The following is a 56,292-nucleotide window of genomic DNA, read 5'->3' as shown; positions in this document are numbered from 1 at the left end:
GTCCAGCAACAGCCGGGCGGCCTCGCTCTGCCGGGCCTCCGCGGGCGCCCCGCTGGTCCGGCTGACCGCCAGCAGCCCGGTCGCCTGCCGCAGCGACACCCGGACCGCCTCCGGCGCGGTGGCCGGACCGATGCCCGCCGGACAGTGCGGTGCGAACCGGCCGAGCACCGCGTGGATGTCCAACTCCTCGCCCACCACCGCCTCGATCACCGGCCCCGGCGCGGACCCCGGCCCGCCGGTCACCCTCACCAGCCCGCCGGGCATCGCCAGCGCCAGATCGGCCGCCATCTCCTGGGCCGCGCCCTCCGACAGCCCGGCCCGTGCGGGTGCGCCGCCGGCGGTCCGCGGCCCGGTGACGGGCGCCGCCTCCACGACGACCGCCCGCACCCGCTCCGCGGACAGTCCCACCGACGCCAGCATGTCCCTGGCCCGGTCCGCCGCCAGGTCCTCGTCCGCCAGCAGCTCGGACAGGAGCGCCGACCGCCGCCGGCGCTCCGGCTCGTCCCGCAGGTGGCGTCGCTCCAGCTCCAGGGAGAGCAGCGAGATCAGTCCGGGGACGACGGACCGGGCGGCGTCGTCAGGCCGGCCGGTGAGCAGCAGCAGCCCGCGCAGCCGGCGGGCGCCGAGCGGCTGCACCTCCAGCTGCTGGCCGCCGGCGGTGCTGGTGGCACTGCCGCGCAGCCCCCGCGCGGCGACCCGTTCGACCAGGTCGCGGGCGTGTGCGAGCGGGGTCCGGGGCTCCTGCTCGGCGGCCGCCAGCTGCCGCCCCACCGGGTCGAGGACCGTGGCGCCGACCCCGGTGGCCGCCGTCCACTCCGCCAGCATCGGTTGCAGCCCGTCGCTGGTCGCCGCGGCCGCGGTCAGCCGCCGCTGGGTGGCGAAGGCCCGGTGCAGCACCTCCCGCTGCTCGGTGGCCCGGGCGTCGAAGACCGCCTTGGTGACCGCGATGAACGGGACCTCGTCCGGCACCGTCAGCAGCGGCAGCCCCGCCTCCTGCGCCGCCGTGACCAGCGGTTCCGGCGCTTCCTCGTACGGCAGCCCCTGCCCCAGCCCGAGCGCCAGGCAGGCCGCGCCGCCCTCGGCCACGTCCCGGACGTAGGCGCGGCAGTCCGCCGGCTCCATCGGCAGCAGCAGCCCGATGGTCATCAGCAGCTCGCCGCCCTGTAGCCACTTCCCCGGGTGCAGGAGGTCGGAGACGGTCGCCGCCTCGATGGTGCGGGACAGTAGCTCCTGCGGTACGTCGTAGGTGAGGGCCAGATGGAGGCCGGGCTGGGCCAGCAGGTCCGAGATACGCAGCGGCATAGACATAGTGTCCACCACATATCTATTGAATCGACGATCGGGCGATCGAGTCCCGGCGAGCGGGCGCCTAGGTTCACACCACCGCGGAATCCGCAGTTCCCCACCGGCTGCCCGCGGCACCACCCGCACACCCTGTCGCCACGCCCGAGGAGTAACCCATGGATCCCACGGCACCCATGGAAGGCACGAGCGAGGGGCGAGGCTCCCGCATGATCGAGGTCCGCTCCATCGACTACGTACCCGTCCGCGAACGGCACGGGAAGGTGTGGCACCAGGGTCCGTTCTGGTTCACCGGCAACTTCGTGCTCACCACGATGGTCACCGGCTTCCTCGGCCCGGCCCTCGGCCTGAGCCTGCCCGCCTCCGTGGCCGCCGTCATCCTCGGCGCCTGCTTCGGCACCTTCTTCATGGCCTTCCACGCCAACCAGGGCCCCCGGATGGGCCTGCCGCAGATGATCCAGTCGCGGGCCCAGTTCGGCATCCGCGGCGCGATCGTCCCGTTCGCCGCCGTGGTCTTCGTCTACGTCGGGTTCAACGTCTTCAACGTGGTCCTGGCCGCCCAGGGCCTGCGGACCGTCTTCCCCGGCGGCACCACCCTCTGGTACGTGCTGATCATCGGCGTCGCCATCGTGCTCGCCGTGGTCGGCCACGACCTGCTGCACCTGGTCCAACGCTGGCTCACCTACGTGCTGATCGTGGTCTTCGGCGTGCTGACCGTCGGTGCGCTGGTCCAGCTCGACCCGCACTCCGCGGCCGCCGCCGGGCACGCCGCGCACGGCTCCTGGACGTCGTTCCTGGTGGTCTTCTCCGCCGCGGCCGGCTACCAGATCAGCTACGCCGTCTACGTCTCGGACTACTCCCGCTACCTGCCCCGCGACGTCTCCGCGCGCAAGGTCATCTGGTGGACCTACGCGGGCGCGGCCGGCTCCGCCGCCTGGCTGATGTCGCTGGGTGCCCTGCTCGCCTCGGCCCTGCCGCACCCGGACGCGATCAGCGGCATCCGGCAGGTCGGCAACGCGATCGTCCCCGGTTTCGGCACCTTCGCGGTGGTCGTCTCGTCCGTCGCCCTGGTCGGCATCATGGCCGTCAACGCGTACGGCGCGATGCTCACCACCACCAGCGCGATCGACGCCTTCCGCACGGTCAAGCCGACCGTCCGGATCCGGATCGCCGGCATCGTGGCCATCGGCCTGATCGTCTTCACCGTGGCGATGCTGCTCCCGGAGAACTACCTGGAGAGCTTCAACACCTTCGTCCTGATGATGCTCTACTTCCTGATCCCGTGGACGGCGGTCAACCTGGTCGACTTCTACTGGGTCCGGCGCGGCCACTACGCGGTCACCGCGATCTTCAACCCGGCCGGCATCTACGGGCGCTGGTCCTGGCGCGGTATCACCGCCTACGTCGCGGGCTTCGTCGCGATGGTCCCGTTCTTCTCCACCTCCTTCTACACCGGCCCGATCACCAAGGCGCTGGGCGGCGCGGACCTCTCCTTCGTGCCCGGCCTGCTGGTCGGCGGCGGCCTGTACTACCTGCTCACCCGCAGCCTCGACCAGGCGGCGGAGGCGGCGGCGGTCGCCGAGAGCGAGCGCGAGCTGGAGGGAACCGAGGAGGACGGGGCGGCGGCCGCCGCGGCCTCGCACGGCTGACGCGCAGGGCGGCACGGGCCGCCCGGGGCCGCCGCGCACCAGCGGATGAGCTGACCCGTTCGTCCCGCTATGGTCGGTCGGTAGGGATACGTCCTGCCGACCGATCGGCGTTTTCCGGCCATCCGGCCTTCGAGTCGCCCGGCCCCTCGGGTCGTCCGGCCCTCGGGCCACTGGGCCGCCCGGACGAAGGGAAGTGAGCGCACCATGCAGGTGGCGTTTCTGGTGGCCCCCGCGGGCACCGAACAGGCCGAGCTGACCGAACCCTGGCAGGCGGTCACCGCCGCGGGCGGCACGCCCACGCTGATCTCCACCAGGTCGGGTCGGATCCAGGCGTTCCACCACCTCGACAAGGCCGACACCTTCCCCGTCGACCTGACCGTGGACGCGGCGTCCGTCGCGGACTTCGACGCCCTGGTCCTCCCCGGCGGGGTGGCCAACCCCGACGCCCTCCGCCTGGACAAGGGGGCGATCTCCCTCATCGCGGCCTTCTTCGAGACCGGCAAACCGGTCGCGGCCATCTGCCACGCCCCCTGGACCCTGATCGAGGCCGACGTGGTCCGGGGCCGCACCCTCACGTCCTGGCCCAGCCTGCGGACCGACATCCGCAACGCCGGCGGCACCTGGGTCGACAAACAGGTCGTCGTGTGCACCCAGGCCGCCAACACCCTCGTCACCAGCCGCAGACCCGCCGACCTGCCCGCCTTCTGCAAGGCGCTGGTCGAGGAGTTCGCACGCTGAACCGCGGTGCGGCACGTCCTCGGGTCACGACGGCCGTGCCGCCGCCCCTCAGACCGGTCCGTAGACGGCGGCCCGGGCCCCGGTGAGCAGGGCCCAGTAGGGGTCGCCGTACGACCAGTGCCACCACTCGCTGGGGTAGTTCACGAACCCCGCGCCGCTCAGGGCCCGGGCCAGGAGAGCGCGGTGGTGGCGTGCCGGGGCCGACAGCCCCGGGGCGTCGAGCGGGCAGCGTTCCTCGTCCCCCGTGCGGTGGCCGTTCACCGCACCGCCCATGTCCAGTTCGACGCCCCGGGCGTCCACCAGCGTCACGTCCAGGGCGGCACCCGCGCAGTGCGGGGCCACCTCGACCGGGGAGACGAACGCGGCGGCCCGGCGCCGGATCTCCGTGGGGTCGGTGTGGCCCGCGGCGCGCAGGCGGTCCTCGTACCGGGCGAACCGCCGGGCCTGTTCGGCGCTGCTGCGGTGCCCCTCGATCACCAGGAACCCGACGCCCGCCGGTAGCTCCGCGGCCGCCGCGCGCAGCCGCTCGCACACGCCGGTCCGCGCCCGCCCGTACGCCCCGGCCGCATCCCGCTCCCTCGGGTCCAGGGTCACCGACGGGAGCGTCGCCACCTCGGCGAGCGGCTCACCGCACTCCCGCACCGGCACGCCCGCCACCCGCGGATCGCTCAGGACGATCATGGGCCGTATCCCTCATCCCTCTTCATCCCTCATCCATGTGGAAGTGACCATCTGTGAGGACCATCTGTGAGGACCACCGGTGAGGAGCGCCGGCGCGTCGCTACGGAATTCCTTGCGGAATTCCTTTTCCCGCACCCGCGTTGTGGCCCGCAGGGGGCCCGCCCACCCCCTAGGGGACAACCCCGACCCCGCCCCCTTCTCCCCTCCCCGCCCCGTCTCCCGCTCCGTCCCCCACCCCGACAACCACCGCCACGGACTCCGCCGGCAGGCGCAGCACCCCGTCGTCCTCCGGGAGCAGCGGGTGCGGCCAGCCGGCCACCGCCCGGAAGTCCCTCGGGGGGTCCCTCAGGAGGTCCGCCGGGGAGTCCGTCGCCCCGGGTGGGGTGAGCGGGATGGTGGCTGTGCCGCTCGGGGCGAGGTTGACGGCCAGGTGTACGGGGCCGCGGCGGAGCAGGAGCCAGCGGGCGTCCTCGTCGTGGGTGACGTGGGTGACGTGGGTGACGTGGGTGACATGGGGGCGGGACGGGTCGGGGTCGGTCAGTGCGGGGTGGGTGCGGCGGAGCGCGAGGAGGGTGCGGTACCAGGACAGCAGGGCGGCGTGCGGCGCGGCGGACGGTTCGGCCCAGTCCAGCACGCAGCGGTCGCGGGTGGCCGGATCCTGTGGGTCCGGCCAGTCGGAGCCGAGGCCGTCCCGCTGCGCCGTGCCGCCCTCCTGCGCGGCGAACTCGCGCCGCCGGCCGGCCCGTACGGCCTCCGCCAGCTCCGGATCCGGGTGGTCGGTGAAGTACTGCCACGGAGTACGCGCGCCCCACTCCTCGCCCATGAAGAGCATCGGGGTGAAGGGGGAGCACAGCACCAGCGCGGCGGAGCAGGCGAGCAGGCCGGGGGAGAGTGCGGCGGTGAGCCGGTCGCCGTGGGCGCGGTTGCCGATCTGGTCGTGGGTCTGGGCGTAGGCGAGCAGCCGGTGCGGCGGGGTCGCCCGTAGGTCGAGCGGTGCGCCGTGGCTGCGGCCGCGGAAGCTGGAGTAGCCGCCGTCGTGGAAGAAGCCGCCGGTGAGGGTCTTGGCGAGGGCGGCGAGCGGCGCGCGGGCGAAGTCGGCGTAGTAGCCGTGGGATTCACCGGTCAGTGCGGTGTGCAGGGCGTGGTGGAAGTCGTCGTTCCACTGGGCGTGCAGCCCGAGGCCGCCGGTCGCCCGCGGTGCGGTGGTGCGCGGGTCGTTGCGGTCGGACTCGGCGATCAGGAACAGCGGGCGGCGCAGTTGGACGGCGAGGGCGTCCACGGCGGCGGACAGTTCGGCGAGGAAGTGCTGGGCGCGGTCGTCGTGCAGGGCGTGCACGGCGTCCAGTCGCAGTCCGTCGATGCGGTAGTCGCGCAGCCAGCCGAGCGCGCTCCCGATGAGATAGCGGCGGACGTCGTCGGAACCGGGGGCGTCGAGGTTGACCGCCGCTCCCCAGGGCGTGTGGTGGGCGTCGGTGAAGTACGGGCCGAACTCCGGGAGGTGGTTGCCGGACGGGCCGAGGTGGTTGTGGACCACGTCGAGGACCACCCCGAGGCCGTGGCCGTGCGCGGCGTCCACGAACCGCTTCAGCCCGTCGGGCCCGCCGTACGGTTCGTGCACCGCCCAGGGCGCGACCCCGTCGTACCCCCACCCGTGGGTCCCGGGGAACGGGCAGACCGGCATCAGGGAGACGTGGGTGATGCCGAGGTCGGCGAGGTGGTGCAGGCGGTCCGCGGCGGCGTCGAAGGTGCCTTCGGGGGTGTACGTCCCGATGTGCAGTTCGTAGAGGACCGCGCCGGGCAGCGGGCGGCCGGGCCACGGGTGCCGCCAGGCGAACCGGGCGTGCTCGACGACCGCGCCGGGCCCGCCGGGGCCGTCCGGCAGCCGGGCGGCGCGCGGATCGGGCCGCGGCGGGCCGCCGTCGAGCCGGAAGGCGTAGCGGTCGCCGTCGCCGGCCGGTGCGTCCGCGCGCCACCAGCCGGGGCAGCCGGGGTCGCGCTCCAGTGCTACCGGTGGCCGGCCGGACCGGTCGCCGGCCCAGTGGAGGGCGACCCGCCCGGCGTCCGGCGCCCATACCTCGAACAGCACGGTTGTCCTCCTTCGTCGCCCCGGCCCGGCCGCCTCGGCACCCGCCGGCCCGGTCCCCGACGACGAAAGCACGCCGCCGCCCCGGACGGAAGGACGCGGTGCGGCGGGGCACCGACATCGCCTGGACACCGACTCACCGCAGGCCGGAGAATTACGCCATGACTTCGCTCCAGTTCCCCGCGCGGCCTTCGGACGCCGATCGGGAACGCGCACTTGAGCTGCTGCGCGAGGGCGCGGCGGAGGGACGGCTGTCCCAGGACACCTTCCTGCGTCGGCTGGAACTCGTCCTGACCGCCCAGCAGCACTCCGAACTCGCCCTGGCCACCGCCGATCTGGAGCGGCACGGCAAGGTCCAGGGGCTGTTGCTGCGGGTGGTCGGCCGGGTGTCGGCGTTCCACATCCGGCTGCGCAGGGCCTGGCGCACGGAGCGGTTGCCGAAGTTGCTGCTGCCGGAGCCCGGACCGTTCCCGCTGTCGATAGGGCGGGCCCCGGGTGTCGGCCTGCGACTCAACCACGAGACGGTCTCCCGGCACCACGCCGAGCTGCGCAGCGAGGGCACCGGCTGGATGCTGCGCGACCTCGGCTCCACCAACGGCACCTGCGTCAACGGCCGCCGGCTGGTGGGCGAGATCGCGGTCGGTCCCGGCGACCACATCAGGTTCGGTCAGGTGGACTACGTCCTGACGGAGCGCCGGGCACCCAGCGAGCGCTGACGAGCGGGGCCGGGGCCGGGGGGAAATGGCCGGGGCCGGACGGCCCAGCCTGGGTGCGGGTGCGGGTGCGGGTGCGGGTGCGGGTGCGGGTGCGGATGCGGATGCGGATGCGGTCAGTGCTGGTGCAGTCCCCGCCCCGCCAGCGTCAGGAACGCCTCGCCGACCGCCTCCGACAGCGTCGGATGGGCGTGCACCTGCTGGGCGACATCGGACGGTTCGGCGTCCCACGCCACGATCAGCTGGCTCTCCGCGATCATCTCCGAGACGTGCGGCCCCACCAGATGGACGCCCAGCACCGCGCCGGTGGCCTCACCGCCCGCGCCGTCCGCCGCCGCGATCACCTTCACCATGCCGCCCTGCCCGTGGACCATGCCCTTCGCGGTGGCCGTCAGCGGCATCGTGTTCACCTTGACCGCCAGCCCCCGGGCGCGCGCCGCGGCCTCGCTCAGCCCGACCGAGGCGGTCTGCGGACTGGAGTACGTCACGCGCGGCACCGTCGCGTAGTCCACCGGACGGGACGGCACCCCGGCCAGCGTCTCGGCGACCAACAGCCCCTCGGCGAACGAGGCGTGCGCCAGCCCGAGCGACGGCGGCGGCAGCAGGTCGCCGACCACGTGGATGCCCGGCACCGCGGTCTCCAGCCGCGACCAGTCCGCCGGCGGCACGAACCCCCGCTCGTCCACCGACAGTCCGGCCGCCGCCAGCCCGAGCCCGTCGGTCACCGGTACCCGCCCGACCGCGACCAGCAGCCGCTCGGCCTCGACCACCACCTCCTCGCCCTTGGGCGTGCGGACGGTGGCCCGCACACCGTCCGGCAGCAGCTCGGTGCCGGTCAGCGTCGCGCCCGTACGGACGGTGATCCCGCGCCGCTTCAGCCCGCGGACGAGATGCCGGCCGACGTCCTCGTCCTCCAGGGGCAGCAGTCGGTCCGCCGCCTCGACGAGGGTGACCTCGGCGCCCATCGAGCGGTGGAAGGAGGCGTACTCGACGCCGATCGCACCACCGCCCAGGACCAGCACCGACGCCGGCAGGCCGGCCGCGAACAGCGCGTCGTCGCTGGTCACCACCCTCCCCCCGGTACCGCCGGGAGGCGCCCCCAGCCCGTCTGCCGCCAGGCCCGGCAGCATCCGGGGCCGGGAGCCGGTCGCCAGCACGATCCCGCGCCGGGCGGTGAACGTACCGCCGTCCGGTCCGTCGACGACCACCGAACGCGGCCCGGTCAGCCGCGCCGAGCCGTGTACCACCCGCACCCCGGCGTGCGCCAAGGTGCCGGTCACGCCCTGGTGGTTGCGGGCCACGATGTCGTCCCGGGTGGCGGTCAGCGCGCCCCAGTCCACCGCGTCCACGGTGGCCTTGACGCCCCAGCGCGCGCTCGCCTCCGCGATGCCGTCGACCAGCTCCGCGGCGTGCAGCATCGCCTTGCTGGGGATGCAGCCGCGGTGCAGGCAGGTGCCGCCGACCAGGTCGCGCTCGGCGAGCACCACCCGCAGCCCGAGGGCGGCGGCCCGGAGTGCGGTGCTGTAGCCGCCGGTCCCAGCGCCGATGACGACGACATCCGGCTCATCGGGCCGGTCCGTGATCGAGTGCGTGTTCATGGCCCCAGCCTCCGCCCGCCTGCGGCCATGAGTCCAAGGCAATGTTTCTATGGGAACCATGAGCTACGTGCATGGCGGGGCACGGGGGATGTGGGGGACGGCGGATGAGTCTGCGGCAGATGGAATACCTGGTGGCGGTGGTCGAGGAACAGTCCTTCACCCGGGCCGCGGAGGGGCTGCACGTCAGCCAGTCCGCCCTCTCCCACCAGATCAAGGCACTGGAACGGGAGGTCGGCGGCCCGCTGTTGGAGCGGATGACCCGTGGCGTGCGGCTGACCCCGAGGGGGCGGGCCTACTACCCGCACGCCGAACTCGCCGTCCGTAGCGCCCACCAGGCCCGCCGCGCGGCCCTGGCGGCCGGCGGGTCCCAGAGCGGCGAACTCCACATCGCGACCGTGCACGCCCAGGCCATAGGGGTGCTCCCCGCCGTCTGCGCCCGTTGGGCCCGGCTGCACCCCGGGGTCCGCCTGGTGCTCCACGAGTACGCCACCACCGACGAACTGGGTGACCACATGGCGCGCGGGGTGGCCGACATGGCGCTGGGGCCGCGCCCGGAGGACTGGTCGGGGCCGGTCACCGTCGTCGGCCGGGAGCGGATGGTCCTGGTCGTGCCGCACGGCGATCCGCTCGCCGGCCGGGAGTCGGTGCGGTTGGCGGACCTGGCGGACCGGCCCTGGGTGCGGTGCAGCCTGGAGCCGGTGCTGGCCGGCCGCCGCTGGCTGGACGTGGAGTGCGAACGGGCGGGCTTCACCCCGCGCACCGCCGTCCGCACCCAGCACACCTCGACGGCCGTACGGATGGCGTCGGCCGGCGTCGGCGTACTGCTCACCGCCGCCCACGAACTCACCGGCCTCGACTGCGCCCGGATACCCACCGACCCGCCGTGGCGCCGCGACATCACGGTCTTCTCACGGGTCGAACTGACCGGCGCGGCCGCGGAGTTCACCGCACTGCTACGGGAGTGGGGAGCCGCCAACGACGCCTGACGCACCGTCAGCGCACCGTCGGCATGGTGCGCCATCAGCAGGGCGCACTGCCAGTACGGCGCACGGGCGGTGGGGCGCGCCATCAGTAGGGCGCACCGTCAGTACGGCACACGCCCAGTACGGCGCACCGCCACTACGGCGCACCGTCCGCGCGCCGGCCAGGGTGCTCCACCCGCCGCCCCGCGGCTACTCCTGTACGAGCAGTGCCACCGGCCACTCCGCCAGCAGGCCGTCCACCCCCACCGCGGTACCGCCCGCCAGCGTGCGGCCGGTCAGTACCTCCCGCCACTCGCCCCCCGTGGGCAGCCGCAGCACGGTGTCCCACCAGCCGCCGGTCTCCCGTAGCCGCAGCGACAGCCTGGTCACCGCGGTCACCACCCGCCCCGCACGGACGAACGCCACACAGTGCTCGGCCGCCGGGCCCGCCGCGGCCAGCGGCTCGTACGACGCGGCGGCGCCGAACCACTCCGGGTGCGCCCGCCGCAGCCGCAGCGCGGCGGCCGTCAGCCGCAGCTTCTCGGCGGACGGACCGGTCGGCGCGGTGCCGCGGTCCAGCTCCGCGAGCAGCTCCGGAGCGAACCGCGGGGGCCGCCGGTTGTCCGGATCGACCAGCGCCGCGTACTCCTGCTCGGTGCCCTGGTAGAGGTCGGGGACGCCGGGCACGGTCAGGTGCAGCAGCGTCGCGCCGAGGGCGTTCGCCCGGACGAAGGGGGCCAGTTCCGTTTCCAGCGCGGCCAGTTGACCGGCCGCCGGACCGCCCGGCCCACTACGGACGAACTCCGCCACCGCCTCCTCGTACACCGCGTCCGGCTCCGTCCAGGAGGTGCGCAGCCCGGCCTCCCGCACGGCCTTGAGGACCGCGGGCGTCAGCCTCTCCCAGCTCTCGTCGGGTGGGGGTGCCCCCGTCTCCGTCGGGCCGCCGGTGGCGGACGCACCCAGCCCGAACGCGGTCTGCCAGGCCGTCCACGCCACCATCGGATCCACCGGAACCGCGCCGTCCGCGACCTCCCTCCCGTCGGTCACCACGCTCAGCACGTCCCGCCACCGGTCCGGGCACTCCGACAGCACCGCGATCCGCGCCCGCACGTCGGCACTGCGCTTGGTGTCGTGCGTGGAGAGCACCGTGCCGCTCTCCGGCCAGTCCCGCTGCATCCGCGCGCAGTACTCGTGGAACGTCCCGGGCTCCAGCGCGGGTTCCCCGGGATCGCCCCCGACCTCGCACGCCGACAGCAGCACCGGATAGCGGTAGAAGGCGGTGTCCTCCACGGACTTGGCGTGCAGCGCGGACGCGGTCTGGGCGAACCGCGCCGCGAAGCCCGCGACATCGGGGTCCATGGCATCGGGGCCCACGGCGCCGATGTCCACGACATCGAGGTCCACGGCGTCGAAGTCCGGTGGGCCCTCCCCGCCGCCCGCACCGTCCCCGCCATACGTGAACCGCCCCAGCGCCAGGTCGTGGACCAGATCCACCGCCCCGGCCTCCTCCGGCACCCGGAACGTGGCCCGGGCCCGCTCCGCCGCGCCGCCCAGCATCACCGCGTCCGCCGCCGCCCGCGCGGCGTCCGTGCCGTCGCCGGCGTACGGCCGGTAGACCGGCAGCCGCACCAGGAGTTCCCGGACCGCCTGCCGCAGCGCCCACGGCGCGTGGTCGCCCGGCCGGGGCACCCGCTCGGCGATCCGGGCCGCGGTACGCACCAGCCGCTCCACCTCCGCCGCCAGGTCGTGCTCGACGACCTCGTAGGCGGCCCGCCGCACCGTCTCCTCCCAGTCGCCGCCCTCGTCGGCCAGCGGGGTGACGAAGTCGCGGTAGTGCGAGAACAGTCGCCCGGCGCCCTGCGGGCAGACGAACAGCCCGTCGATGTGGCGGAGCGCGTCATAGCCCGTGGTGCCCGCGCAAGCCCAGCCGTCCGGCAGCCGCTCCGCACCGGTCAGGATCTTCTCCACCACCGTCCAGCAGCCCTTGCTGCCGGCCCGCAGCCGCGCCAGATAGCCACCCGGATCCACCAGCCCGTCCGGATGATCGATCCGCAGCCCGTCGACGACCCCCTCCCGGACCAGCCGCAGCACCGTCCCGTGCGTGGCGTCGAACACCTCGGGGTCCTCGGCGCGGATCCCGATCAGCTCCGAAATGGTGAAGAAGCGCCGGTAGTTGAGCTCGGTGCGGGCCAGCCGCCACCAGGAGAGGCGGTACCACTGCGCCTCCAGGAGGCGCTCCAGCGGCAGCCGCTCCGTACCGGGACGCAAGGGGAAGACCTGCTCCCCGTAGTGCAGCACCCGTCCCTCGACTCGGAACCGGTACAGCTCGTCCCCGATCCGCCCCTCCAGTACGGGCAGCAGCAGCCGCCCGCCGTGCCCGCCGTCCCAGTCGATGTCGAACCAGCGCGCGTACGGCGATGCCGGGCCGTCGCGCAGCACCTCCCACAGCGGCCCGTTGAGCGACAGCGGCGCGGGCACCGCCATGTGGTTGGGCACGATGTCGACGACCAGCCCGAGACCGTGCCCCCGAGCCGTCGCCGCCAGCGCCCGCAGCCCCTCCTCGCCGCCCAGTTCGGCCCGCACCGCCGTGTGGCCGGTCACGTCGTACCCGTGGGTGGATCCCGGCACCGCCTCCAGTACGGGCGAGAGGTGGAGATGGGACACCCCGAGTGCGGCGAGGTACGGGACCGCCCGCTCGGCGGCGGCGAACGGGAAGTCCGGCTGGAGTTGCAGCCGGTAGGTGGCGGTCGGCGACGGACGTGAAGGCTGCGTCATGGGAACACCCGTACCCCGCCGGCGGCCCGTTCTGTCATCGGGTTGCGTCATCCCGGCCGTCCCACCCGTCGTGTCTTCCTCCGAACCGTCGGACCGGTCGGCGCTCTGCCTTCGTGCGTACTGCCCGTACGGATCGTGCCGGTGTGGCGGATAGCTTCTTGTGATGACCGCTGCCACTACCACCTATCGCCGGGTGCTCGCCCTGAGTGGGCCGCTGCTGCCGGTCGTGTCCTTCCTGGGGCGGCTGCCGACCGCCATGTGCCAACTCGGCAGCGTGCTGCTGGTGGCCGAGACGAGCGGGTCACTGACCACCGCCGGCCTGGTGGGTGGCGCCCTGGCGGCGGGTCAGACGGTCGCCGGCCCGCTGATGGGCCGGCTCGCGGACCGGCACGGCCAGCGTCCGGTGGTGCTGGTCGCCTGCTGGATCAACGCACTGGCCGTGGCGGCCCTGGTGACGGCCGCCCTGGCCAGGACGGCGACGCCGCCGCTCGCCCTGCTGGGCCTGCTGGCCGGGGCGAGCGTGCCGCAGATCGGCCCGCTGGCCCGCACCCGGCTGGTCGCCCTGGCGCACCGCGCGGGCGCCGACGACCGGCTGGTGAGCGCCGCGCTCTCCTTCGAAGGCACCCTGGACGAGGTGTCGTTCGTACTGGGGCCGGCGCTGGTGGGGCTGGCCGCCACCCTGGTGCACCCGGCGGTGGCGCTGGCGCTGGCCGCGGTCCTGTTGGCGGTCTGCGGCTCGGCGTTCGCCCTGCACCCGAGCGCGGTGGCCGTGCGGCCCGCCGCGGACCGGGCCCCGCGGACCGCCCGGCCGGCCCGCACGCGGATGCCCCGCGCGGTCCACGCCATGCGCCTGTCCATGGCCCTCCAGGGCGCCATGTTCGGCGCCTGCCAGGCCGGTGTCACCGCGCTCACCGAACGCCTCCACCAGCCCGCCCAGGCGGGCCTGGTGTACGCGGCGATGGGCGTGATGAGCGCGGTGGCGGGACTCTCGCTCGCGCTGGTACCGGCCCGGATCGGCCTGCCGGCCCGCTGGCGGGCGGCCGCCGTCGGATTGATCGCGCTGTCCGTACCGCTGCTCTTCGTCCGGTCGATGGGGGCGCTCTATCTGGTCGTCGTGGTGCTCGGGGTGGCTTTCGCACCGCACCTGATCACCCTGTTCGGGCTCACCGAACGGCTGGTGCCCGCCACCCGGCTGGCCGAGTCGATGGCGTTCCTCACCAGCGCGGTGGTCGGCGGCCAGGCCCTGGCACTGGCCTTCTCCGGGCGGCTCGCCGACGCGTACGGCCCGTCCGCGGCCTTCGCGGTCGCGGTGGGCGCCGCCGTGCTGGTCCTGGTGGTCGCCCTCACCACCCGTGCCGGCTCCCGGCCGACCGCGCCCGTGCGGGTCTCCCGGCCCGGGCAGGAGGCCGCGGCGGACCGCGCCCAGACCCCCTGAATCCGTGGCCCCCGCCCTGCCACGGGGCCGCACCGGACCGCTCAGGCCGGCCGCTGGAGCACCAGCAGACTCCGCCCGACCAGCGTCAGCCGGTCGCCGCCCTTGACCTTGGCGCCCCGGCCGTCCGTCGCCGCCTGAGGCCGGTCGGTGTCCACCACGACCTGCCACTGCCGCCCCAGGTGGTCCGGCACCGTGAACTCCTTCTCCTGGTCATGGGCGTTGAACATCAACAGGAACGAGTCGTCGGTGATCGGCTCGCCGCGCGGCCCCGGTTCGGAGATCGAACTCCCGTTGAGGAAGACCGTCAGCGACTTGGCGTGGACGGACTGCCAGTCGCGCGTCCCCATCTCCGTGCCGGCCGCGGTGAACCAGGCGATGTCGGACAGCTCGTCATGGGTGCCCTCCATCGGGTGCCCCTGGAAGAACCGTCGCCGCCGGAAGACCGGGTGGTCCCGGCGCAGCCACACCATCTGCCGGACGAACGCCAGCAGTGCCAGCTCGTCCGCCCGCTCCGCCGCCGCCGGCACCTCCGGCGCGTCCGACCCCGCCCCGCCGTTCCCGCCGGCCCCGTCTGCTTCGTTCACCTCGTCTGTTTCGTTCGCCTCGTTCGCCTCGTCCGGCCGGTCGGCGTCGAACGCCCCGCCGGCGCCCGCGTCCCCCCGCTCCGGCCACCGCACCCACGTCAGCTCGTTGTCCTGGCAGTACGCGTTGTTGTTGCCGCGCTGGCTGCGGCCGAACTCATCGCCGTGGCTGAGCATCGGCACGCCCTGCGACAACATGAGCGTGGCGAGGAAGTTCCGCATCTGCCGCAGCCGCAGCCGCCGCACCGAGGGGTCGTCGGTCGGCCCCTCGGCCCCGCAGTTCCACGACCGGTTGAAGCGCTCACCGTCCCGGTTGTCCTCGCCGTTGTCCTCGTTGCGCTTGTCGTTGTACGAGACCAGGTCGCGCAGGGTGAAACCGTCGTGGCAGGTGACGAAGTTGACCGAGGCGAGCGGCCGCCGCCCGTCCTCCTGGTAGAGGTCCGACGACCCGGCCAGCCGGGACCCGAAGTCCGCCAGGGTGCGCGGTTCGCCGCGCCACAGGTCCCGAACGGTGTCCCGGTACTCCCCGTTCCACTCCGTCCACAGCGGCGGGAAGTTCCCCACCTGGTAGCCGCCCTCCCCGACGTCCCACGGCTCGGCGATCAGCTTCACCTGGCTGACCACCGGATCCTGGTGCACCAGGTCGAAGAACGACGACAGCCGGTCCACCTCGTGGAACTGCCGCGCCAGCGTCGCCGCCAGGTCGAACCGGAACCCGTCCACGCGCATCTCCTGCACCCAGTAGCGCAGGGAGTCCATCACCAACTGGAGCACGTGCGGACTGCGCATCAGGAGGGAGTTCCCGGTACCCGTGGTGTCCATGTAGTACCGACGGTCCTCCGACAGCCGGTAGTACGAGGCGTTGTCCAGCCCCCGGAAGGACAGCGTCGGCCCCAGGTGGCTGCCCTCGGCGGTGTGGTTGTAGACGACGTCGAGGATGACCTCGATGCCCGCCTGGTGCAGCGCCCGGACCGCGGTCTTGAATTCCAGCACCTGCTGCCCGCGGTCCCCCCAGGACGCGTAGGCGTTGTGCGGGGCGAAGAACCCGATGGTGTTGTAGCCCCAGTAGTTGGACAGCCCGGCGTCCACCAGCCGGTGGTCCTGGACGAACTGGTGGACCGGCATCAGCTCCAGGGCGGTGATCCCGAGCTTCGTCAGGTGGTCGATGATCGCCGGGTGCGCCAGCGCCGCATAGGTGCCGCGCAGTTCCTCCGGCAGCTCGGGGTGGCGCATCGTGAGGCCCTTGACGTGCGCCTCGTAGAGCACCGTCTCGTGGTACGCGGTCCGCGGCGGGCGGTCGTCGCCCCAGTCGAAGTACGGGTTGACCACCACCGACGCCATGGTGTGCGGCGCCGAGTCCAGGTCGTTGCGCACCTCGGGGCGCCCGAAGTGGTAGCCGTAGACCGCCTCGTCCCAATCGATCACGCCGCTCATCGCCCGCGCGTACGGGTCGAGGAGCAGCTTGGCGGAATTGCAGCGATGTCCGTGTTCGGGCTCGTAGGGGCCGTGCGCCCGGAAGCCGTAGCGCTGTCCCGGCATGATCCCCGGCAGATACGCGTGCCGTACGAAGGCGTCGGACTCGCGCAGCTCGACGGCGGTCTCCGACCCGTCGTCGTGCAGCAGACACAGTTCGATGCGCGTGGCGGCTTCGGAGAACACCGCGAAGTTGGTGCCCGCACCGTCATAGGTGGCACCCAACGGATACATCTGTCCCGGCCAGACCTGCATGCGTAGACTCTTCCACTTTCTCTACGGGGCGGCGGCGACTCCACGACACGCGTCCGCGGACCGCATCGGAATCCTTCCCAACGCATCCAAACTGCCGGATAGCGGGAGATTTTCGTGTGAACTCCGCTGAACGGTGACCGATCTTCGGCGATGTCGGATTGTCCTACTGTGCACTGATCTGGGGTCGGCGGCCTGCGCGCACGGCCGGGTGCGGGGCGGGGGACTGGTACGGCTACCCCAAAAGTGGCGTCTCTTCCACGGACTACCTCACATGTGTGCAGTTCGCCAGCGGTGCCCCGGCCAATCGCGGCGCCCGTGCGCGATCGAGCTCCCGGAGCGGTGTCAACGGCCCGCCGTCGGGACACTCCATCGCGTGGGCCGGAAAGGGATCTCGATCCCCGTCAGGGCTATGAAACCGCTCACTCCCACAGCGCTTTCCGGTCACAACCGGCACTATGGACAAGGGGAGTTGGCATCCGACTCGATGCATCCTGCTGCACCGTCCCCCGCGCCGCAGTAGTCTGCCTTGATCGTTGGCACGGGGGTTCGGGAGGCGGTGGCAGGTGAGCGGCGGGCTGGAGTTGCCCCCTGGTGACGAGAGTCATGAGGGCCACGAGGCCGGCTCCGTGGACGCACCGCCCGGCACGGTGTCCCTGGCCCGACCGCTGGAGATCGGTGCGGAACTGGACTGGGGGGCCGACGCCTGGAGCGAGGTGCGCACCCGGGCCCGCCGGGCCGGACGCGCCTACATCTGGCTGAATCTCGTCGAGCAGCGCCTGCGGGCCGTCGTCTCCGCCGTCCTGCGCCCCATCTACGAGCCGGTGCACGGCGACGAATGGGTCATCGCGGCGGCCGGACCGGCCGGTCAGGAATGGGTCCAGCGCGCGGTCGCGGTCCGCGAGGTCAGCCGCCGCAAGGGCTATCTCCTCGACCCCGCCGACGACAACATCGTCAGCTTCCTGACGCTCCCGCAGCTCCGCGAGCTGATGGTCCAGCACTGGCCCTGCTTCGAGCCCTACGTGGACGACCGGCGCGAGGTCGAGCTGGTCCTCGACGAGCTGGAGGTCGCCCGCAACATCGTCTCCCGCAACCGCGCGCTGTCCGAGACCGTCCTGGCCCAGGCCGAGCGGGCCTCCGCCCGGCTGCTGGACATCCTCGGTTCCGGGGCCGGCACCCGTATTTCCGGGCGGCTGCCCATCGACGCCGTCGAGGACCTCGTAGGCGACCGGTACGCCGATGTCGTCGGGGTGCACCCCGACCGGGTACGGCTCCAGCGCCAGCTGCCCGCGGAGGACCTCTTCGGCGGCGCCCGCCGCCTCGACGCGGTGGGCATAGGACTCAACCTCCTGGTCCAGAACTACTCCGGCCGCCGGCTGGTCCGGCTCGCCGAGTCCGGCTGCCGGGTGCGACTGCTCTTCCTCAACCCGGCCAGCAGCGCGGTCCGCCGCCGGGAGCGCGAAATCGGCCTGAAGAAGGGCGAGATGAGCCGCGCCATCGAGATGAACATCCTGCACATGCGGCGGGTCCGGGCCCGGCTGCGGGATCCCGGAGCCTTCGAGATCCAGGTCTTCGACGAGACCCCGCGCTTCACCGCCTACCTCGTCGACGGCGACGGGCCCGACGGGATAGCCGTCGTCCAGCCCTACCTCCGCAAGAGCCGCGGGATGGAGTCGCCGGTCTTCGTGCTGCGCGGCGGCGGCCGCGAGGTGGTCCGCCAGGACGCCCGCGACGGCCGGGACGTCGACCACGGGCTCTTCGAGATCTACCGCGAGGAGTTCGAGAGCGTCTGGGCGGACTCGCGGCCGGTCTCCTGAGCCGGTCCGGGCGGCGGGGCGCCGGGCGGCCCGGCCCGTTGTCAGTGGTGCGTGGGAGAGTGGTCGAACCACGGGGGAGGTACCACCGAAGGAGGCCCCATGAGTGAGCGCTGCGTGGAGGTCCGACCGGCCGGAGGCCGGCGGAGCGTCGAGGACAGGTGCGCGCCGCGCGCGTGCGGGGCCGGGCGAAGCGAGGTTTCGGCATGAGCTGGCATCAGGAGCTGCTGGTCGGCTTCGACCTGGAGACCACGGGCACCGACGTCGAGCACGACCGCATCGTCACGGCCGCGCTGATCCGGCTGGAGGGGGACGGTCGGGTGGCCGGGCAGCAGTCCTGGCTGATCGATCCGGGCGTCCCGATCCCCGACGAAGCCGCCGAAATCCACGGCATGTCGACCGCCTTCGTCACCGCACACGGCCGTTCGCCCGCGGGCGCGATAGCGGAGATCACCGAGGCGCTGGCCGACGCCCTGCGCGCGGACATCCCGCTGGTGGTGATGAATGCGCGCTACGACCTCTCGCTGCTCGACCGCGAGTGCCGTCGCCACGGCGTGCCGACCCTGACCGAGCGGCTCGGCCATCCGCCCGCCCCGGTCATCGACCCACTCGTCCTCGACAAGCACGTGGACCGCTACCGCAAGGGCAAGCGCGCACTCCAGGCGCTCTGCGGGCACTACGGCGTACCGCTGGACGGCGCGCACGAGGCGGGCGCCGACGCGGCGGCCGCGGCCGGGGTCGCCCGCCGCATAGGTGAGAAGTACCCGGCCGTCGCCCTGCCCGCACCGCGCGCCCTGCACGCCCTCCAGGAGCAGGCCGCCGCCGAGCAGGCCGCCTCGTTCCAGGCGTATCTGCGCCGGTCCGGTGACCCGGAGGCGATAGTCGAGGCGGCCTGGCCGCTGATCCCGTATCAGCGCTGAGCGGCCCGGGCCGGCGAGGGCCGGCGGCCGGGCCGCCGCCTCAGAAGGGGTACCACCGGACCGCCGCGTCCTTCTCGCGCAGCGAGGCGATCCGGCGCTGGAACTCCTTGAGTGCCGCCGGATTCCCGGGCGCGTGCTGGGAGACCCAGGCGCAACTCGCGGTCTCCCGGGACCCGCGCAGGACGGCGCAGCCCTCCCAGTCCCGTACGTCCCAGCCGTACACCGACACGAAGGCGTCGTAGGCTTCCGCGCCCAGTCCGTAGCGGTCCCGGCTGAGGGCCAGCACGACCAGGTCGTGCTCGCGCAGGTCCGAGGAGAAGGTCTCCAGGTCGACCAGGACCGGACCACCGGGCCCGATGTGGACGTTGCGGGGCAGCGCGTCGCCGTGGATCGGGCCGCGCGGCAGATGCGGTTCGAGCGCCGTCGCGGCCAGCGTGAACGCATCCCGCCGTCCACGCAGGTACTCCGCATCGGACGCTGACACGGCATCGCCGGCCAGCCGCAGCCAGCGCTCCACACCGTCCAGCAGCTCGCGCCGGGGGAGCGCGAACGGCGGCTCGGGCAGTGCGTGGACGCGCTTGAGCAGCTCGGCGAGGTCCTGCGGCCGGGCGGGCCGGACCGCCTCCGGCAACCGCTGCCAGTACGTCACGGGGTGCCCGTCGACGAGCCGGGCCGTCGACTCCGCGGCCCGCACGGCCGGTACGTCCTCGGCCGCCAGCCACTGGGCCACGGCCAGTTCCCGTTCGGCGCGCGCCAGCAGCTCGGGGCTGCGGCCGACCCGGACGACCACGCCGCGCTCGCCCAGGGCGAAGACGGCGTTCTCGCCGAGTGCGAGCAGCCGGGCGTCCGCCGCCGCATCGGGGTGCCCGGCCGCGGCCAGCACGTCCCGGGCGCGCGCCTCGGTGAAGGCGGGGCTGGGTTCGGTCATCGGAGTGCCTCCTGCGGTGCGTTCTCGCGCCCAGTCTCGCAGGTGTCACCAACCGCTCCGGAGGCCGTCCACCCGCCCTCGGAAGGACGCTTCCTGCCAGGGGAGTCGGCTCCCAACGGGCCGTGCGGTGGCGACTTTTCGCCGTTGCACGATACGTATCGTCTCGCCTATGCTCCTGGGCATGCCTCAGCACCCCTTGCACATCGCCATGTTCAGCATCCCGGCCCACGGACACATCCAGCCGAACCTCGACGTCATCCGCGAGCTGGTCGACCGGGGGCACCGCGTGACCTACGCCGTCCCGGCCGCCTTCGCCGACCTCGTCGCCGCCACCGGTGCCGAACCCCGGCCGTGGACCTCCGTCCTGCCCACCGACGAGAACCCGGAGAGCTGGGGCGCCGAACTCCTCGACCACCTCGAACCGTTCCTCGACGACGGGATCCAGGCGCTGCCGCAGCTCGCCGCGGCCTACGAGGGCGACACCCCGGACCTCGTCCTCCATGACAGCGCCTCGTTCCCGGCCCCGCTGCTCGCTCGCCGGTGGCAGGTCCCGGCCATCCAGCTGACGCCGCACATCGTCGCCTGGGACGACTACGAGGGGGAGGCCGCCAAGGCGATGCGGGAGGGGTTGCGGAACACCGAGCGCGGCCGCGCCTACTACGCGCGGTTCCGGGCCTGGTTGACGGAGCACGGTATGACGGACCTGCCCGAGCCGGACTTGCTGGCCGCCCGGCCCGACCGCGCCCTCGTCCTGATCACCCGGGCCATGCAGCCGCACGTGGACCAGGTGGACGGTTCGATCTTCACCTTCGTCGGCTCCTGCCAGGGCGACCGTTCCGCGCAGGGTGACTGGCGGCGGCCGGCCGGCCTCGCGCCGGACGCCAAGGTGCTCCTGGTCTCCCTGGGGTCGGTGTTCACCGACGCGCCGGACGTCTACCGGTCCTGCATCGAGGCGTTCGGCGGCCGGGCGGACTGGCATGTGGTCCTGCAGATCGGGAAGTTCACCGACCCGGCGACGCTCGGCGAGGTCCCGGACAACATCGAGGTGCACACCTGGGTCCCGCAGGTGGCGATCCTCCGGCAGGCCGACGCGTTCGTCACCCATGCCGGGATGGGCGGCAGCCAGGAGGGGCTGGCGAACGGGGTGCCCATGGTGTGCGTACCGCAGGCCGCCGACCAGTTCTTGAACGCCGCCACGCTGGAAGGGCTGGGTGTCGCCCGGCAGTTGGAGAAGGGGAAGGTGACCGCGCAGGCGCTGGGGGAGGCCGTGCGCGCGTTGCTCGACGATCCGGGCGTGGCCACGACGCTCGGCCGGATCCGCGCGGAGATGGCGGAGGAGGGTGGCAGTCGGCGGGCGGCGGACCTCATCGAGGAGCAACTCCCCGTGGGGTAACCGTCGGTACGCACCTCTTGCGAGGCGCGAGCATGCCACAAGGGGGCAGTTGAAAATGCAAACGCATCGTCAGCCGCCCCTCTTCATTGCGCAAATGTAAACGGAGTTGAGTCACTGTCCGTCAACTCAACTGGTTCATTTGACCAATTCTGCGGGCTTTTGCATTTTCGCAAGGTTGTTGCCTATCTCACACGGTCCGGCGGCCCTTGAATTGCACTCGTCAATCCGACAGGGTTTCGAACCAGCCCGGCGGAGCCTTTCCGGTCCCTTCGGGCTATTCACAACGCTTCCCCCCACACCACGAACGAGGAGAACCCTCGCCATGGCTCATAAGCGTTCCAGCAAGAAGCGGCTCATTACGGCGATATCCGCCGCCGTGGCCGCCACTGGTATCGCCGCCGTCACCGCGGTCACCGCAGGCGCGTCGCCCGCCGCCGAGGGCAAGATCTACGGCGCCGACGCCAAGGGTGCCGTCAAGGGCAGCTACATCGTGCTGCTGAAGAAGACTGCCGCGGTGCGCGCCGCCGAGAGCGGTGACCTGGCCGCCAAGTACGGCGGCAAGGTCAAGCGGACCTTCACCTCCGCCATCGACGGTTTCTCGGCCACCGACCTGTCCAGCGAGGACGCCAAGCGCCTGGCCGCCGACCCGGCGGTCGACAAGGTCGTCCAGAACCACACGTTCCACATCGACGGCACCCAGGACAACCCGCCGTCGTGGGGCCTGGACCGCATCGACCAGGCCGACACCAAGGGTGACGGCAAGTACAACTACCCGGACAGCGCGGGCGACGGCGTCACCGCCTACGTCATCGACACCGGTATCCACATCAGCCACAAGGACTTCGGCGGTCGCGCGTCGTACGGCTTCAACGCCATCGACAACAGCAACAAGGCCGAGGACGACAACGGCCACGGCACCCACGTCTCCGGCACCATCGCCGGTACCGCGTACGGTGTCGCCAAGAAGGCCAAGCTGGTCGCCGTCAAGGTGCTCGACGGGCAGGGCTCCGGCACCACCGAGCAGGTCGTCGCGGGCATCGACTGGGTCACCAAGAACCACAAGGGCCCCTCGGTCGCCAACATGTCCCTCGGTGGCGGCGTGGACGAGGCGCTCGACGCGGCCGTGAAGAAGGCCATCGACTCCGGTGTCACCTTCGGCGTCGCGGCCGGCAACGAGTCCACCGACGCGGGCCAGAGCTCCCCGGCGCGCGTCAAGGAGGCCATCACGGTGGCCTCCAGCACCAAGGACGACCAGCAGTCCGACTTCTCCAACTACGGCAGCGTCGTCGACCTCTACGCTCCGGGCTCCGACATCACCTCGGACTGGAACACCAGCGACGACGCCACCAAGACCATCTCCGGTACGTCGATGGCGACCCCGCACGTCGTGGGTGCCGCCGCGCTCTACCTGGCCGACCACAAGGACGCCAAGCCGGCCGACGTGGAGAAGGCGCTGACGGACGGGGCCACTCCCGACAAGATCAGCAACCCGGGTCAGGGCACGCCCAACAAGCTGCTGAAGATCGTTCAGTAGTCGATCCGGTCGTTCAGCACCGCACGCCGGCCGTCGCGCTCGCCCCCACGGGGCGCGGCGGCCGGCGTCGCTCTGCTCCGGACGGCCAACGCGCTTTCCTCCGCGTCGAGTTATCCACAGGAGGGTCCCTCCGGAACCGTGGACGGCCGAGCGTGGCTACCGTCAGTGACATGCACGGAGTCACGCCGTTCCTCGGCATCAGCACCATCGTCTACGGAGTGATCGGACTGAGCTGCGTCATCGTCAGCGCGGTCCGCACGACAGGGGGGAGCCCACCATGCGCACCGTCACCGTCATCGTCCCGGCCCACAACGAAGAGGAGGGGCTACCGGCCACGCTGGAGTCCCTCGCGAGGCAAACCGTCCCGCCCGACCGCATCCTGGTCGTCGACGACGCCTCCACCGACCGCACCGGCGCGGTAGCCGCCGCACACGGTGCCACGGTGCTCCGCCCGCCGCACAACCTGGGCAGCAAGGCCAGGGCGCAGAATTACGCCCTCCCGCGGTGCACCACCGATCTCGTCCTGGCCGTCGACGCGGACACCGTCCTGGCCCCGGACTACCTCCAGCGCATCCTCCCGGTCTTCGACGACCCCGATGTCGCCGTCGCCGCGGGCACGGTCCGCACCCGCCACACCCGCACCGTGTGGGAGCGGGGCCGGTCCACGGAATACCTCTTCGGCTTCCACTTCCACCGGCCCATCCAGGCACTCGCCAACAGCCCCATGGTCTGCTCGGGTTGCTGCTCGGTCTTCCGACGCGACGAACTGGTGGCCTTCGGCGGATTCCCCGAGCGCACCATGGTCGAGGACATGGACTACACCTGGTCCCGGCAGATCGCCGGACGACGCGCGGTCTACGTCTCCGACGCCGTCGCCCTCGCCGCCGACCCGGAGAACCTCACCTACTTCCGCAAACAGGTCAACCGCTGGATGGCCGGCTTCTGCCAGAACGTCCGGCTCCACCTCGGCCGGCTGGTCGTCCGCAAACCCCTGCTGGCGGTCTGGGTGGTGTTGGCCCTGTTCGAGATCCTCACCGCGCCGCTGTGGTGGGCCTCCCCGTTCGTGCTCAGCGCGACGACCGGTGCGTCACCACCGGCCGCCTTCGCCTGGTGGGCCGGAGCCGACCTCCTGCTGACGCTGCCACCCCTGGTGTACGCCGCCCGCCGCCGCAGACTCCCGCTGTCCGGCGTACTGGTCAACATCCCCTGCGCCTACGCCACCAAGGCGGTCAACGTCGTCTACGCCTGGAAGGCCCTGGTCGTGGAGCTGCTGCTGGTGCCCCTGCATCTGGCGCGGGGCCTGACGGTCTACGAGAAGGGACGCGCCGACACACCCTCGGGGCGGGAGATGACGGTGGTGACATGAGCCGGGTGGAGCCGGCCGTTCAGGCGGTCAGTGCCGCCAAGTCGCCCCGGGCGCGGGCCCGGATGGCCTGGTCGTAGCGGCGCAGCAGCAGCCGGGCCAGCTCGGGGGCGGCACCGAGCACCGGGGCGAGGATGTCGGCGCGGGCCTCGCGGGCCCCGGCGGCGATCCGATCCGGCAGGAACCCCGGTGCGATCACATACGGGGCGACGGCCACCCGCTGGATGCCCTCGGCCCGCAGGGCCCGTACGGCGTCGGCCGTACGAGGAAGAGATGCGGAGGCGAACGCAGGCCGCACGGCACACCACTGAGCGGTGCGCCGCCACTCCCGCGCGATTTCTGCGATCACTGCGATCGCCTCCGGGTCTGAGGAGCCCGCCGAGGCCAGTACGACCCCGGTCGAGCGATGGTCATCGGGCCGCAGCCCGGCCTCCTCCAGCCGGCGCTCCAATGCGCCGGTCAGGAGGAGCGAAGGGCCGAGCACCTCGGCCTGATGGACGGTCAGCAGGGGCAGCCGCGCGGCGGCCTCCCGCAGCACCGCGGGGATATCGGACTTCGCGTGAAAGGCGCGAGTGAGGAGGAGGGGAAGCGCCACCACATTCCGTACGCCGTCGGCCGAGAGGCGCTCCAGCACCCGGGGCACCCGGGGCGCGTTGAAGTCGAGATAGCCGACCTCCACGCGCAGCCCCGGACGCAGCTTCCGGACCCGCGCGCGGAGCGCGGTGACGGTCGCGGCGTGCCGAGGGTCGCGGCTGCCGTGGGCGATGACGAGGAGAGTGGGGCGTGTGTTCATGGTTTCAGCTCTTGACGAGGAGGCCGCGGCTGCGCAGCACCCGGCGCTCGATCGGGGCGAAGATCAGCAGCTCGATGCCGATGCCGACGATCAGGATCAGCAGGATCGCGGCCAGCACCCAGGACATGTCCTGCAGTTCACGGCCCTGTTCCAGGAGCTGGCCCAGTCCGGTGCCGAGATCGGGGGCGTTGACGATGAGTTCGGCGGCCATCAGGGACCGCCAGGAGAACGCCCAGCCCTGCTTGAGCCCGGCGAGATAGCCGGGCAGCGCGGCGGGGAGCAGCACATGGCGGACACCGGCCAGGCCGTTCGCGCCGATGGTGCGGCCGGCACGCAGATAGAGAGGAGAGATCTGGTCGACACCGGACACCAGCCCGTTGGCTATCGAGGGGACGGCCCCGAGCAGCACCACCGCGTAGATGGTGGCGTCGCTCAGCCCGAACCAGATGATCGCCGCCGGAACCCAGGCCACCGAGGGCAGGGACTGCAATCCGCTCAGGATCGGCCCGATCGCGGCCCGTACGAGCTTGACGCGGGCCACGATCAGCCCGAGCACCGTGCCGATGGCGACCGACGCCAGGAAGCCGAGGGCGCCGCGGGAGACGCTGGTCCACACGAAGCTGAGCAGGGTGCCTTCGAGCCACTTCTGCTGGAGCGAGCGGAAGACGTCGAGCGGGCTCGGCAGCAGGTAGTGCGGCTTGAGTTGGAAGTGGTAGGCGAGCTGCCACAGGCCCAGCACGATCACGATCGCGATGAGGGGAGGGAACGCCTTTGACAGCACGGTACGCAGCCACGGCTGTCGGGCGACCACGGTGGAGTCGAGGGCGTCGAGCCCGGCCTCCAGACCGGCGAGGTCACCGGCGGCGGGCCGGGGCTCCCCGGCGGCCGGTGCGTCGGCCGATGCACCGGAGGAGGATTCAGCCCCGGCCCCGGCCGATTCAGCGGTGGTTCCGACGGCCGCTTCGGCCGGGGAGCCGCCTGGGGAGCCGTCCGTGGAGTCGTCCGTCGTGCCGGTGGCCTGGGCGGTGGATGGTCCGGTGGGGTCGTCGCCGGGCTTCCCCGTGGCGGAGGAGGTGGTGGTCTCAGTGCTGGCCATGGCGGCGGATCTCCCCACGGAGCTGTTCAGTGATCTCGATGGACAGGTCGGCGACCGCGGAGTCCTCGATGCGACGCGGCTGGGGGATGTCCACCCGCCACTCCCGGGCGACCCGGCCGGGGCGGGAGGAGAGCAGCACGACCCGCTCGCCGAGCCGCACCGCCTCACGGACGTTGTGGGTGACGAAGAGGACCGACAGGTTGGTCCCCGCGGTGGAGCCACTGTTGGATTCGGCCCAGATCCGGGTCAACTCGTCGTGCAGCACGTCACGGGTGATGGCGTCGAGCGCGGCGAACGGCTCGTCCATCAGCAGCAGTTGGCTGTCCTGGGCGAGCGCCCGGGCCATCGCCACCCGCTGGCGCATACCGCCCGACAGTTCGTGCACCCGCTTGCTGTACGCACCCTTGAGCCGGACGAGTTCGAGCAGCCGCTCGGCCTCGCCGCGGCGCTCGGAGCGCGGCACCCCGCGCATCCGCAGGGCCAGTTCGATGTTGCGGCCCGCGGTCAGCCACGGGAACAGCGCGTGCTCCTGGAACATCAGCGCCGGCCGGCCGCCCGGCGTCTCGATGGTGCCGGCGGACGGCTTGTCCAGACCGGCCACGAGACTGAGGAGGGTGGACTTGCCACACCCCGAGGCCCCCAGGAGGCAGACGAATTCGCCGGGCGCGACATCGATGTTGATGTCGTCCAGCACCTGCTGTTGCGCGCCGGGGCGGCCGAACGACTTCGAGACGTGGTGGATGCTAGCGGCGTACGGACCGGTGGTGCCGGTGTTCGCCGGGGCGGGCTTGGTGAGGGTACTGGTCGTCATCGGTGTCACCTCCTGGGAGATCGGGGGGCCGGGGTCAGTTGCCGCCGAGGCCGGCGTCGTCGACCGGCGGCTTGCCCTCGGACTTGAGCACCTTGTTCAGCAGGGTGAGGTCGTAGATGCCCTTGAGGTCGGGCTTCTTCAGCAGCCCTGCCTTGACGGCGTGGTCCGCCTCCTCCTGGAGGGTGGCGGCCAGCGGGTCATCGGTGATGTCGACGTTCTTGAACGCCGGGTCGATGACGTCGTCCGGCAGTGCCTTGCCGCTGATCGTCGGCTCGGCGAGCTTCTCGTTGAGGGCCTTGACCGCCTCGGCGGGGTGCGAGCGGATCCAGGCGTTGGTCTTCACCGAGGCACGCAGCACCGCCTCGACCGCCTTCGGGTGCTCCTTGAGGAAGCGCTGCGAGACGATCATGTTGGTGATGACGAACTTGCCGTCCTTCCACAGCTTCTTCTCGTCCAGCAGCGCCTTGCCGCCGGCCGCGACCAGCTTGGACGCGGTGGGTTCGGGGACCCAGGCGCCGTCGATGCTGCCCTGCTTGAAGGCGGTGGGAGTGACCTTGTTGTCGGTGCGCTGGACGGTGACGTCACCCTTGCCGGAGGTGGCGTCGACCGAGTAGCCCTTCTGCGCGAGGAAGTTCAGCAGCGCCACGTCCTGGGTGTTGCCCAGCTGCGGGGTGGCGATCGTCTTGCCCTTGAGATCGTCGAGGCTCTTGATCTTCTTGGGGTTGACGATCAGCGAGACACCGCCGGATGCCGAACCAGCGATGATCTTCAGGCTCTTGCCGTGCGACTTCACATAGCCGTTGATCGCGGGGGAGGGGCCGATCCACCCGATGTCGATGGCGTTCGAGTTGAGCGCCTCGATCTCGGCGGGCCCGGCGTTGAAGACCGAGGACTTCACCGCGGTGCCACCCAGTTCCTTCTGGAACTGGCCCGTCTGAAGGCCGATCAGGGGCGTGGCGTGGGTGGTGTTGCCGAAGAAGCCGATCTTGACCTGATCGAGCCCGTCGACCTTGGGCCCCTTCGGGGCGACGGAGGCCGCGGTGTCCTTCGGGGCCTCGGAGCCGTAACCGCAGGCCCCCAGCGCGACGGTCAGCAACGGGACGGTGGCGGCGGCCGCCAGGAGGCGATGACGAACGGCAGTCACGGGAGGTGTTCCTCTCGGAGGGCCGGGGGAGCGCGCGCCTCGCTATGGCGCGCCCGGCGAAATGGTGGTTCTTCGGAAGGAGGATGTGGGGGGCACGGAGTCAGGCATGGTCAGCGCACACATCGACCGACTCCCCCCTGGCCGCTCCCGAGGGCGCCGCTACCGACGCGGCCGCCTTCCTTGGCAAAGGTCGAGAACATGTCCTTGAGCATGATCAGAAATCCCACCCCTCGTCGTCCGCCGCGCCCTCCGGCGCGGGGTCCGCGGCCGCCTCCGCGAACGCGGTGCCGGCCATGCCCGCGGTCAGCGTGGTGCCGTCCGCCGGGTCGATCAGCAGGAAGGAGCCGGTGCGCCGGGAGTCCGCGTAGGCGTCCAGCGCCAGTGGTGCGGCGGTGCGCACCACGATCCGGCCGATGTCGTTGGCGACCAGTTCGCCGGGGGCCGGGTGCTGGGAGAGGTCGTCCAGGGTCAGCCGGGACGGGATCTCCTTGACGAGCGCCTTGACGGTGCGGGTGGTGTGCTTGAGCAGCACCCGCTGTCCGACGGTCAGCGGCCGGTCGGCGACGTGGCAGACGGTGGCCTCGACGTCCTGGGTGACCGACGGCGTCGCCGCGGTCGGGGCGATCAGGTCGCCCCGGGAGATGTCCAGGTCGTCGGCGAGTCGAAGGGTCACCGACTGCGGCGCCCAGGCGACGTCCACGCTCTGGCCGAGCGCGTCGATCCCCTCGATGGTGCTCGTCCGGCCCGACGGCAGCACCGTGACGGCGTCGCCGACGTGCAGCACGCCGGAGGCGATCTGGCCCGCGTAGCCGCGGTAGTCGGGGTGCTCGGTGGTCTGCGGGCGGATGACGTACTGGACCGGGAAGCGGGCCGGGTCGTCCGACGGGTCGGCGACCACCGGCACGGTCTCCAGGTGCTCCAACACGGTCGGGCCGCCGTACCAGTCCATGGTGGCCGACGGCGTCACCACGTTGTCGCCGGCCAGCGCCGAGATCGGGATGGCCGTGCACCACTTGTCCTGGGGGTCTCCCCCAGCCCCCCAGCCCGGCACGCCCAGCGAGCCCGCGTAGGCGGTGAACTCCTCGGCGATGGCCGCGAAGACGGACTCCTGGTAGCCGACCAGGTCCATCTTGTTGACGGCCAGGACGACGTGCGGCACCCGCAGCAGGGCGGCGACCGCGGCGTGCCGGCGGGTCTGCTCGACCACGCCGTTGCGCGCGTCGACCAGGACGACGGCCAGCTCGGCGGTGGAGGCCCCGGTGACCATGTTCCGGGTGTACTGCACGTGCCCGGGGGTGTCGGCGAGGATGAAGCGGCGGCGCGGGGTGGCGAAGTAGCGGTAGGCGACATCGATGGTGATGCCCTGCTCCCGCTCGGCGCGCAGCCCGTCCGTCAGCAGCGCCAGGTCGGGCGCCTCCTGCCCGCGGTTGCGGGAGGCGTGCTCGACGGCCTCCAGCTGGTCGGCGAGGACCGACTTGGAGTCGTGCAGCAACCTGCCGACCAGCGTCGATTTGCCGTCGTCCACGGAGCCGGCGGTGGCGAAGCGCAGCAGCGAGGTGGCGCCCGCGTCCACCGTCAGGTCCGTGCGGGCGGTGTTGGTCGTGCTCATGGCTAGAAGTACCCCTCGCGCTTGCGGTCCTCCATGGCGGCCTCGGACATCTTGTCGTCGGCCCGGGTCGCGCCCCGCTCGGTGAGCCGGGACGCGGCGATCTCCGCGATGACGGCCTCGATGGTGTCGGCGTCCGAATCGACGGCGCCGGTGCAGGACATGTCGCCGACGGTGCGGTAGCGCACCTGCCGGACCTCCAACTGCTCGTCGTCCTTGAGGCCGCCCCACTCACCCGGCGCCAGCCACATACCGCTGCGGGCGAAGACCTCCCGCTCGTGCGCGTAGTAGATGGCGGGCAGTTCGATCTTCTCGCGGGCGATGTACTGCCAGACGTCCAGCTCGGTCCAGTTGGAGAGCGGGAAGACCCGGACGTGCTCACCGGGCGAGTGCCGGCCGTTGTAGAGCTGCCACAGCTCGGGCCGCTGCCGGCGCGGGTCCCAGCCGCCGAACTCGTCGCGCAGCGAGAACACCCGCTCCTTGGCGCGCGCCTTCTCCTCGTCCCGGCGGCCGCCGCCGAAGACCGCGTCGAAGCGGTTCTTCTCGATGGCGTCCAGCAGCGGCACGGTCTGCAACGGGTTGCGGATGCCGTCCGGGCGCTCGCGCAGCTCGCCGCGGTCGATGAACTCCTGCACCGAGGCGACGTGCAGCCGCAGGCCGTGGCGCTCGACGGCGCGGTCGCGGTAGTCGATGACCTCGGGGAAGTTGTGCCCGGTGTCGACGTGCAGCAGCGCGAACGGCACCGGCGACGGCGCGAACGCCTTCAGCGCCAGGTGCAGCATGACGATGGAGTCCTTGCCGCCGGAGAAGAGGATCACCGGCCGCTCGAACTCGCCCGCCACCTCGCGGAAGATGTGCACCGCCTCGGACTCCAGGGCGTCCAGGTGCGACAGCGCGTACGGGTTGTCCAGTTCCTCGGCAACAGAAGCGACGGTGGTCACGCTGTATCCCCTTCGTTCGCTTCTCCGCCCACGCGGCGCAGAGGTGCGGGTATCACGGCTGGCTGCGGACCGGTGGCCGCGTGCGCGTCGCTCACGCCAGCCCCCTCTCGACGAGCAGCGCATGGAGCGCCGCCGCGGATTCCTGCACGGTCTGGGTGTGCGACTCGATCCGCAGGTCCGGTGCCGTGGGCTCCTCGTAGGGGTCGTCCACACCGGTCAGGCCGGATATCTCGCCGGCCGCCTGCTTGGCGTACAGGCCCTTCACATCGCGCTCGGAGCAGACCTCGACCGGAGTGGCGACGTGCACCTCCAAGTACGGGGTGCCCTCGGTCTGGTGGCGCTTGCGCACCGCCTCGCGGCTGTCCGCGAACGGCGCGATCACCGGGACCAGGGCCTTCACGCCGTTGCTCGCCAGCAGTTCGGCGACGAAGCCGATCCGCTGGACGTTGGTGTGTCGGTCCTCGCGGCTGAAACCGAGGCCCGCGGAGAGGAACTCGCGGATCTCATCGCCGTCGAGCACCTCGACGCGGTGGCCCTCGCCGCGCAGCCGGTCGGCCAGCTGGCGCGCGATGGTCGTCTTGCCCGCGCTCGGCAGACCGGTCAGCCAGATCGTGGCGCCCGTCATCTGTATCTCCAAAAACTCCGCCATCAGTGCAGTCCGCACTCGGTCTTGTTGCTGCCGGCCCAGCGGCCGGCCCGCGCGTCCTCGCCCGCCAGCACCCGGCGGGTGCAGGGGGCACAGCCGACGGAGGCGTAGCCGTCCATCAGCAGGGGGTTGGTGAGTACCCCGTGCTCGGCGACGTACGCGTCCACGTCGTCCTGGGTCCAGCGGGCGATCGGGGAGACCTTCACCTTCCGGCGTTTGGTGTCCCAGCCGACGACCGGGGTGTTGGCCCGGGTCGGCGACTCGTCCCGACGCAGCCCGGTCGCCCAGGCGTCGTAGCCGGTCAGGCCCTCTTCGAGGGGCTTGACCTTGCGCAGCGCGCAGCACAGGTCGGGATCGCGGTCGTGCAGCTTCGGCCCGTACTCGGCGTCCTGCTCCGCGACGGTCTGACGGGGCGTCAGGGTGATGACGTTGACGTCCATCACCGCCGCCACCGCGTCCCGGGTCCCGAGGGTCTCCGGGAAGTGGTAGCCGGTGTCCAGGAAGACCACGTCCACGCCGGGGAAGGCCCGCGAGGCCAGGTGCGCGACGACCGCGTCCTCCATGGAGGAGGTGACGCAGAAGCGCGGACCGAAGGTCTCCGCGGCCCACCGGAGGATCTCCAGGGCGGGCGCGTCCTCCAGGTCGCGGCCCGCCTGCTCGGCGAGTTGCGGCAGGTCGGTGGTGGTGGTCACGGCGTACCTCCGTCAGGAGCGGAAGGAGCGGCGGAAGGGGACGGGGACGCGGCCGGGGCGGAACCGGCGGTTCCCGGGGCGAGCAGCCCCAGGAACTTCAGCCGGAAGGCCCGGCTGCACGCCCGGCACTCCCACGCTGCGCCCGCTCCGCGGACGGTTCCCTCCTCGGAGGGCCGCAGGTCCTCGTCCCCGCAGTACGGGCAGTAGAACGGCGCGGCACGTTCGCTCACTTCAACGCACCCTCTTCGGCGCGCGCCGCCCAGGTGGCGAACCGCTCGCCCTCCTCGCGCTGCTCCTCGAAGTTGCGCAGCACCCGCTCGACGTAGTCGGGCAGCTCCTCGGACGTCACCTTCAGCCCGCGGACCTTGCGGCCGAAGCCCGGCTCCAGGCCCAGCGCGCCGCCCAGGTGCACCTGGTAGCCCTCGACCTGGTTGCCGTCCTGGTCCAGCACCAGCTGGCCCTTGAGGCCGATGTCCGCGACCTGGATGCGGGCGCAGGCGTTGGGGCAGCCGTTGAGGTTGATGGTGATCGGCTCCTGGAAGTCCGGCATCCGGCGCTCCAGTTCGTCGATCAGCGCGGCGCCCCGCCCCTTGGTCTCGACGATGGCGAGCTTGCAGAACTCGATGCCGGTGCAGGCCATGGTGCCGCGCCGGAACGGCGAGGGGTGGACCTGGAAGTCCAGCGCCTCCAGCCCGGCGACCAGCCCGTCGACCTCCTCGGACGCGACATCGAGAATGATCATCTTCTGCTCGACGGTGGTGCGCAGCCGGTCGGAGCCGTGCGCGGCGGCGAGTTCGGCGATCTTGGTGAGGGTGGCACCGTCGACCCGGCCGACGCGCGGGGCGAAGCCGACGTAGAAGCGGCCGTCCTGCTGCCGGTGCACGCCGATGTGGTCGCGCCACTTCTGCGCGGGCTGCTCGGGAGCCGGGCCGTCGACCAGCTTCCGCTGGAGGTACTCGTCCTCCAGCACCTGGCGGAACTTCGCCGGACCCCAGTCGGCCATCAGGAACTTCAGCCGGGCGCGGGTGCGCAGCCGGCGGTAGCCGTAGTCGCGGAAGATGCCGACCACGCCGGCCCAGACGTCGGCGACCTCGTCCAGCGGCACCCAGGTGCCCAGGCGCTCGGCGAGCCGGGGGTTGGTGGACAGGCCACCGCCGACCCACAGGTCGAAGCCCGGGCCGTGCTCGGGGTGGACGACGCCGACGAAGGCCACGTCGTTGATCTCGTGCACCACGTCCTGGACGGGCGAGCCGGAGATCGCGGTCTTGAACTTGCGCGGCAGGTTGGAGAACTCCTTGCTGCCGATGTAGCGCTCGTGGATCTCGTCCACGGCCGGGGTGCCGTCGATGATCTCGTCCGCCGCGATACCGGCCACCGGGGAACCGATGATCACGCGCGGGCAGTCGCCGCACGCCTCGGTCGTGGACAGCCCCACGGCCTCCAGCTTCTCCCAGATGGCGGGCACGTCCTCGATGCGCACCCAGTGCAGCTGGACGTTCTGCCGGTCGGTGATGTCCGCGGTGCCGCGGGCGTACTGCTCGGAGACCTCGCCGATGGCGCGCAGCTGGGCGACGGTGAGCCGACCGCCGTCGATGCGGACCCGCAGCATGAAGTACTTGTCGTCCAGCTCCTCGGGCTCCAGCACGGCGGTCTTGCCGCCGTCGATCCCGGGCTTGCGCTGGGTGTACAGGCCCCACCAACGCATCCGGCCGCGCAGGTCGTTGGGGTCGATGGAGTCGAACCCGGCCTTCGAGTAGATCGTCTCAATGCGTGTCCGCACATTGAGACCGTCGTCGTCCTTCTTGAACTGCTCGTTGCCGTTGAGCGGCGTGAAGTGGCCAACGGCCCACTGGCCCTCGCCGCGGTGGCGGCCGGCCTTGCGGCGGGTCGTAGCGGTGGGGACTTCCGGGTTGGCGGCCATGGGTTACGTCCTTCTGGGCGGCTCAAAGGGGTGCGGACGAATGCGGTGCACCCCGGTGACCTGCGCGGACACACCGAAGCGCGGCGCGCGTGGGCGCGTCGACGGTGGGCTTGCCGGGTCGGGGGTGCAACGCGTCCGCGACGATGGGGACGACGTGCGACGTGGTGATGCTGAGTGCTGTCCGGATACGCAGGGCGGGGCCCTGGTCGTGCAGCGTCAGCCTGCCCGACAAATGGCGCTGGACATGCGGCCGAGGTCGACGTGCCGCCGACTCACCAAGGCAATTCCAGCTCTGGACATGACGGAAGCGTGGCACGCGGTTCTCCGGCCAGTCCACCTTCATCCAGGATGTGGACACGCTAGTCCCGCATAGCGAGATGCTGTGGCGTCCGTCACGTACGGGAGGGGGGTTCGGCCGGATCCGGCCGAACCCCCCTCCCGTGTCTGCGGGGCGGGGCGCGCCTCAGCTCGCGGTGGCCGGCGCCGGCCCCGCGCCGGGCCACGGGCCGGGGACCTCGGCCGCCGGCTCCTCGGTCACCTCGGTGCGGAACAGCCGGAAGCCGCGCCGCTCGTAATTGGCCCGCGCGTACGGTCCGTCGTCGCTACAGGTGTGCAGCCACACCCGCTTGGTCTCCGGCCGCGCCGGCCACCGTTCGGCCAGGTCCCAGGCCCGCGCCGTCCCGTACCCGAGCAGGTGCCCGCCGATCCGCCGTCCCCGGAAGGCCGGCAGCAGCCCGAAGTAGACGATCTCCACCACCCCTTCCGGCTGGGCCTGGAGCTCGATGAACCCGGCGGGCGTACCGCGCTCGTACGCCACCCACGTCTCGGTCCCCGGCTGCGCCAGGTGCTCGACCCACTGCGCGTACGACCACCCCAGCCGGTCGGTCCACAGGACGTCCCCACCGACCGCCGTATAGAGGAACCGGCTGAATTCCGGCGTGGGCACCTCGGACCGGACGATCCGTACGCCCTGCTCGGCGGGGGGCTCCGCGGCGGGCGTGAGGGCGTCGCGCGAGGTCTGTTCGAGGTGCCAGGTGGTGACGGTGTGGCTCATGCCGTCAGCACATCACACCGGGGGAGGGGGGCGGACGCAGGTCCGGGGGACGGGACGCCCCCCGGGCCGGCGCGGGAAGCGGAGCCGGCTAACCGGTCGCGCCCGGCCAGTCGCCCTCCGGCGCGAAGACCGCGTCCGCGAGCCGCCCGACCTGGTCCGGCTCCGGCGACCAGCAGTACAGCATCACCTCGTCCGCCCCGATCGCCAGGTACGAGGCGACCGCCTCGCGGACCGCCGCCTCCGTGCTGAGCAGGCCGTTCACGATGTGGTCGGTGTACGGGGTGTCGCCGTAGTACGCGCGCAGCTCGCGTCGGGCGCGGTCCACCACGGGGTCGGGTCCCAGGGCGACGTTCACCTGGGCCAGCAGTCGGGGTCGGCCGGGCCGGCCGGCGCGCTCCCAGGCCGCCTCCACATCACGGAACATTCCGTCCATCTGCTGGGACGGCAGGGCCGCCCCGAGGAAGCCGTCGCCCCAGCGGGCCACCCGCTCGACCGCGGCCGGCACGAACCCGCCGAACAGTACCTCCGGCCCACCGGGCCGCGCCGGGGCGGGCCCGACCGGGCCGACCTCCGCGGACAGCGGCTCCCCGGCCCACAGGCGCCGGAGCGTGGCCAGCTGGCCGTCGAGCCGCCGGCCCCGGGTGCGCAGATCCACCCCCGCGGCCAGATAGTCGTCGGTGCGACCACCGATGCCGATGCCGAGCGTGAACCGCCCGCCGGACAGCAGATCGAGCGTCGCGGCCTGCTTGGCGAGCAGCGCGGTGCGGTGCAGCGGGGCCAGCAGCACCTCGGTCTGCAGGCGTACCCGGGAGGTCGCACCGGCCAGTGCGGCCAGGGTGACCAGGGGTTCGGGGTTGGCGTACACCAGCCGGTCGAGCAGGGCGACGGTGGAGAACGGGGCGGCGTCGGCACGCCGCGCCCAGGTCAGCAGCTGTGCGGGGTCGCCGATGGGAAGGCCAAGACCTACGGACACGGAAATCCTCCAGAAACGGCATGCCCCAGGGCATGCGGAAACGCGGATGGTCGTGTCGCCCACTCGTCTTGTCCGGCACGTCATCCGTGTGCCGGCTGCTCCCGTTCTGCGACGTCCTTCTGGAGAGCTGCGTCAGAGTGCGTTCACCGTAGGGGAGAGCGGCGCGCCCGCGCACCGGAATTTCCGGCGGGCGCGCCGGTCCGCTCATGCCCCGTCGTGTCCGGCACCCGTCCGCCGGGCCGCCAGTACCGTCGGCGCCGTGGAGTGCGGCAGCAGCTCCACGGGCCGGGCCGGTAGGCGGAGCTCCACCTCCACCCCGTCCGAGAAGCGGTACGGCCGGTGGGCCAGCACCCCCGCCAGATGGCGCCGCAGCCGGGACAGCTCGGCCCTGACCGTCACCGTCCGCCCGCCGTCGCCGAACAGGTCCCGGGCCAGCTCGGCGGCGCTGCGGCCGCGCGGATGGGCGGCCAGCAGGAACAGCAGCTCGGCGTGGCGCGGGGTCAGCGCGTGCGACCAGCTGCCCGCCGGCCCGGCCACCGTCACCGCCGGCCCGCCGGGCCCGCCGAGGTCCAGCACCACCCGGTGCGGCTCCGGCGCCGGCTCCGGCCGACCGAGCCGGATCAGCCAGCCGCCCGGTAGCGGCTCCAACGTGCACATTCCGTACCGCGGCAGCCACAGCGCCCCGGCCGCCGGCTCCTTGGGCAGCGCCACCCGGTCCGGCGGGGTCACCCCCGCCACCGCCGCCGTCCAGCCGTTGGCGTCGACGGCCAGCGCCCGCCCGCCGATCCGGGCCAGCACCGGCGCCGCACTCGACCGCAGCCGCTCCAGGGACGCGTGGTGACGGGTCCGCAGCTCACCCTCGGCGAGCCGGGCCACCGCGGAGACCAGCGCCAGGGTCGTCGGATGGAACGCGTACGCCGGTCCGCTGACGTCCACCGTGCCCAGCAGCCGCCCGTCGCGCGGGTCGTGCAGCGGTGCCGCGGCGCACGTCCACTGGTGGTGGCTGCGCAGGAAGTGCTCGGCGGAGTGCACCAGCACCGGGCTGCGGGCCACCAGCGCGGTGCCGATCGCGTTGGTGCCGACCGTCCCCTCCGTCCAGTCGGCACCCTTGTCGAAGCCGAGCCGGTCGGCCATCCGCCGGATCGGGGCGCTGCCGTCGCGCCACAGCACCCGGCCCTCGGCGTCGGTGACCACCATGATCTGCTGGGCGGCTTCGGCGGTCGGCAGCAGTCCGCCGCTGAGTACCGGCAGTACCGACGTCAGCTGGGACTTCTGCCTCCGGAACTCCAACTCCGCGACTCCCAAAGGGTGTTGGTCGCTGCCCCGCTCCGGGTCCACGCCGCGGTCCAGCACCCGCCGCCAGGACTCGCCGATCACCGTGCGGGGCGCGTCCCTGGGGGACTCCGCCGGCAGGTGGTCGCCGGCCAGCGCCGCCTCGTGGACCCCGGCCAGCCGCCGCGCGGTCTCCCGGATGTCCTGGGCCGAGCGGACGGCGCTCGCGATCGGTCTCTCGGCCGGCCGGGCGCCGGTCCGCTCGCCGGCCCTGTCGATCGGTCTGTCGCTCACGCTGCTCTCCGTTGTGCCCGTGCGTTCGGTCCCGGTGTCCGGTCCCGGTGTCCGGTCCGTGCCCATCGTGCCGTCAGCGGCCGGCCAGGGAGAGCCCATTGGTCAGATCGGCTGCAACGGAATGCAACCGTTGTGGCCTATGACTCCTCCAGGGAAATCTGGTCCCAGCGGCCGATGGCGTCCCTCTCCACGCCCTGAGGGTGTGGGGTCACCCGGAGGTTTCGCCGGACACCCGACGGAGAACCCGCCGGTGCCCGCCGGGGATGCGATCGGCCGCCCGCGTCGTCGGCACGGTGTGGGAGGGGGCTCACCATGGTGGCCGCCACCCCGCGTGTCGTGGTGATCGGCACCGGCGAGGGAGGTCGGCTCGCACGGGCCGCCCGCTTGGCCGGACACTACGGCGTGCCCCGGCTGTCCGCGGTCGACGTCCTGATCAGGCGTCAGCCGCTTCCGGCCACGGGTTATGTGATCGACGGTGCGCCGCAACTCCTCGACCGGGTTGCCCGCTTCGGCGGTCCGTTGCCCGCACCGGCCTTCGCCGACCTCGTCGTGCACCTGCGCGAGGCGGAACTGGACGGCCCGGGTGACGCCTCCCGCGTGATCCGGTACTACGAGGCGCGCGGCGTTCTGGTCGGCTTCCGGCCTGACGTACCGGACGCCGAGATCATCGTGGTCATCGACGCGGCACTGCGCGGGCGCACCGCGCCGCAGCCGCCGCGATGGCCCTGAAGACCGGGAACGGTGCCGAGTCGGCGCGACACCGCTCCCTGCCCGGCGCGGCGGCGGTTATCCCCTGTCCCGTCCCCCACCCGGAGCCGGGTTGCTGACGGCTTTCGAGGGGGACGCGGAACCGCCGCCGCGCCACCGAAGTCCGGGCGGGCGCGCCCGGCGGCACGCGCTACTCCGCCACCAGCACCGGCCGCGCCCGCTCCACCACCGCCGCCAGGTCCAGCGTGTGCGGCAGCGTGCCGAACGCCGCGCCCGCGTCGCCGCCGAGCCGGGCGGCGCAGAACGCATCGGCCACCTCCGGCGGCGCGTACCGCACCAACAGGGCCCCCTGGAGCACCAGCGCCAGCCGCTCGGCCAACCGCCGGGCCCGGGCCTCGATGCCCTCCAGGTCGGCGAGTTCGGTCAACAGCCCCGTGATCGCCCGGTCCAGCCGGTGGTCGGCGCCCCGCGCGGTACCGATCTCGGTCAGATAGGCGTTGAGCGCCGCGGGCTCCCGCCGTAGCGCCCGCAGCACGTCGAGCGCCTGGATGTTGCCCGCACCCTCCCAGATCGAGTTCAGCGGGGCCTCGCGCAGCAGCCGCGGCAGCCCCGACTCCTCCACGTAGCCGTTGCCGCCCAGGCACTCCAGCGCCTCCGCGACCACCGGCGTGCACCGCTTGGTCACCCAGTACTTGGCCGCCGGCACCGCCAGCCGCAAGAAGGCCCGGTCCTGCTCGGTGTCGCCGTCGTACGCCGCCGCCAGCCGCAGCGCCAGCGTGGTCGCCGCCTCCGACTCCAGTGCCAGGTCGGCCAGCACGTTGCGCATCAGCGGCTGGTCGATCAGCCGGCGCCCGAACGCCTCCCGGTACGCGGTGTGGTGCAGCGCCTGCGCCACCGCCTGCCGCATCACCGCAGCCGACGCGGTGACGCAGTCCAGCCGGGTCGCCGCGACCATGTCGAGGATCGTCGCCACCCCGCGCCCCTCCTCACCGACCCGCCGCGCCCAGGTGCGCCCGTCGAACTCCACCTCCGCCGAGGCGTTCGCGCGGTTGCCGAGCTTGTCCTTGAGCCGCTGGATCCGGAACGCGTTGCGGGTGCCGTCCGGCAGCACCCGCGGCAGCAGGAAGCAGGTCAGCCCTCCCGGCGCCTGGGCCAGTACCAGGAACGCGTCCGACATCGGTGCCGAGCAGAACCACTTGTGGCCCGTCAGGGCGTACTCCCCGGCCGCCGCCAGCGGCTCGGCGCGGGTGGTGTTCGCCCGGACGTCGCTGCCGCCCTGCTTCTCGGTCATCGCCATCCCCGCCAGCGCGCCCGCCTTCTGCGCCGCCGGCCGCAGCTCCGCCTCGTAGACCCGCGAGGTCAACAGCGGCTCCCACTCGGCCGCCAGCGCGGGCTCGGCCCGCAGCGCCGGGACCGCCGCGTGGGTCATCGACAGCGGACAGCCGTGCCCCGCCTCCACCTGGGTCCACACCAGGAAGCCCGCGGTGCGCCGGACGTGCCCGTGCGGACGTGACCAGGCGTCGGTCAGCCCGGCCGTGACGGCATGGCCGAGCAGCCGGTGCCACGCCGGGTGGAACTCCACCTCGTCGATGCGGTGCCCGTAGCGGTCGTGGGTGCGCAGCACCGGCGGATACGCGTTGGCCTGTTCGCCCCAGCGCTGGGCCTGGGCCGTACCGGCCGCCTGACCCAGCCGGCTCAGCTCCTCCCGTACGTCGCCGAGGTGCTCCCCGGCGACGTGCCGGGCCACCCCCTCGGTGAGCGCCGGATCGGCGGCGAAGACGTCGTACCCGGTCAACGGCGGGGGCTGGTTCGTCACGGTATGAGTGGTGGCTGCCATGCCCGATACGGTAAGGAGGTGCAGCCGCCGAACAAACCGACCGAACCGCACGGGCCGCCCCGGGGGCGTCTGACCCGCGCCAGGGTCCTGTACCGCAACGTCTCCAAACGGCGTCTGATGTGGCTGCTGCTCAAGGACATCATCGGCACCTGCATGCGCTACCGCGTCACCGGCCTGGCCGCCGAGGCCGCGTTCTGGTGCCTGCTCTCCCTGCCCCCGCTGATCCTGGGCCTGCTCGGCGTCCTCGGCTACACCGAGCCGTGGATCGGCCACACCACCCTCGACACCTTCCGCTCGCACATCCTGCGCGCCGCCGGCACCGTCCTGTCCCACCGGGGCGTCGACGAGATCGCCCGCCCGCTGCTGAACGACGTCTTCACCGGCCACCGCCCCGACATCATCTCCCTGGGCTTCGCCATCGCCCTGTGGTCCGGCTCCCGGGCGCTCAACGTCTTCGTGGACACCATCACGATCATGTACGGGCTGGACGGCCGCCGCGGCATCGTCCATACCCGGCTGCTGTCCTTCGCGCTCTACGTCGCCGCCCTCGTGGCCGGTGCGATCGCGCTGCCGCTGATGGTCGCCGGCCCCGACGTGGTGGTCAGCTGGCTCCCCGCCAGCGAGACCGTCATCCGCGTCCTGTACTGGCCGGTCGTGCTGATCCTGTCCATCGCCTTCCTCACCACCCTCTACCACGTCTCGGTGCCGGTCCGTTCGCCCTGGCGCGAGGACATCCCCGGCGCCGTCGTCGCCCTGGCGATGTGGATCCTCGGCAGCTTCCTGCTCCGCCTCTACCTCACCGCGGCCGTCGAAGGACCCACCATCTACGGCTCGTTGGCCGCCCCGGTCGCGGTCCTGCTGTGGATCGGCGTCTCCGCCTTCGCGGTCCTGGTCGGCGCCGCCATGAACGCCGCACTGGACCGGGTGTGGCCGTCGGTCGCCACCGCCGCCGCCCGCGCGGAGAGTGAACGGCGCCGCGCCGCGTCCGCCCACGACACCGAATGACCCACGACACCGGCTGACTCACGGCATCGGCTGACTCACGGCACCGGCACCGGCAGATAGCGCCCGGCCACCCGCAGGTCGGCCTCGATGGCGGCGGCCGTCTCGCGCAGCGCGGGCAGCACCGCGGCGCGGGTGGCCGCCGGTGGCCGGCCACCGGCGTGGGTGGACACGCCGACCGCGGCCACGGCCCGGCCGGTGCGGTCGTGCACCGCGACCGCCACGGAGCGCAGGCCCGCCTCCAGTTCGTCGTCCACCAGGGCGTGGCCGTCGGCGCGGACCCCGTCGAGTAGGGCCGGGAGTCCGGCCGGGCCGTGGCCGCGGTCGGCGAGGAGGGCGGTGCGCCCGGCGGCCGGCAGGGCCGCCAGGAGGACCCGGCCCGGGGCGGTGGCGTGCGCCGGGGCGCGACTGCCCGGGTTGATCGTGACGCTCATGATGCGGGCGGCGGGGACCCCGATGACGTACTGGACGGTCTGCCCGGCGTCGGCGCCGTCGGCGGTCGGCACCGCCAACGAGGCCGAGTCCTGGACGAGTTCGGCCAGCGCCGCCAGATGGGGCCGGGCGAGGGCCGGCAGGGTGAGCCCGGAGAGCTGCGGGAAGCCCAGGTCCAGGACCTTCGGGGTGGGGCGGAACAGGCCACCGCCGGCCGTGGTGTAGCCGAGGTGCTCCAGGGTGATCAGGGCGCGCCGGGCGGTGGCGCGGGGGAGTCCGGTGGCCTCGGCGACGGCGGACAGCGTCAGCGCGGCCCGGCCGGTGCCGAACGCGGTGAGGACGGCCAGCCCGCGGGCGACGGACTCCACGAATCCGGGGCCCAGTTGCTGCTTCGAGGCGCGCCGCCAGGCGGCCGGGCGGCGGGCGTCCGCGGCCGCGGCGGGGGACGGCGCGGTCAACGCCTCCTCCATGGCGGCGACCGTGTCGCGGAGCCGGCGGAGGACCGCGTCCGGCAGCGCGGCGGCGGTGTGGCGACTGGTGTGGCTGACCACGCTCACCGCGCAGACCGTGCCGCCCGCCGGGTCCCGGACCGGCATCGCCACGGCGATCAGGCCCGGTTCGATGAGTTGGTCGTCCCGGGACCAGCCGGCGGCACGGGCCGCGGCCACCCGCGCCGTGAAGTCCGCCGCGATCCGACGGGCGCCGGCCGGCGCGGCGTCCTCGGGCCCCCTGGGCGGCACCGCCGGGAAGCCCGCGTCGGCCGGGTCGGCGGCCCGGCGCGCCCGCCAGCGCCGCCAGTCCGCCGGCTCCCAGTCCGCCGCGAACAGCGCACCCGGCGCGCCGCGTTCGGCCGGCAGCAGATCACCGATCCGGAACGCCAGCGACATGGCGCGCCGCCGCGTCGCCTGGTGGACGAAGCGCATCCCGTCGCCGTCGGGGACGGCCAGCGACACCGATTCGTCGAGGGTGTCGGCGAGGCGGTCGGCCAGCGGGCCGAGCCGGTCGGGGAGGCCGGTGGCGGCGAGGTAGGCGTTGCCGAGTTCCAGCAGGCCGGGGGCGAGCACCGCGTCGCGGCCCTCGGCCCGGACGTAGCCGAGCCGGGCGAGCGTGCTCAGGAGGCGGTCCGCGGTGGCGCGCGCCAGACCGGTGGCCCGCACCAGATCGCTCACCGCCGCCCGGCCACCGGCGGCCGTCAGCGCGCGCAGCACCGCCAGCGCGCGCATCAGCGGCGCCACCGCCTCCGGTGGTGGCGTCGGGGTGGGCGGAGCGGTGCGGGCGGACGACGGCAAGGGGTTCTCCACGGTGCGGCGGGGTGGTCCGGAGTAGTCCGGAACCGTACCGGGCGCACCGTTGACACGGCCGGGGGCCCGGGCCAGACTCGGGGCAACGCGAACCGTGAACTTCAGTTCACTGGGCGAACAGCCGCCGCCCAGAAGGGAATTGGCCCGTCAGGAGGGCCGCCAACCCGCCCGCGACCGGCCGGGTCCTGACGGGTGCTCAGCAGGACGCCGCGGCTGCCCGGGGGTGGCGCTCCGGCGCGCCCCGGTGACCGCCGGGGAAAACGTCGGCACGCTGGACCGCGTCCCGGCGGAGCGGTGTCCACCGCCCGGTCCGCACCCGTCCACCGCAGGGAAAGGGCACCATGACCGCACCGGCATCCCCCGCCCCGCCGCTCCCGGCCCCGGAACCCGCGCCCTACCGCGGCGCACCGGAGCGCCACCCCCGGCGGCCGCGCCACCCCCTCGACATCCGGACCGACCCGGAGACCGTGGAGCTGACCGGCCCGGTCTTCGGCCCCGCCGACGTCCACGACCTCGACGCGGACCTCACCCGGCAGCACCCCGGTGAGCCGCTCGGCGAGCGCCTGACCGTCACCGGCCGGGTCCTGGACCGCGCCGGCCGTCCGGTCCGCGGCCAACTCGTCGAGATCTGGCAGGCCAACGCCTCCGGCCGGTACGCCCACCGGCAGGACCGGCACCCGGCGCCGCTGGACCCCAACTTCACCGGCGTCGGCCGCTGCCTCACCGACGACCAGGGCCGCTACACCTTCACCACCGTCAAACCCGGCGCCTACCCCCTGCCCGACGAACGGGCCTGGCGCCCGGCCCACATCCACTTCTCTTTCTTCGGGACCGCCTTCACCCAGCGGCTGGTCACCCAGATGTACTTCCCCGGCGACCCGCTCCTCCCCTACGACCAGATCCTCGCCTCGGTCGCCGACCCCGCCGCCCGCCAACGCCTGATCGCGGTCTACGACCACGCGCTGTCCCGCCCCGACGGGGTGCTCGGCTACCGCTGGGACGTGGTCCTGGACGGCCCGTCCGCCACCCGGACCGAGGAGGGCCGCTGATGTCCGACGCCACCGCCCGCGGCGGGCCGCTCGCCCCGACGCCCGCGCAGACCATCGGCCCCTTCTTCGGCCACGCCCTGCCCTTCCCCGACGGCGGCCGGATCGCGCCCGAAGGGCACCCCGACGCCGTCACCCTGCACGGCCAGGTCCGCGACGGGGAGGGGGCTCCGGTGCCGGACGCGCTGCTGGAGTTCTGGCAGGCCGGCGGTGACGGCGGCCCGGCCGGCGCGCCGGGCTCGCTGCGCCGGGACCCGGCCACCGGCGCGTTCCTCGGCCGGGACGGCGCGGTGTTCACCGGCTTCGGCCGGGTCCCCACCGACGCCGGCGGGCACTACGCGGTCCGCACCCTGCCCCCCGCCGGACGCCCGGACGCCGCGCCGTACCTCGCGGTCTGCGTCCACGCCCGCGGTCTGCTGCACCACCTGTTCACCCGCGTCTACCTCCCCGAACACGCCGCGGCCCGGGCCACCGACCCGCTGCTGGCGGGGCTGCCCGAGGAGCGCGCCCGCACCCTCCTGGCCCGCCCCGACGGCCCCGGCCGCTACCGCTTCGACGTGCAACTCCAACAGCCGGCGGACGGCAGGTACGAGGAGACGGTGTTCCTTGTCTTCCGCTGAACCAACCGCTGCACCACCGGCGCCGGCCCGCGCCCCGACCCGGACGGCACGCCCCGCACACCCCGCCCCCCACGCAGCACCCGTACGCCCCGCAGGAGCCCGTATGACGCCGCCCGCCGCCCCCGCACTGCACCACGCCACCGACGGCCCGCTCGGGGCCCCGCCGCTCGTCCTCGGCCCGTCCCTGGGCACCGAACTCTCCCTCTGGGACCCCCAACTCCCCGAGCTCGCCCGCCGGTTCCACGTCGTCCGCTGGGACCTCCCGGGCCACGGCGGCACCCCCCTCGACGTGCTGGCCGACCCCGGGACGACCACCGTCCCCGAACTGGCCGGCCTGGTCCTGGACCTCGCCGACGCCCTCCGCCTCGACCGGTTCGCCTACGCCGGGGTGTCGCTGGGCGGCGCGGTGGGCGCCTGGCTCGCCGCACACCACCCGACCCGGATCGCCTCGCTCGCCCTGATCTGCTCGTCCGCGCGGTTCGGCGAGCCGGCCGGCTGGCGCGAACGCGCCGCGCAGGTCCGCACCAAGGGCACCGACGCGGTTGCCGACACGGCCGCCGACCGTTGGTTCACCCCCGCCTTCGCCCCCTCACCGACCGCCACCGCCCTGGTCGAGACGTTGCGCCGGGACGTCTCGCCCGACGGGTACGCGGCCTGCTGCGACGCCCTGGCCACCTTCGACCTGCGCACCGCCCTGCCCCGGATCGACGCCCCCACCCTCGTCGTGGCCGGCCGCGCCGACCCGGCCACCCCGCCCGCGCACGCCCGCGAACTCACCGACGGCATCCCGGACGCCAGCCTCGTCGAACTGTCCGGCGCCGCCCACCTCGCCGGCGTCGAACGCCCCGCCGAGGTCCTCGCCGCCCTCCTCGCCCACCTCGTCCCGCTCCACACCCGCCCCGCCCCACGAACGGACCGCTGATGCCCCGCACCCCCGCCTCCCCACCGAGCGCGCCTGCCCGCGAGACCACCGTCGGCATCATCGGCGGCGGCCCCGCCGGACTGCTGCTCGCCCGGCTGCTGCACCGCGCCGGCATCGACTGCGTGGTCCTGGAGGGCCGCGACCGCGCCTACGTCGAACAGCGACAGCGCGCCGGCATCCTCGAACAGGGCACCACCGACGTGCTGCGCGCCTGCGGGGCGGGGGAGCGGCTGGACCGCGAGGGACTGGTCCACGACGGCATCGAGCTGCGCTACCACCGGCGCGCCCACCGCCTGGACTTCCCGGCGCTGACCGACGGCCGCCGGGTGACCGTCTACGCCCAGACGGAGGTCGTCAAGGACCTGATAGCGCTCCAACTCGCCGACGGCCCACCGCTGCTGTTCGACGCCCAGGCGCTCGCGGTGACCGGCGCGGACACCGACCGGCCCCGTATCCACTACACCCACGGCGGCCGCGAACACACCCTCACCTGCGCCTACGTCGCCGGCTGCGACGGCTTCCACGGCGTGGCCCGGCAGGCGATCCCGGAGTCCGCCCGCCGCACCTACACCCGCGGCTACCCCTACTCCTGGCTCGGCGTCCTCGCCGACGTGCCGCCCTCCCACGACGAGCTGGTCTACGCCCACTCCGACCGCGGCTTCGCCCTGCTCAGCATGCGCACGCCCACCCTCAGCCGGCTCTACCTCCAGGTCCCCAACGGCACCGACCCGGCGGACTGGCCCGACGACCGGATCTGGGACGAACTCCAGGCCCGCGCCGCCGTCGACACCGCCCCCTGGAAACCGGCCCGCGGCCCGCTCACCGCCAAGGCCGTCCTGCCGCTGCGCAGTTCGGTCACCGAGCCGATGCGCTGGGGCCGGGTCCTGCTGGCCGGCGACGCGGCGCACATCGTCCCGCCCACCGGCGCCAAGGGCCTCAACCTCGCCGTCGCCGACGTCACCGTCCTGGCCCGCGCCCTGACGCACCGGCACCGGACCGGCTCGGCGGAACTGCTCGACGCCTACTCCGCCACCTGTCTGCGTCGGGTCTGGCGCGCCGAGCACTTCTCGCACTTCATGACCACGACCCTGCACACCGCCCCGGACCAGAGCCCCTTCGACACCCGGCTCCAACTCGCCCAGCTCGACCGCATCGCCGGCTCCTGGCACGCCGCCGCCGAACTCGCCGAGAACTACACCGGGCTGCCACTGTCCTGACCGCCCCCGGGGCCCGGCCGGTCCGGGTCCCGGCGCCCCGTCCGGTACCGCACCAGCAGCATCGCCGCGTCATCGTGCAGCGGCCCCTCCGCGTGGTCGACCACGTCCTCCCGGACCGCCTGGAGCGCCGCCTCCGGGTCGGGGTCCTTGAGCAGATGGGCGCGCTCGTCGAGCGGGTAGAACCAGCCGGCCGAGTCCCGGGCCTCGGTGACCCCGTCGGTGTAGAAGAGCAGTTGGTCGCCGGGGGCGAACGGCACCTGGTGGGGGACCGGCGCGTCCGGCCCGTGCTCCATCAGGCCCAGCGGCAGCGCGCGTTCCGGCGGCGCCGCGTAGCCGACCTGGCCGGAGGGGCGGACGACCAGGGGGGAGGGGTGGCCGAAGTTCAGCAGCGTGGCGTGCGGACCGTCGCCGATCTCGGCGAGCACCGCGGTCACGAACCGCTCACCGGACAGGTGACGGTTGAGCGCCCGCTCGACCCGGGCGCCGACCGCCGGCAGGTCCGGCTCGTCGTGCGCCGCCTCCCGGAACGCGCCGAGCACCACCGCGGCGCTCTCCACCGCCTCCAGGCCCTTGCCCTGCACGTCCCCGACGATGATCCGCACCCCGGCGGGCGAGGTCACCACCTCGTAGAGGTCGCCGCCGATCCGGGCCTCGGCCACCGCGGAGGTGTACGAGACCGCGATCCGCAGCGGACCGGCACCGCGCGGCACCGGTCGTAGCAGCACCCGCTGGGCGACCTCGGCGATCGACCGCACGCTGGCCAGCTCCGCCTCCCGGCGCTGCCGCATCACTGCGGCCACCACCCCGGCCGCGGTCACCCCGGCCACCGACAGCAGCGCGGTCAGCCCGCGCCGGCTCTCGAACAGCCCGCTGTGGACCCCCAGCCCGACGCAGAGCACCGCCGCGGTCAGCCCGACCAGCGCGGTCCGCCGCCAGCCGCCGACCAGACCGGCGAACGCCGGCCCCAGTGACACCAGGGGCAGAAAGCCGACCTCCGGGCCCGCGGTGAGGTCCACCGCGCTGACCGCGGCCATGACCAGGTACGGAAGCGCGGCCAGCGCACGGGAGCGGGTGCGCTGCTCCCCCTTCTCCACGGTCAAGGTCCACTCCGGCGTTGTGACGGATCAGGGACCGCCCGGCCGGCGGCCCCTGAGAGGCGATCGCATACGGGGCACCGGCCGCGGTCCGTTCGACTGTCCGAAACCAGCCTCCGGGCCCCCGACCTGAGCATATGCAACGTTTGCCGGACTGAATGACGGTGCGTGCGCCCCCGTTATCGAATTGCAGCGGGGTCGGACGCGGCGGCGCGGACGCGTCAGCCGAGGTACGTCCGAGCGCTGTTCACCCGGCCGGGCCGCAGGATCCGGATCGGGCCGCGGTTGCAGTCCGGGCAGTCCGCCCGGGTCAGCGGAGAGGGCACCCGCCGGCCGTGGGTGAAGTAGTCGGCGCGCCGGCGGCCCGCGAGATCGGTGGTGTGGCGGATCTCGTACTCCTCCTCCCACCCGTGTCCGCAGTGCAGGCAGACGAACGCGTACGCCTCGTGAACCGGCTCGGTGTCCCGTTCCATGGTCACCACGCCCTCTCTCCGGGGCCGTCGCACCCGCGGCGGCGCCGGACGGATCCATGCCGCACCTCCCATTATTGCGCCGCACCCGCGCATCCGCCGCGGTCGGAGCGGACCCTCAGGGCCGGCCGCGGACCGCCGCCAGCGCCGTGTACACCGCCGCCACCAGCGCCCGGCTGCGCGGGTCCTCACCGCTGGTCCCGCCCCCGAACCGGTTCATGACATACGCGTACGCCACCCCGTTCTCCGGGTCCGCGAAGGCGTAGGAACCGCCCGCGCCGCCGTGCCCGAAGGCCCGCCGGTTGGGCCCCGCCTGACCCCGGTCGTTGAGCATGTAGCCCAGCCCCCAGCGGTACGCCGCGGCGCTGCCCTCCGGGGCGAGCGCGCCGAGGGTCAGGTCCGGTTCGTCCGGCCGGCTCTGCGAGCGGCGCATCGCCTCCAGGGTGGCCGGCCCGACCAGCCGGCCGCCGGCCAGCGCCGCGTAGACGGCGGCCAGACCGCGCGCCGAGGCGTGGGCGTTGCCGGACGGGATCTCCGCGGTGCGGTAGGCGGCGCTGTTGACGTCGCCGGTGGGGATGTACGTCAGCGCCAGCGTGACCCCGGCCCGCGGATGGTCGGCGATCCCGCGCACCGGCGGTTTCGGCAGGTCCCGGAAGCGCTCGCCGAGCTGGCCCGGGCTCAGCTGGCCGACCATGTCGGCGCACCGCGGGTGCTCCTCGACCGGGGTGCCGATGAAGACCGCGGCGTCGAGCGGCCCGGTGATCTCACTGCGCAGGAACGCCCCCGGCGACTGCCCGGTGATCCGCCGGACCACCTCGCCTACCAGATATCCGAAGGTGATCGCGTGGTAGCCCTGCGCGGCCCCCGGCTCCCACCACGGCGCGGTGGCCGCCAGGGCGTCGCAGACGTACTTCCAGTCGTAGGCACGGCCCTCGGCCAGCGGCTCCCGGGGCGCCGGCAGCCCGGCACGGTGGCTGAGCAGCCAGCGCACCGGTATGGCCTCCTTCCCGGCCTGGGCGAATTCCGGCCAGTAGTGGGCGACCGGCGCATCCAGGTCCAACTCACCCCGGTCCACCAGGAGATGGGCGCACAGCGCGGTCATCCCCTTGGTCGTCGAGTAGACGTTGACCAGGGTGTCCCGCTCCCAGGCCCGGCTCCCCGCGGCATCCGCACGGCCGCCCCACAGGTCGACCACCGGCTCCCCGTCCAGGGTCACCGCGACCGCCGCCCCGATCTCGCGGTGCTCGCGGAAGTTCCGCTCGAAGGCGCCGCGCACCCCCTCGAAACCCGGTGCGCAGCGGCCGTTGACGGTGGCAGCTTCCACGGTGGCTCTCCTCGCGTCGTCGCGGTGCGGTCGGGTACCGCGCCCCACCGCACGCACGCCCACGCGCGGACACGACGTACGTACGGCCGTGGAGCACGTACGGATGATCCGCCCGAATCGATGCCTGTGGCAACCATGCCTGTCCGGCCAGAATCATTCCCGCCCGTCCGGCCCAGCGCCGCGGGCCGGGATGATGGCCACCATGACCGCCGCGCCGCTCCGCCCCGTCCAGGCCCTCCTCGTCGTCGACGTCCAGTCCGCGTTCGTCTCCGGGGAGGAGGCGGTCCCCGACGCGGCCCGGGTCCTGGACCGGACCCGCGGCCTGCTCTCCCGCGCCCGCGCGGCCGGCGCCCTCGTCGTCCACCTGCAGAACGACGGCGCGCCCGGCACCGTCGACGCGCCCCACACCCCCGGCTGGGAACTCCACCTCCCCGTCGAGCCCGGCCCCCACGAGTACGTGGTCCGCAAGACCGAGGACGACGGCTTCGCGGGCACCGGCCTCGGCGCCCTGCTCACCGGGGCGGGCGTGACCCAACTGGCGGTGTGCGGAGTGCTCTCCGAAATGTGCGTCGCCGCCACCGCGCGGACCGCACTGGCGCTGGGCCACCGCGTCGTCCTGCCGCACGACGCGCACGCCACCTACGACATCCCCGCCGCGCCGGACATCAGCGACACCGTGCCGGCCGCGATGTCCTCCCGGGCCGCCGAGTGGGCCCTCGGCGACGAGGTCGAGATCGTCCCGCACGCCGCCGCCGTCGCCTTCACCGCCCCACCGGTGCAGGCACCCTTCCCCGGGCTCCCCGCCGCGGCCGACCGGTGGCTCAGCCCTGCTGCTCCGCCGCGTTCTCCAGCGCGGTGACGTACGCCGTGATGAAGTGGTCCCGGATGCCGTCCGAGGCGGGGGCCAGCAGATCGGCGGTGAGGCCCCGGCCGCGGTCCAGCAGGCCGCCGATCAGCGGCATGGTGTTGTGCACCGCGCCCCGGGAGTCGATGTAGCGCAACGCGGAGACGTGGCGGAAGACCGGCTCCGGCGGGAGCTGGGGGACGATGTCGTTGTTGTTGACGAAGCGGTACATCCGCTCCGCGAAGGCGGTGTTGAACTCCCGGGCCAGCCCCGGGTCGCAGGTGCGGGGCTGGCCGAAGGTGTAGACGCCGTCGGCGGTCAGTCGGGGGTCCTCGAAGTGCAGCCGGGTGCCGGCCAGCATCGCCAGCGCCCCGCCCAGGCTGTGGCCGGTGAAGTAGAGCGCCTGGTCGTTGTCCCGGAACTCCTTGAGGGTGGTGAGGACCTGCGGCCACACGGCCTCCAACGCCTCGGCGAAGCCGTAGTGCACATAACCCCGGCCGCCGGGGCCGGGCCACGGCGGGGTGGTGGCGTCGGAGAGCCAGTCCCGCAGCTCGGCCGGCTCGGTGCCGCGGAACGCGGTGATGATCATGTGTCGTCCGCCGAGGGTGTACGCCTGGGTGTCCTGGAGCGGGAACGGCGGGCGGAACGCGGTGTGGTGGTGGCGCACCCGGTCGAACCCCCACTCCCGAGCGGCGGCCTCGATGGTCTGCTCGCCCTGGTACGCGAGCTCGGCGGCGCGCACCATGCACAGCGCCTGACGGAGGCTGTAGCCGGTGGCGTGTCGATCGACGAGGGGACTGGTCAACGGTGCTCCTGGGGGGATGTGCGGCCGGCAGTGACGACAGTGCGACTACGGAGAGCGCGCTCTGACTACACACCGTAACCTCCTGTTGCGGTGACGAGCAGGTGCGCCCGTTTAAACCACTCGTTCGAGCCTCGGGTCGCACACACCGGGGTGCGGAGCGAGCCTGGAAGCGTCCGGCACCCACAGGAAGGGCCCACAGTGAACAGCGCGGAACAGGCGTCACACGCAGAACACGTATCGGCCGAAGTCGTGGTGGAGCTCCAGGGGTGCGGGACGGCGGACGCCCATGCCGTCTTCAGCACCCTGCACACCGCCTTCCGCTCCGACCGCGCCGCGGACGACGTCCCCCAGGAGACGGCCGGGCCGGGCGCGACGGTGTGGACCTCCACCGTCGACGTCAGCGAACGCGGCACCACCCCGGAGCCGCGCCGGCTGACCTCCCCCGTCACCGTCACCCTCCAGGGTGGCTACTGGGCCGTGGACCAGCTGTGCGCGGGCCTGAAGTCCGCCTTCGCCGTCCACGTCCTCGGCATGGCGGCCGGCGACCAGGAGAAGGAGGTCGAACTGCGGCTGGAGACGCTGCGGCAGCCCGTCACGAAGGGCGCCCCCTGATGGCATCCGGGGAGGGCCACCGGGACGGCACCGACGGCCCCCGCCCGGTCAACGGCCGCCACTCCGAACTGACCCTCACCGTCAACGGCACCCTGCACACCCTGACCCTCGACCACCGCACCACCGTCCTGGACCTGCTCCGCGAGCACCTCGACCTCACCGGCACCAAGAAGGGCTGCGACCACGGACAGTGCGGCGCCTGCACCGTCCTCGTCGACGGGCGGCGCGCCAACAGCTGCCTGCTCCTGGCCGTGGCGCACGACGGGTGCCGGATCACATCCATCGAGGGCCTGGCCGACGGCGAGCGACTGCACCCCCTCCAGGAAGCCTTCCTGGACCGCGACGCCCTCCAGTGCGGCTACTGCACCCCCGGCCAGATCTGCTCGGCCGTCGGCGTCCTGGCCGAGGCGGCCGACGGCTTCCCCTCCCACGTCACCCCGGAGACCGCACGGTCCGGGGCCCCGGTCGCGCTCACCGCCGACGAGATCCGGGAGCGGATGAGCGGCAACCTGTGCCGCTGCGGCGCCTATCCCCGGATCGTCGAAGCGGTCGCCGACGCGGCGGCCGCCGGAGCGGGGGTGACCGGTCGATGAGACCCTTCGGCTACCTGCGGGTCGACAGCGTCGACGAGGCGGTACGGGCCGCCGCCGGGCAGCCCGGCGCACAGTTCCTGGCCGGCGGCACCAACCTCGTCGACCTCATGAAGCTCGGCGTGGAGGCCCCGCGCACCCTCATCGACGTCAGCCGGCTGCCGCTGGACCGCATCGAGGAACTGCCGGACGGCGGCCTGCGCATCGGCGCCACGGTCCGCAACGCCGACCTCGCGGCGGCCCCCGCCGTCCGCGACCGCTACCCCGCGCTGTCCCAGGCCCTGCTGGCCGGCGCCTCCGGACAGCTCCGCAACACCGCCACCACCGGCGGCAACCTCCTCCAACGCACCCGCTGCACCTACTTCCAGGACACCTCCAAACCCTGCAACAAACGGGAACCCGGCACCGGCTGCCCGGCCCTCGACGGCGCCCACCGCGACCTCGCCGTCCTCGGGCACTCCGCACACTGCGTCGCCACCCAGCCCTCCGACCTGGCGGTCGCCCTCGCCGCCCTGGACGCCACCGTGCACCTGCACGGGCCCGAAGGCGAACGCACCGTCCCCGCCACCGACTTCCACCGGCTGCCCGGCGACAGCCCCGAACGGGACACCGAGATCCGGCTCGGCGAACTGCTCACCGCCGTCGAACTGCCGCCGCCCCGCCCCGGCACCCGCTCCCGCTACCGCAAGGCCCGCGACCGCGCCTCGTTCGCCTTCGCCCTGGCCTCCGTCGCCGTCGTCCTCGCGGTCCGCGACGGCCTCGTCGCCCACGCCGCGCTCGCGTTCGGGGGACTGGCCCACCGCCCCTGGCGGGCCCGCACCGCCGAGGCCGCGCTGCACGGCGCGCCCGCCACCGAGGAGACCTTCGCCCGCGCCGCCGCCGCCGAACTCGCCGCCGCCGCACCGCTGCGCGACAACGGCTTCAAGGTCCCGCTGGCCCATGCCCTCGCCGTCGGCGTGCTCACCGACCTCGCCGACCGCGCCGACCTCGCCGACAACGGGTGACCCCGCCCCCGACCACAAGGACCCGCGCCATGAGCCACGACCAGTTCCCGCTGGGCCCGCCGCCGCACCCGCTGGGCGACCCCCTGGTCCGCCGCGAAGGCCGGCAGAAGGTCACCGGCACCGCCCGCTACGCCGCCGACCACACCCCGCCCGGCTGCGCCTACGCCTGGCCGGTCCCGGCCACCGTCGCCCGCGGCCGGATCACCGAACTGGACATCGGCGGGGCGCTGGCGCTGCCCGGGGTGATCGCCGTGCTCACCCACGAGAACGCGCCCCGCCTGGCGTCCACCGGCGACCCCACCCTGGCCCTGCTCCAGGAGGACCGCGTCCCGCACCGCGGCTGGTACGTCGCGCTCGCCGTCGCCGACACCCTGGAAGCCGCCCGGGCCGGCGCCGAGGCCGTTCACGTCACCTACGCCACCGAGCGCCACGACGTACGGATCACCGCGGACCACCCGGAGCTGTACGTGCCGGAGAGCGTCAACGGCGATTACCCCGCGGTCCGCGAACGCGGCGACTTCGACACGGCGTTCGCCGCCGCACCGGCGAGGGTCGACGCGACCTACACCGTGCCGCCGCTGCACAACCACCCGATGGAACCGCACGCCGCCACCGCCCAGTGGGCCAGCGGCCACCTCACCGTCCACGACGCCAGCCAAGGCTCCACCAGAGTGCGCGAGGACCTGGCCGCCCTGTTCAAACTCGGCACCGACGAGATCACCGTGATCTCCGAACACGTCGGCGGCGGCTTCGGCTCCAAGGGGACGCCCCGCCCCCAGGTCGTGCTCGCCGCGATGGCCGCCCGGCACACCGGCCGCCCCGTCAAACTGGCCCTGCCGCGCCGCCAGATGCCCGCCGTCGTCGGCCATCGCGCCCCCACGCTCCAGCGGGTCCGGATCGGCGCCGGCACCGACGGTGTGATCACCGCCCTCGCCCACGACAGCGTCACCCACACCTCCACGATCACCGAGTTCGTGGAACAGGCCGCGGTCCCGGCACGCATCATGTACACCTCGCCGCACAGCCGCACCACACACCGCGTCGCCGCCCTCGACGTCCCCAGCCCCTCCTGGATGCGCGCCCCCGGTGAGGCCCCGGGAATGTACGCCCTGGAGTCCGCCGTCGACGAACTCGCCGCCCTCCTGGACATCGACCCGGTCGAACTGCGCATCCGCAACGAGCCCGACACCGAACCGGACAGCGGGCGCCCCTTCAGCAGCCGCCACCTCGTGGACTGCCTCCGCGAGGGCGCCGAACGCTTCGGCTGGCTGCCCCGCGACCCGCGCCCCGCCGTACACCGCCACGGCGACCTCCTCCTGGGCACCGGCGTCGCCGCGGCCACCTACCCCGTCTACGTCGGCGCCACCGAGGCCGAGGCGCACGCCGCCGCCGACGGCGGCTACCGGATCCGGGTCAACGCCACCGACATCGGCACCGGCGCCCGCACCGTCCTCGCCCAGGTCGCCGCCGCCGCGCTCGGCGTCCCCGAGGACCGCATCCGGGTCGACATCGGCAGCAGCGACCTGCCGCCCGCCATGCTCGCCGGCGGCTCCGCCGGCACCGCCTCCTGGGGCTGGGCCGTCCACAAGGCGTGCACGGCGCTGCTGGCCCGGCTGCGCGACCACTCGGGGGCGCTCCCCGCCGAGGGCATCACGGTCACCGAGGACACCCGCCTGGAGACCGCCGAGCGGTCCCCGTACTCCCGGCACGCCTTCGGCGCCGTCTTCGCCGAGGTGCAGGCCGACCTCCGCACCGGCGAGGTCCGGGTCCGCCGCCTCCTCGGCCAGTACGCGGCCGGGCGGATCCTCAACTCCCGTACCGCGCGCTCCCAGTTCATCGGCGGGATGACCATGGGCCTGGGCATGGCCCTCATGGAGGGCAGCGCCCTGGACCCCGCCTTCGGCGACTTCACCGCCTGCGACCTGGCGGCTTACCACGTCCCGGCCTGCGCCGACGTACCGGTCGTCGAGGCGCACTGGCTCGACGAGGAGGACCCGCACCTCAACCCCATGGGCAGCAAGGGCATCGGTGAGATCGGCATCGTCGGTACCGCGGCGGCGTTCGGCAACGCGGTGTGGCACGCCACCGGCACCCGGCTCCGCGACCTGCCCCTGACGCCGGACAAGGTCCTGGCCGCGCTGGCCACGCTCCACTCCTGACGCCCCGTACGGGGCCCGCCACCGGGAGCCCGTGACCGGGACCCGCCACCGGGGTGGGCAACCCCGACGGACCACCCCTGTTGCGGACCCGGACCACCCGGGTCAGCATGGCAGTCAACCCATACGTGACGGATGCTCACTCTTCGTGTTCGGGGTTCGTTGGTCCAACGAGGTGAAAGACGTGAGCCTCGCGGTGAGGAGCCTCGACATGACACCACCCGGCGACCGGCACTACACGGTCGAACTGCACGCCTCGGCGGAGCGCGTCCCGCAGATCCGGCGGATCATCGCCGCGCATCTGCGCCACTGGAATCTTGAGCTGCACATCCCGCCCGTGTGTGAGGGGGTGACGGAGCTCCTGACCAACGTCCACCGCCATATCGGCCCCGCCGCCCGCTGTGTGGTCGAACTCCGTTGGAGCGGCCGGCATCTGACGGCCTCGGTCGCCGACGAGGGCCCCCGGCTGCCGCGGCTGGAGAGCGCGGGCGGCGGCGGACTCGCCCGGATCGCCGCCCTGAGCGACAGTTGGGGCACCTGTGGCACCCCTGAGGGCAAGGTCATCTGGTTCACCCGCCGGATCGAGGCGGCCCGCACCGCCCCGGTGACCCCGCCGGTACCGCTGCGCAGCGTGCCGGACGTGGTGGAACCCGCGCCCGCGGTGGAGCCCCCGGCCACCCCCGCCCCCAGTCTCGCCCCCACCCCCGCCCCGGCTCCCGTGTCCGACCCGGCCGTCGCCGCCGGCCCGACCCCGTCAGAGGCGACGTTGGTCTAGGGCCTGTCCGACCCTGGTCCACCGGCCAGGCCCCAGCTCCCGCAGGTCCGATGCGTCGCTGATCCGACGCACCCGACCGGCCACAACGGCCGGCGG

Annotated in this window: 48 protein-coding genes and 1 pseudogene (1 of these 49 only partly in view); 22 read left to right on the top strand and 27 right to left on the bottom strand. The window is 73.3% G+C overall.

From position 1 onward, the window contains the following. On the bottom strand, window positions 1-1,302 hold the 5' portion of the coding sequence (locus ACFVT2_RS29580; protein ID WP_390022728.1) for a PucR family transcriptional regulator. 306 nt of this gene lie to the left of the window's left edge; 1,302 of the gene's 1,608 nt are visible here — the first part of the coding sequence; it begins with the start codon at window positions 1,300-1,302; the stop codon falls past the left edge of the window. A 158-nt stretch (window positions 1,303-1,460) separates the two neighbouring features. Here ACFVT2_RS29580 and ACFVT2_RS29575 point away from each other — a divergent pair, with 158 nt between their 5' ends. Both ACFVT2_RS29575 and ACFVT2_RS29570 read left to right on the top strand, forming a co-directional pair. Then, window positions 1,461-2,951, top strand: a complete 1,491-nt coding sequence (locus tag ACFVT2_RS29575; RefSeq protein WP_390022726.1) for a purine-cytosine permease family protein — start codon at window positions 1,461-1,463, stop codon at window positions 2,949-2,951. A 204-nt stretch (window positions 2,952-3,155) separates the two neighbouring features. Beyond that, on the top strand, window positions 3,156-3,689 hold the full coding sequence (locus tag ACFVT2_RS29570; RefSeq protein WP_390022724.1) for a type 1 glutamine amidotransferase domain-containing protein: 534 nt from the start codon (window positions 3,156-3,158) through the stop codon (window positions 3,687-3,689). Between the two features lie 48 nt (window positions 3,690-3,737). Here the strand turns inward: ACFVT2_RS29570 and ACFVT2_RS29565 are convergent, their stop codons facing one another. Then, window positions 3,738-4,370 (bottom strand): M15 family metallopeptidase, encoded by a 633-nt coding sequence (locus ACFVT2_RS29565; protein WP_390022722.1) that lies wholly within the window; start codon window positions 4,368-4,370, stop codon window positions 3,738-3,740. A 169-nt stretch (window positions 4,371-4,539) separates the two neighbouring features. Next, window positions 4,540-6,456: a malto-oligosyltrehalose trehalohydrolase gene (gene treZ / locus ACFVT2_RS29560; RefSeq protein ID WP_390022720.1), complete on the bottom strand. Its 1,917-nt coding sequence runs from the start codon at window positions 6,454-6,456 to the stop codon at window positions 4,540-4,542. A gap of 158 nt (window positions 6,457-6,614) precedes the next feature. Here treZ and ACFVT2_RS29555 point away from each other — a divergent pair, with 158 nt between their 5' ends. Then, window positions 6,615-7,169 (top strand): FHA domain-containing protein, encoded by a 555-nt coding sequence (locus tag ACFVT2_RS29555; protein ID WP_390022719.1) that lies wholly within the window; start codon window positions 6,615-6,617, stop codon window positions 7,167-7,169. A gap of 113 nt (window positions 7,170-7,282) precedes the next feature. Here the strand turns inward: ACFVT2_RS29555 and ACFVT2_RS29550 are convergent, their stop codons facing one another. Further along, window positions 7,283-8,764: a dihydrolipoyl dehydrogenase gene (locus ACFVT2_RS29550; RefSeq protein WP_390022718.1), complete on the bottom strand. Its 1,482-nt coding sequence runs from the start codon at window positions 8,762-8,764 to the stop codon at window positions 7,283-7,285. A 104-nt stretch (window positions 8,765-8,868) separates the two neighbouring features. Here ACFVT2_RS29550 and ACFVT2_RS29545 point away from each other — a divergent pair, with 104 nt between their 5' ends. After that, window positions 8,869-9,750 (top strand): LysR family transcriptional regulator, encoded by an 882-nt coding sequence (locus tag ACFVT2_RS29545; RefSeq protein ID WP_390022717.1) that lies wholly within the window; start codon window positions 8,869-8,871, stop codon window positions 9,748-9,750. Between the two features lie 186 nt (window positions 9,751-9,936). Here ACFVT2_RS29545 and treY read toward each other — a convergent pair whose 3' ends face one another. Continuing rightward, window positions 9,937-12,501, bottom strand: a complete 2,565-nt coding sequence (treY, locus tag ACFVT2_RS29540; protein WP_390022715.1) for a malto-oligosyltrehalose synthase — start codon at window positions 12,499-12,501, stop codon at window positions 9,937-9,939. A gap of 163 nt (window positions 12,502-12,664) precedes the next feature. On the opposite strand from treY, the gene ACFVT2_RS29535 reads away from it, so the two are divergent. After that, window positions 12,665-13,936: an MFS transporter gene (locus ACFVT2_RS29535; protein WP_390022713.1), complete on the top strand. Its 1,272-nt coding sequence runs from the start codon at window positions 12,665-12,667 to the stop codon at window positions 13,934-13,936. Between the two features lie 41 nt (window positions 13,937-13,977). On the opposite strand, the gene glgX is transcribed toward ACFVT2_RS29535, so the two are convergent. Next, complete coding sequence (glgX, locus tag ACFVT2_RS29530; protein ID WP_390022712.1) at window positions 13,978-16,245, bottom strand: glycogen debranching protein GlgX; 2,268 nt, start codon at window positions 16,243-16,245, stop codon at window positions 13,978-13,980. 563 nt (window positions 16,246-16,808) lie between these two features. Here glgX and ACFVT2_RS29525 point away from each other — a divergent pair. Both ACFVT2_RS29525 and ACFVT2_RS29520 read left to right on the top strand, forming a co-directional pair. Beyond that, window positions 16,809-18,059: an SAV2148 family HEPN domain-containing protein gene (locus ACFVT2_RS29525; RefSeq protein WP_390022711.1), complete on the top strand. Its 1,251-nt coding sequence runs from the start codon at window positions 16,809-16,811 to the stop codon at window positions 18,057-18,059. 203 nt (window positions 18,060-18,262) lie between these two features. Further along, window positions 18,263-18,976, top strand: coding sequence for an exonuclease domain-containing protein (locus ACFVT2_RS29520; RefSeq protein WP_390022709.1), 714 nt, complete (start codon window positions 18,263-18,265; stop codon window positions 18,974-18,976). Between the two features lie 40 nt (window positions 18,977-19,016). On the opposite strand, the gene ACFVT2_RS29515 is transcribed toward ACFVT2_RS29520, so the two are convergent. After that, window positions 19,017-19,904: an aminoglycoside phosphotransferase family protein gene (locus ACFVT2_RS29515; protein WP_390022707.1), complete on the bottom strand. Its 888-nt coding sequence runs from the start codon at window positions 19,902-19,904 to the stop codon at window positions 19,017-19,019. A gap of 144 nt (window positions 19,905-20,048) precedes the next feature. On the opposite strand from ACFVT2_RS29515, the pseudogene ACFVT2_RS29510 reads away from it, so the two are divergent. The 3 genes and pseudogenes from ACFVT2_RS29510 to ACFVT2_RS29500 all read left to right on the top strand — a co-directional run bounded on the left by ACFVT2_RS29510 (window position 20,049) and on the right by ACFVT2_RS29500 (window position 24,197). Beyond that, a pseudogene (locus tag ACFVT2_RS29510) lies at window positions 20,049-21,297 on the top strand (macrolide family glycosyltransferase). Window positions 21,298-21,619: 322 nt separating this feature from the next. Further along, a complete protein-coding gene (locus ACFVT2_RS29505) occupies window positions 21,620-22,831 on the top strand; it encodes a S8 family peptidase (protein ID WP_390022705.1) in 1,212 nt (403 codons plus the stop codon). 277 nt (window positions 22,832-23,108) lie between these two features. Further along, the gene (locus ACFVT2_RS29500; RefSeq protein ID WP_390022704.1) at window positions 23,109-24,197 is read left to right on the top strand and encodes a glycosyltransferase family 2 protein; all 1,089 of its coding nucleotides are present in this window, start codon (window positions 23,109-23,111) and stop codon (window positions 24,195-24,197) included. Window positions 24,198-24,216: 19 nt separating this feature from the next. Here ACFVT2_RS29500 and ACFVT2_RS29495 read toward each other — a convergent pair whose 3' ends face one another. The 14 genes from ACFVT2_RS29495 to ACFVT2_RS29430 all read right to left on the bottom strand — a co-directional run bounded on the left by ACFVT2_RS29495 (window position 24,217) and on the right by ACFVT2_RS29430 (window position 37,437). Next, window positions 24,217-24,987 (bottom strand): sirohydrochlorin chelatase, encoded by a 771-nt coding sequence (locus ACFVT2_RS29495; protein ID WP_390022702.1) that lies wholly within the window; start codon window positions 24,985-24,987, stop codon window positions 24,217-24,219. A gap of 4 nt (window positions 24,988-24,991) precedes the next feature. Beyond that, window positions 24,992-26,083, bottom strand: a complete 1,092-nt coding sequence (locus ACFVT2_RS29490; RefSeq protein WP_390022700.1) for an ABC transporter permease subunit — start codon at window positions 26,081-26,083, stop codon at window positions 24,992-24,994. Further along, the gene (locus ACFVT2_RS29485; RefSeq protein WP_390022699.1) at window positions 26,070-26,894 is read right to left on the bottom strand and encodes an ABC transporter ATP-binding protein; all 825 of its coding nucleotides are present in this window, start codon (window positions 26,892-26,894) and stop codon (window positions 26,070-26,072) included. The genes ACFVT2_RS29490 and ACFVT2_RS29485 overlap by 14 nt, the downstream gene beginning before the upstream one ends. 34 nt (window positions 26,895-26,928) lie before the next feature. After that, window positions 26,929-28,038, bottom strand: coding sequence for an aliphatic sulfonate ABC transporter substrate-binding protein (locus ACFVT2_RS29480; RefSeq protein ID WP_390022697.1), 1,110 nt, complete (start codon window positions 28,036-28,038; stop codon window positions 26,929-26,931). Between the two features lie 214 nt (window positions 28,039-28,252). After that, entirely contained in the window at window positions 28,253-29,647 is a 1,395-nt protein-coding gene (locus ACFVT2_RS29475; RefSeq protein ID WP_390022696.1) for a sulfate adenylyltransferase subunit 1, read from the bottom strand. Window positions 29,648-29,649: 2 nt separating this feature from the next. After that, window positions 29,650-30,585 carry a sulfate adenylyltransferase subunit CysD gene (cysD, locus tag ACFVT2_RS29470; protein WP_390022694.1) on the bottom strand — a complete coding sequence of 312 codons (936 nt, stop codon included), beginning with the start codon at window positions 30,583-30,585 and terminating at the stop codon, window positions 29,650-29,652. A 91-nt stretch (window positions 30,586-30,676) separates the two neighbouring features. Further along, complete coding sequence (gene cysC / locus ACFVT2_RS29465; protein ID WP_390022692.1) at window positions 30,677-31,210, bottom strand: adenylyl-sulfate kinase; 534 nt, start codon at window positions 31,208-31,210, stop codon at window positions 30,677-30,679. 23 nt (window positions 31,211-31,233) lie between these two features. Continuing rightward, the gene (locus ACFVT2_RS29460) at window positions 31,234-31,923 is read right to left on the bottom strand and encodes a phosphoadenylyl-sulfate reductase (protein ID WP_390022690.1); all 690 of its coding nucleotides are present in this window, start codon (window positions 31,921-31,923) and stop codon (window positions 31,234-31,236) included. Further along, window positions 31,920-32,153, bottom strand: coding sequence for a hypothetical protein (locus ACFVT2_RS29455; RefSeq protein ID WP_390022689.1), 234 nt, complete (start codon window positions 32,151-32,153; stop codon window positions 31,920-31,922). The genes ACFVT2_RS29460 and ACFVT2_RS29455 overlap by 4 nt, the downstream gene beginning before the upstream one ends. Then, window positions 32,150-33,844, bottom strand: a complete 1,695-nt coding sequence (locus tag ACFVT2_RS29450; protein WP_390022688.1) for a nitrite/sulfite reductase — start codon at window positions 33,842-33,844, stop codon at window positions 32,150-32,152. Before ACFVT2_RS29450 ends, ACFVT2_RS29455 begins: the two co-directional genes overlap by 4 nt. 216 nt (window positions 33,845-34,060) lie before the next feature. Continuing rightward, window positions 34,061-34,144, bottom strand: coding sequence for a putative leader peptide (locus ACFVT2_RS29445; protein ID WP_350257049.1), 84 nt, complete (start codon window positions 34,142-34,144; stop codon window positions 34,061-34,063). Between the two features lie 163 nt (window positions 34,145-34,307). Continuing rightward, window positions 34,308-34,898: a GNAT family N-acetyltransferase gene (locus tag ACFVT2_RS29440; protein WP_390022686.1), complete on the bottom strand. Its 591-nt coding sequence runs from the start codon at window positions 34,896-34,898 to the stop codon at window positions 34,308-34,310. Window positions 34,899-34,986: 88 nt separating this feature from the next. Next, the gene (locus ACFVT2_RS29435) at window positions 34,987-35,871 is read right to left on the bottom strand and encodes an LLM class flavin-dependent oxidoreductase (RefSeq protein ID WP_390022685.1); all 885 of its coding nucleotides are present in this window, start codon (window positions 35,869-35,871) and stop codon (window positions 34,987-34,989) included. 204 nt (window positions 35,872-36,075) lie between these two features. Next, complete coding sequence (locus ACFVT2_RS29430) at window positions 36,076-37,437, bottom strand: GAF domain-containing protein (RefSeq protein ID WP_390022684.1); 1,362 nt, start codon at window positions 37,435-37,437, stop codon at window positions 36,076-36,078. Window positions 37,438-37,749: 312 nt separating this feature from the next. Between ACFVT2_RS29430 and ACFVT2_RS29425 the strand changes: the two genes are divergently transcribed. Further along, entirely contained in the window at window positions 37,750-38,166 is a 417-nt protein-coding gene (locus ACFVT2_RS29425) for a hypothetical protein (RefSeq protein WP_390022682.1), read from the top strand. 169 nt (window positions 38,167-38,335) lie between these two features. Here the strand turns inward: ACFVT2_RS29425 and ACFVT2_RS29420 are convergent, their stop codons facing one another. Further along, entirely contained in the window at window positions 38,336-39,982 is a 1,647-nt protein-coding gene (locus ACFVT2_RS29420) for an acyl-CoA dehydrogenase family protein (protein ID WP_390022680.1), read from the bottom strand. 18 nt (window positions 39,983-40,000) lie between these two features. On the opposite strand from ACFVT2_RS29420, the gene ACFVT2_RS29415 reads away from it, so the two are divergent. Next, window positions 40,001-40,987, top strand: coding sequence for a YihY/virulence factor BrkB family protein (locus tag ACFVT2_RS29415; protein ID WP_390022678.1), 987 nt, complete (start codon window positions 40,001-40,003; stop codon window positions 40,985-40,987). A 35-nt stretch (window positions 40,988-41,022) separates the two neighbouring features. On the opposite strand, the gene ACFVT2_RS29410 is transcribed toward ACFVT2_RS29415, so the two are convergent. Continuing rightward, on the bottom strand, window positions 41,023-42,639 hold the full coding sequence (locus ACFVT2_RS29410; RefSeq protein WP_390022763.1) for an IclR family transcriptional regulator C-terminal domain-containing protein: 1,617 nt from the start codon (window positions 42,637-42,639) through the stop codon (window positions 41,023-41,025). 419 nt (window positions 42,640-43,058) lie between these two features. On the opposite strand from ACFVT2_RS29410, the gene pcaH reads away from it, so the two are divergent. From pcaH to ACFVT2_RS29390, 4 genes are all read left to right on the top strand, one after another. Further along, entirely contained in the window at window positions 43,059-43,766 is a 708-nt protein-coding gene (pcaH, locus tag ACFVT2_RS29405; protein WP_390022677.1) for a protocatechuate 3,4-dioxygenase subunit beta, read from the top strand. Continuing rightward, a complete protein-coding gene (gene pcaG / locus ACFVT2_RS29400) occupies window positions 43,766-44,383 on the top strand; it encodes a protocatechuate 3,4-dioxygenase subunit alpha (RefSeq protein WP_390022675.1) in 618 nt (205 codons plus the stop codon). Before pcaH ends, pcaG begins: the two co-directional genes overlap by 1 nt. Before the next feature lie 103 nt (window positions 44,384-44,486). Further along, window positions 44,487-45,305, top strand: a complete 819-nt coding sequence (gene pcaD, locus ACFVT2_RS29395) for a 3-oxoadipate enol-lactonase (protein WP_390022674.1) — start codon at window positions 44,487-44,489, stop codon at window positions 45,303-45,305. Then, complete coding sequence (locus ACFVT2_RS29390) at window positions 45,305-46,522, top strand: 4-hydroxybenzoate 3-monooxygenase (protein WP_390022672.1); 1,218 nt, start codon at window positions 45,305-45,307, stop codon at window positions 46,520-46,522. The genes pcaD and ACFVT2_RS29390 overlap by 1 nt, the downstream gene beginning before the upstream one ends. Here the strand turns inward: ACFVT2_RS29390 and ACFVT2_RS29385 are convergent. From ACFVT2_RS29385 to ACFVT2_RS29375, 3 genes are all read right to left on the bottom strand, one after another. Next, a complete protein-coding gene (locus tag ACFVT2_RS29385) occupies window positions 46,498-47,556 on the bottom strand; it encodes a PP2C family protein-serine/threonine phosphatase (protein WP_390022761.1) in 1,059 nt (352 codons plus the stop codon). The genes ACFVT2_RS29390 and ACFVT2_RS29385 overlap by 25 nt on opposite strands. A gap of 281 nt (window positions 47,557-47,837) precedes the next feature. After that, window positions 47,838-48,089 carry a hypothetical protein gene (locus tag ACFVT2_RS29380; RefSeq protein ID WP_390022760.1) on the bottom strand — a complete coding sequence of 84 codons (252 nt, stop codon included), beginning with the start codon at window positions 48,087-48,089 and terminating at the stop codon, window positions 47,838-47,840. A 115-nt stretch (window positions 48,090-48,204) separates the two neighbouring features. After that, a complete protein-coding gene (locus ACFVT2_RS29375; protein WP_390022671.1) occupies window positions 48,205-49,410 on the bottom strand; it encodes a serine hydrolase domain-containing protein in 1,206 nt (401 codons plus the stop codon). 202 nt (window positions 49,411-49,612) lie between these two features. Here ACFVT2_RS29375 and ACFVT2_RS29370 point away from each other — a divergent pair, with 202 nt between their 5' ends. Continuing rightward, entirely contained in the window at window positions 49,613-50,269 is a 657-nt protein-coding gene (locus ACFVT2_RS29370) for an isochorismatase family protein (protein ID WP_390022669.1), read from the top strand. Here ACFVT2_RS29370 and ACFVT2_RS29365 read toward each other — a convergent pair. Further along, on the bottom strand, window positions 50,232-51,059 hold the full coding sequence (locus ACFVT2_RS29365) for a lipase family protein (protein ID WP_390022667.1): 828 nt from the start codon (window positions 51,057-51,059) through the stop codon (window positions 50,232-50,234). The two genes, ACFVT2_RS29370 and ACFVT2_RS29365, sit on opposite strands and share 38 nt — an antisense overlap. 198 nt (window positions 51,060-51,257) lie before the next feature. On the opposite strand from ACFVT2_RS29365, the gene ACFVT2_RS29360 reads away from it, so the two are divergent. The 5 genes from ACFVT2_RS29360 to ACFVT2_RS29340 all read left to right on the top strand — a co-directional run bounded on the left by ACFVT2_RS29360 (window position 51,258) and on the right by ACFVT2_RS29340 (window position 56,196). Beyond that, entirely contained in the window at window positions 51,258-51,671 is a 414-nt protein-coding gene (locus ACFVT2_RS29360; protein WP_390022666.1) for a hypothetical protein, read from the top strand. Continuing rightward, complete coding sequence (locus ACFVT2_RS29355; RefSeq protein ID WP_390022664.1) at window positions 51,671-52,264, top strand: 2Fe-2S iron-sulfur cluster-binding protein; 594 nt, start codon at window positions 51,671-51,673, stop codon at window positions 52,262-52,264. The genes ACFVT2_RS29360 and ACFVT2_RS29355 overlap by 1 nt, the downstream gene beginning before the upstream one ends. Beyond that, window positions 52,261-53,265 carry an FAD binding domain-containing protein gene (locus tag ACFVT2_RS29350; protein ID WP_390022663.1) on the top strand — a complete coding sequence of 335 codons (1,005 nt, stop codon included), beginning with the start codon at window positions 52,261-52,263 and terminating at the stop codon, window positions 53,263-53,265. Before ACFVT2_RS29355 ends, ACFVT2_RS29350 begins: the two co-directional genes overlap by 4 nt. A 29-nt stretch (window positions 53,266-53,294) precedes the next feature. Continuing rightward, a complete protein-coding gene (locus tag ACFVT2_RS29345) occupies window positions 53,295-55,424 on the top strand; it encodes a xanthine dehydrogenase family protein molybdopterin-binding subunit (RefSeq protein WP_390022661.1) in 2,130 nt (709 codons plus the stop codon). Window positions 55,425-55,632: 208 nt separating this feature from the next. Continuing rightward, window positions 55,633-56,196: an ATP-binding protein gene (locus tag ACFVT2_RS29340; RefSeq protein WP_390022660.1), complete on the top strand. Its 564-nt coding sequence runs from the start codon at window positions 55,633-55,635 to the stop codon at window positions 56,194-56,196. The last annotated feature ends 96 nt before the right edge of the window (window positions 56,197-56,292 follow it).

Origin of the sequence: Streptomyces sp. NPDC058000 (assembly GCF_042886435.1) — a bacterium.
Classification (GTDB): domain Bacteria; phylum Actinomycetota; class Actinomycetes; order Streptomycetales; family Streptomycetaceae; genus Streptomyces.
This window is presented reverse-complemented; position numbering and strand designations above follow the sequence as displayed.

Excerpts from the sequence above, each read along its gene's own strand:
- ACFVT2_RS29575 (WP_390022726.1), top strand. The coding sequence starts at position 1,461 with ATGGATCCCACGGCACCCATGGAAGGCACGAGCGAGGGGCGAGGCTCC.
- ACFVT2_RS29570 (WP_390022724.1), top strand. The coding sequence starts at position 3,156 with ATGCAGGTGGCGTTTCTGGTGGCCCCCGCGGGCACCGAACAGGCCGAG.
- ACFVT2_RS29565 (WP_390022722.1), bottom strand. The coding sequence starts at position 4,370 with ATGATCGTCCTGAGCGATCCGCGGGTGGCGGGCGTGCCGGTGCGGGAG.
- ACFVT2_RS29555 (WP_390022719.1), top strand. The coding sequence starts at position 6,615 with ATGACTTCGCTCCAGTTCCCCGCGCGGCCTTCGGACGCCGATCGGGAA.
- ACFVT2_RS29550 (WP_390022718.1), bottom strand. The coding sequence starts at position 8,764 with ATGAACACGCACTCGATCACGGACCGGCCCGATGAGCCGGATGTCGTC.
- ACFVT2_RS29545 (WP_390022717.1), top strand. The coding sequence starts at position 8,869 with ATGAGTCTGCGGCAGATGGAATACCTGGTGGCGGTGGTCGAGGAACAG.
- treY (WP_390022715.1), bottom strand. The coding sequence starts at position 12,501 with ATGACGCAGCCTTCACGTCCGTCGCCGACCGCCACCTACCGGCTGCAA.
- ACFVT2_RS29535 (WP_390022713.1), top strand. The coding sequence starts at position 12,665 with ATGACCGCTGCCACTACCACCTATCGCCGGGTGCTCGCCCTGAGTGGG.
- glgX (WP_390022712.1), bottom strand. The coding sequence starts at position 16,245 with ATGCAGGTCTGGCCGGGACAGATGTATCCGTTGGGTGCCACCTATGAC.
- ACFVT2_RS29520 (WP_390022709.1), top strand. The coding sequence starts at position 18,263 with ATGAGCTGGCATCAGGAGCTGCTGGTCGGCTTCGACCTGGAGACCACG.
- ACFVT2_RS29515 (WP_390022707.1), bottom strand. The coding sequence starts at position 19,904 with ATGACCGAACCCAGCCCCGCCTTCACCGAGGCGCGCGCCCGGGACGTG.
- ACFVT2_RS29505 (WP_390022705.1), top strand. The coding sequence starts at position 21,620 with ATGGCTCATAAGCGTTCCAGCAAGAAGCGGCTCATTACGGCGATATCC.
- ACFVT2_RS29500 (WP_390022704.1), top strand. The coding sequence starts at position 23,109 with ATGCGCACCGTCACCGTCATCGTCCCGGCCCACAACGAAGAGGAGGGG.
- ACFVT2_RS29495 (WP_390022702.1), bottom strand. The coding sequence starts at position 24,987 with ATGAACACACGCCCCACTCTCCTCGTCATCGCCCACGGCAGCCGCGAC.
- ACFVT2_RS29490 (WP_390022700.1), bottom strand. The coding sequence starts at position 26,083 with ATGGCCAGCACTGAGACCACCACCTCCTCCGCCACGGGGAAGCCCGGC.
- ACFVT2_RS29485 (WP_390022699.1), bottom strand. The coding sequence starts at position 26,894 with ATGACGACCAGTACCCTCACCAAGCCCGCCCCGGCGAACACCGGCACC.
- ACFVT2_RS29475 (WP_390022696.1), bottom strand. The coding sequence starts at position 29,647 with ATGAGCACGACCAACACCGCCCGCACGGACCTGACGGTGGACGCGGGC.
- cysC (WP_390022692.1), bottom strand. The coding sequence starts at position 31,210 with ATGACGGGCGCCACGATCTGGCTGACCGGTCTGCCGAGCGCGGGCAAG.
- ACFVT2_RS29450 (WP_390022688.1), bottom strand. The coding sequence starts at position 33,844 with ATGGCCGCCAACCCGGAAGTCCCCACCGCTACGACCCGCCGCAAGGCC.
- ACFVT2_RS29445 (WP_350257049.1), bottom strand. The coding sequence starts at position 34,144 with ATGTCCAGAGCTGGAATTGCCTTGGTGAGTCGGCGGCACGTCGACCTC.
- ACFVT2_RS29440 (WP_390022686.1), bottom strand. The coding sequence starts at position 34,898 with ATGAGCCACACCGTCACCACCTGGCACCTCGAACAGACCTCGCGCGAC.
- ACFVT2_RS29425 (WP_390022682.1), top strand. The coding sequence starts at position 37,750 with ATGGTGGCCGCCACCCCGCGTGTCGTGGTGATCGGCACCGGCGAGGGA.
- ACFVT2_RS29420 (WP_390022680.1), bottom strand. The coding sequence starts at position 39,982 with ATGGCAGCCACCACTCATACCGTGACGAACCAGCCCCCGCCGTTGACC.
- ACFVT2_RS29410 (WP_390022763.1), bottom strand. The coding sequence starts at position 42,639 with ATGCGCGCGCTGGCGGTGCTGCGCGCGCTGACGGCCGCCGGTGGCCGG.
- pcaH (WP_390022677.1), top strand. The coding sequence starts at position 43,059 with ATGACCGCACCGGCATCCCCCGCCCCGCCGCTCCCGGCCCCGGAACCC.
- pcaG (WP_390022675.1), top strand. The coding sequence starts at position 43,766 with ATGTCCGACGCCACCGCCCGCGGCGGGCCGCTCGCCCCGACGCCCGCG.
- pcaD (WP_390022674.1), top strand. The coding sequence starts at position 44,487 with ATGACGCCGCCCGCCGCCCCCGCACTGCACCACGCCACCGACGGCCCG.
- ACFVT2_RS29390 (WP_390022672.1), top strand. The coding sequence starts at position 45,305 with ATGCCCCGCACCCCCGCCTCCCCACCGAGCGCGCCTGCCCGCGAGACC.
- ACFVT2_RS29385 (WP_390022761.1), bottom strand. The coding sequence starts at position 47,556 with ATGGCCGCGGTCAGCGCGGTGGACCTCACCGCGGGCCCGGAGGTCGGC.
- ACFVT2_RS29380 (WP_390022760.1), bottom strand. The coding sequence starts at position 48,089 with ATGGAACGGGACACCGAGCCGGTTCACGAGGCGTACGCGTTCGTCTGC.
- ACFVT2_RS29370 (WP_390022669.1), top strand. The coding sequence starts at position 49,613 with ATGACCGCCGCGCCGCTCCGCCCCGTCCAGGCCCTCCTCGTCGTCGAC.
- ACFVT2_RS29355 (WP_390022664.1), top strand. The coding sequence starts at position 51,671 with ATGGCATCCGGGGAGGGCCACCGGGACGGCACCGACGGCCCCCGCCCG.
- ACFVT2_RS29350 (WP_390022663.1), top strand. The coding sequence starts at position 52,261 with ATGAGACCCTTCGGCTACCTGCGGGTCGACAGCGTCGACGAGGCGGTA.
- ACFVT2_RS29345 (WP_390022661.1), top strand. The coding sequence starts at position 53,295 with ATGAGCCACGACCAGTTCCCGCTGGGCCCGCCGCCGCACCCGCTGGGC.
- ACFVT2_RS29340 (WP_390022660.1), top strand. The coding sequence starts at position 55,633 with ATGACACCACCCGGCGACCGGCACTACACGGTCGAACTGCACGCCTCG.